The sequence below is a fragment of the Sphingobacterium sp. HSC-15S19 genome, from assembly GCF_050433745.1.
In the GTDB taxonomy this organism is placed as follows: Bacteria; Bacteroidota; Bacteroidia; order Sphingobacteriales; family Sphingobacteriaceae; genus Sphingobacterium; species Sphingobacterium siyangense.
In genome coordinates this window covers 1-57,671 of the sequence record NZ_JBNPWQ010000025.1, presented here as the reverse complement: position 1 = coordinate 57,671, position 57,671 = coordinate 1, and the positions used below count along the sequence as shown (strand labels likewise).

Genomic DNA, 57,671 nt, shown 5'->3' with positions numbered 1-57,671 from the left:
TCTTCACCAGCTCGAGTGGATTCCCGTTGCCAAGTATAGGTATTTTGGGGTGCTGCAGCGTATTGCGCTCTGCTATTTCAGTACGGCGATTATACTATACTATTTTAGAGACAAAGGTGCGGCCACTATTAGTATCTTGCTCCTATTAGTTTATTGGCTAATTTGCTATTCTGGTAATCCAACAGATCCATATAGTCTGGAGGGGTGGTTTGGAACGGCACTGGATATCCGAATCTTTGGTGCATCCCATCTCTATCACGGCGAGGGAACAGCGTTTGATCCAGAGGATATCTGGAGCGTATTACCGGCCATCAGTCAAACGATATTCGGGTATATTACCGGAAAGTACATTATTCAAAAACTGACAGGAAAAAGGGAGCTGATGAACCTATTTATCGTAGGTCTGTCCTTTATCCTGATTGGCTATCTATGGTCATTTGTTTTTCCTATTAATAAGAAGATCTGGACCAGCAGCTACGCCGTATTCAGCACTGGAATTGCACTCTCTTTTCTTGGTATATTAATCTATCTTATCGAATTTCAAAACATCAAAGGGATAATTTACACTGTCCTTGACGATTTCGGTAAGAATACACTATTTATCTATTGTCTTAGCGGCTTAATCCCTACGATTTGTTCTTTTATTCTCATCGGGGCTACGCATCAAAATCTCTGGAACTTAAGCTACCATTCCCTGTTTGATAGCTGGCAAAACCAACGATTATCCTCCGCTCTATTTGCGCTGCTATTTGTGGCTTTGAATTGGTTGATCGCATATTGCCTACGGAAGAAAAAGATCTATATCAAAATCTAGGTCAAGGTGTCTTTGGCTCAAAATAGGCAATCTGAATAATAAGAATAAAAAAAAGGGCCAAGGCCCTTTTTATATATAAAGATATGGATAAGATATACCGCAGCTACTTTTAGAAAACGCCCCATCTTTGTTTTACTAATTCCGCTATTACAGTATGCTGACACTAAAATAGCTCAAACTAACTACACAGAGAAAAAATTTAGGGGGACAAAGGGGGGACAAAAGGCAATCACCTGAAAAACAGCAAATTGAAACACATATTTAAATAAAAAAAAACGCTAATTTATTTTGAATAATCATAATAGAAGTCATACTTCGCTTAAAATTCTTGTCCGGAAATATAAAAAAAAGAAAACCTGAGGTTGGGAGCCCCAGGTTTTAACTAACCAATTATTAACCTAAATTATGAAAAGTCTTTTTTTAATATTCTACACAAAGAATATTTCAACTATTGGACCAAAATCGCGCATAAATTACTATTTCACATTTCTTTAACAGATTACTGAGATTGAAATGACTAAACGCAAGACATTTCCAAAATAAGAATAGAAAATATACTGTTAAAAGAAATTAAAGAGGCTATTCGGAGCCAATTTTTCATAAGAGAAATCAGGTTCTGCCGCAACATCAGGTAAAATCTTTGATTTTGTTAAGAAATGTATTTTAGCGGGTTGTCTTTCTGCTGCCATTTTGACCAATTCCATCATGTAGTGATTGCTCTGATATCTTTTAACTTGTCCTTTTATATCTTCAAACCTGCTATACTGGCCGTATTGATCAATATATCCCATTCCATAAAAAACACCATTTTCAATGACAATACAGCTTTTTTCATCGGAATTACGTCCTTTATCGATCAATACAAAGGATGGCTGCTGTTTGAGCCAATCCTCGATACAACGTTCCACCCGGGTATTGTGTAGGTCTCGATCGGGCAATTCGGTCTTCTTTAAAGCTTTCGTAGACAAACTGGCGTGCCCAAACTGACAAAATTGCGGATTAATAGCGTCCTGCTGAATAAAGCTTTGCAACAACTGTATAGCGTCATATTCCCGCTGAAACAACTGAATACATTCTTGTCCCCTTGTTGTCTTCCCAATTGCCAGATGGAGATAGCCATTTTGATCTTCATAAGAGAACAAACCAAATTTAGGCTCATACCGTTTAAGTGCTCTATTATATTTTGGCCAGAATTTTTTGATTTCAGCACATTCCAACAACAATGACATCAGCTCTGTCCCGCAGCACTCATAACTTATATGATGAATTTCTTTTAAGAAATGTTGCCTTTGCGCTTGAATATTATTCCCTGTAAAATGAGATAATACTCTTTTTTTTATATTGACGGCCTTGCCAACATAAATTACTTTTCCAGCTTTGTCGTGAAAATAATAGACTCCAGCCTCGTTGGGCAATTGTTCATATTCCAAGGGATTTAAATGCGGTGGAAAACGTTGATCTAGCGCTTTATGTTTAATCATATCCTGAAATACCTGTTCGGTATCTAGCACTTTCAAATAAGCAAAGAGAATGGCTGTTGCATCAGCGTCGCCACCCGCACGGTGCCTATTTTCAATCGGGATATCTAGATAATCACATAGGCGTCCCAAACTATAGGACAATAATCCCGGCTTTATTTTTCGCGCATAGCGTACTGTACACAATTTAATCGCCGACCACTCGAAACCCGATTCCTGAAGCTGAAATCGAATGAATGAATAATCAAAATTTACATTATGCGCAACAAAAATACGGTCTTTGAGCATTTCATAAATGTGCTCGGCTACCTGATCAAATAACGGAGCGTCCTTCACCATGTCATTGTCTATGCCCGTAAGCGCAAAAATCGAATTCGGAATCTCTTTCCCTGGATTCACCAAGGTCTCCCAACGTTCCAAAACCTGATTACCATCATGAATAACAATGGCAACCTCTGTGATCCTGCTCGATTTTGCATTGCCACCTGTAGTCTCTATGTCCACAATGGCAAATTCTTGTCTTTTGCTTTGATTTACACTCATAACGCAAAGCAAACATACTAAAAATATTAGCTATTTAAAAGGGTCACCGCAATTTTACAAAACACGGAAGCCAATTATACAATCTAGCTGATAGAAATAGCTGTTTTTCTAAATCACTGTTCATATTATATATTGCTGGATTTTGTCTATTTTGTACTTTTCTTTAATTAAATTCATGCTCATGGAAGTAATACAAAAAAATGACGATAAACATGGTAGCTTTGAGGTTATCGATCAGGAAAAGTCAGTGGCACAAATGACCTATACCTGGGCTGGCCCTACAAAATTCATTATAGACCACACGGAAGTAAATTCTGAATATGCAGGAAAAGGGCTAGGTAAACAGCTATTGATGGCGGCAGTGACTTATGCACGTAAAGAAAATTTAAAAATTATGCCTTTATGTCCTTTTGCAAAATCAGTTTTTGATAAGGATCCAGCATTAGCCGATGTGCTTTTTTAAGACCTCGCCAATATGAAAAAAGATGGTTAGATTCCTGTCGCAATGTATCTAACCATCTTTTTTGCCCCCTGTTTAGCTAATGAGCAGTTGCTAATCAAGTTTAATTGCTAATTTGTTTATCAACTTAAAAATGAGATCAGCCGTTAGTTTGGCCGTTCTGGAATCAATATCAAAATGGGGATTGAATTCGGCAAAATCGACAGATTTTAGATTAGGCAGATCCAGTAGCATATCGTAGATCGTAAAAAACAAATGATCAGGAACTATACCGTTAAATGCCAATGCACTTACTCCCGGTGCATAGGCTGCAGCGAAAGCATCAAGATCAACCGTCAAATACACATAATCCACTAATTTGGAAAAACTAACAATTTTTTCCCTAATTAAATCCAGCTTTTCAATGACTAAACTCTCTCTTTCAATAATCTGCACATCCTTCTCTTTGGCATAGTCCAGCAATCCCTTGGTGTTACTAATTCCCTGAATACCAATCGCCAAGTAATGAAATGGCAAATCAGCTTTAGACTGATCCTGCTCGATTTGAAAGAAGCCTGTTCCAGAATTCCCTTTGCCATCCTGCAATGGACGGATGTCTAAATGGGCATCCAAATTAATAATGCCAAGACTTTGGTTACGACTCTTTAGAAATTCTTTAACACCCAAATAATGGCCGTAAGTTACTTCATGGCCACCACCTAAGATGACTGGAAATCCTTCTTGTTCGAGAATACAATTTAATGCAGCCCCAAGCCCCTGTTGAGATAGCTCTAAATCACTGTCTTTTATAAGTATATCACCGCAGTCTTTAAGTTTTAGTTTATCAGAAAAATGTACAGGAAGGTTTGTTAATACATTCCGAAGTGCTGTCGGTCCATCTTTGGCTCCTACACGACCTTGATTGCGTCCAACCCCCTCATCGCTACAGAATCCGAGAAAAGCAATGGACTGCCTTAAATCGGGCTGCTCGAGAAGATCAACACAATCCATTAATTGATGCCAACGCATCCATTCACGATCCTGCCCATCGATACGCCCCTTCCAGACCGCTTGGTCTCCTTTGTTGTATATTTCCGGATTATTCAACAATAAGTTCATTCGCTCAGATCAAATAATTGTTCAATAATATCGTCATCTACAAGTTGCGCGCGGGTAACTTGCAATGTCGTATTTTTCTCCATTGTACGATCTAGCGCCTGATTAGCTTCCTTATTTCTAGCCCAGGCGCGCCTAGCAATCCCATTATTCACATCAAAATACAGCATCTTTTCTAACTTAAAAGCTGCTTCTTCAGAGCCATCTAGCAGTAGACCGAAGCCTCCGTTGATGACTTCACCCCAACCGACTCCGCCGCCATTGTGAATAGATACCCAAGTGGCCCCCCGGAAACTGTCGCCAATGACGTTATGAATAGCCATATCTGCTGTAAATTGACTGCCGTCGTAGATATTGCTTGTTTCCCGATAAGGTGAATCGGTACCGCTCACATCGTGATGGTCTCTTCCCAAAACAATAGGTGCTTCAAATAAGCCACTTTTTACGGCTTCATTAAAAGCCTTTGCTATGGCAATACGCCCATTTGAATCTGCATAAAGAATACGCGCCTGAGAGCCTACTACAAGTCTATTTTTACCAGCTTCTTTGATCCATTGAATATTATCTTGCATCTGCTGCTGAATCTCCACAGGGGCTTCTTTTCGGAGCTTTTCTAAAACTGTCATGGCTATTTCGTCTGATTTTTGGAGATCCGAAGCCTTACCAGACGTGCAAACCCAGCGAAAGGGTCCAAAACCATAGTCAAAACACATTGGACCAAGAATATCCTGCACATAAGATGGGTAGCGGAACTGATCCTTTTTAGCATTCCATACCGCTGCACCAGCACGACTGCTCTCCAACAGAAACGCATTGCCGTAATCAAAGAAATAGGTTCCCTTGGATACATGCTTATTGATGGCATCGACATGTCGTACTAAGCTTTCTTGTACACATCGCTTAAACCGGTCAGGATCGGTCGCTAACAACGCATTGGATGCTGCAAAGGTCAGCCCCATCGGATAATAGCCTCCAGACCAAGGATTATGTAATGATGTCTGATCAGATCCTACCGTGATGTGGATATTTTCGCGATCAAAGGCTTCCCACACTTCGACAATATTACCGATATAGGCGAAGGAAATTGTTTCCTTTTGATCCATCGCCAACTGTACCTGTTCAACGAGTTCATCGATGTTTTCTACCAATCGGTCTACCCAACCCTGTTCATGCCGCTTTCTTGCCGCAACGGGATTTATTTCAGCGCATACGGTGATACAGCCGGCAATATTACCTGCTTTGGGCTGTGCGCCACTCATACCTCCCAAACCAGAAGTCAAAAACACCTTGCCTTGAATGGTATCGTCTACTGTTAAATGTTTTCGAAAAGCGTTCATGACAGTAATTGTGGTGCCATGCACAATACCCTGTGGACCAATATACATATAGGAACCTGCAGTCATCTGCCCATATTGTGTAACGCCTAAGGCGTTAAAACGTTCCCAGTCATCCGGTTTCGAATAGTTTGGAATCATCATGCCATTGGTTACAACAACACGAGGTGCATGTTGTGAGGAAGGGAAAAGCCCCATTGGATGACCACTGTAAAGATGTAAAGTTTGCTCATCTGTCATCTGCGAAAGATACTGCATGGTGAGGCGATATTGAGCCCAATTTTGGAAAACAGCTCCATTCCCACCATAGGTAATCAGTTCATGAGGATGTTGTGCTACAGCTGGATCGAGGTTGTTCTGAATCATCAACATAATAGCTGCCGCCTGCTTACTCACTGCTGGATAATCATCTATCGGTCGAGCGTGCATTGCATATTGGGGTCTAAAGCGGTACATGTAGATTCGCCCAAAACTACGAAGCTCCTCTAAAAATTCAGGTGCTAAAACCGTATGCCATTGTTTTGGAAAATAACGCAATGCATTCCGTAGGGCCAGCTTCTCTTCCGACTTGGTGAGAATATCCTTTCGTCTGGGGGCATGACTTATTGTATGATCTCGTTCTACTTTTGGAGGTAATACGGTCGGAATACCTTCCGCAACCTCACTCTTAAATGTATCTTCCATGTTGTTATATTGAGAATACTTCCTGACCATTTTTCCATACTGCTGTAGGCTGCAAGCTTCCTTGGTAGTAGGTAATATCCTGATAATTATCTGTTTTAAATAAACTAAAATCTGCTTTCATGCCCTTGGTCAACACGCCGCGATCCGACAGGTTTAAGGCTTTTGCAGCACGGTAGGTTAGTGCCGAAAGCAACTCCGCATTCGTCAACTTTTCTGCTGTTGCCAAAATACTCGCACTCGTCAGTAACTGTCCCATGGGCGCGGACCCTGGATTCCAGTCACTTCCTATTGCCAAACATGCACCTGCATCCAGCAACTTTCTAGCAGGTGTAAAACCACATCCAAGGCCAATAGAGGCTGCAGGCAGCGCTACAGCAACAGTAGTTGAGTGTGCGATAAGTTCTATTTCAGCCGCAGTTGATGCTTCAAGATGATCCGCAGATTGAGCACCGAGTTCTACAGCAATCTGACTTCCCGAAGTGGTAAACTGATCGGCATGAATAGTCAGATCAAAACCCATTTCTTTTGCTTTTCGTAAATAGGCCACAATGTCTTCCCCCTGAAAAGCTGTTTTTTCGATAAATGCGTCAATCCGATTCGACAGCCCTTCTGATTTCAATAGGGGAAAAAGATCTGTTGTGATCAGATGAAGATAATCTTTTGCGGATCCGTCGAAGTCCCGTGGGAGCATATGTGCAGCCAAACAAGTTGGAATAAGGTCTGATGCTGTACGACGATCCGATTTCTGAATGCCCCGTAATATCTTAAGTTCTTCTTTAACATTGAGGCCGTAACCACTTTTAACTTCAATTGTTGTGATTCCTTGCCTTAATAGAAAATTTGCGCGCTGGATAGTGAGATCAATCAATTCTTCTACGTTACAATCCCGCGTATGGGAAACGGTGCTCCAGATCCCACCTCCTGCCGCTGCAATCTCCAGGTAGCTTGAGCCTGCATTTCGAAGGGCGAAATCATTCGCTCGATTACCGGCAAAAGCAATATGTGTATGGCAATCAATAAAGCCTGGCAGAGCAACCTGATCTCCTTCTACAAGTACAAGTGCCGCCTCCTTTCCCCATTGCAGTTGTAGTTGCTCAAAATCCCCCACTTCCAATATATTGTTACCTGCTATTAAAATACCTCCTTCTTTAATAATAGCCAATTGTTTATCGTGGAGCGTCCCATTAACGGGCATATTTGACATCGTTAATACCTGCCTAAAAGGTCCAACTAATTTCAGCTCTTTTTCCATCATTCTTCGTTTAAAACATTTCAAACCTTTGTTTCAAATCCGCTTCAATCTCACCTGTAGCATATTGACGATGCAATGTGATCAGTTCGCCTGATTTTACGAGCCTTTGTGCCTCAGTCAGCAGCTCTTCCATAGGTTGATCGGATTCAATATGCGGAATAGACTGGCGAATTCTTGCATGGATAGCTTCCAATGCTGCAGTCGATTTTAATGGCTGATGGTAATCCTTGGCCTGTGCCGCACATAACAGTTCAATACTTAGTATTTTATCGACATTGTCAATGACCTGCAGTAATTTTCGGCCGGCAATAGATCCCATACTGACATGATCTTCCTGGCCTAAAGAGGTAGGAATACTATCTGCACTTGCAGGAAAACAAAGTCCTTTATTCTCACTTGCAATCGCGGCAGTGCTATATTGTAAGATCATAAATCCTGAATTGAGACCGGTTGACTTCATTAACAATTTTGGGACTCCGTTGGTTTGACCTTCTAAAGACAAATAGATCCTTCGGTCCGAAATATTGCCAATTTCCGATGCGGCCAGTGTGGCATAATCCAAAGGCAAAGCAATTGACTGTCCGTGAAAGCTACCGCCACTAATGGTTAGTTCATCATTAATGATCACAGGATTATCGGTCACTGCATTTATTTCGATTTCTATGGTATCCTTCAAATGAAACCAAGCGTTGCGTGATGCTCCATGGACCTGAGGGATACAACGCAGCGAGTAGGGATCTTGTACACGAGAACAGTCTTTGTGGCTTTCCAAAATAGCCGAGCCATGAAGCATGTTAAAAATGCTTGCAGCGACATAGCGGTTTCCTGGGTGCGGGCGTAATTGATGTAATTCTGTAAAAAATGGTTTTATTGAACCATTTAAGCCTTCAATCATTAAGGTAGCAATAATGTCAGCGTTCTGTAGTACACGATTTAACTCGGCAACAGCCATCACACCATGTGCAGCCATAAATTGAGTTCCATTGATTAAAGCCAGCCCTTCTTTTGCGCCCAGCTGAACCGGTGCCATACCGTGTTTTTCCAAAACGGCAGCTGTCTCCACAATCTCCCCTTCTACGTTAACTTTTCCTAAACCAATCAATGGTAAAAATAAATGTGACAATGGGGCCAAATCACCCGATGCGCCGACAGAACCTTGTTTGGGAACCACAGGAATGACATGATTTTCAATATGCCAAATAATCCGCTCAATCGTCGTATACTGAACTCCTGAAAATCCTTTAGAAAGCGCGTGAACTTTAAGAATAAGCATCAATTTGGCCAAATCGTTGGCTATAGGTTCTCCCATACCCACAGCATGGCTTTTGAGAATATTTTCTTGTAACAGCTGCGTTTGACTTGCATCAATAAGTGTGGTACACAATGGACCAAAACCAGTATTGATCCCATAGACAACCTCACAGCGCTCAACTATTTTCCTGACATAACTGGCGCTTTGCTCGATCTTATCCTTGACTTCGGGGGAAATTTCCCCGGTAACCGTTCCTTTTGCTATCGCTAAAGCGGTGGAGCATGTTAGCTGCCCACTGCCATATAAAAATTTTTCCATTATCATAACTGCTTTACTCAAATGTACTTGCTATATTTGATAATTAGAAATACCATTTTTATCATCAATTGATAACCATGAATTATCAAATAGAGCTAAGACATTTACTGTATTTTAAAGTATTGGCAGAAGAACTGCATTTTAGAAGGGCTGCCGAAAAATTGTTTATTGCGCAGCCAGGCTTGAGCAGGCAAATTAAGCAGCTGGAGGAATCCTATGGCGTAACACTCTTTGAGCGTAATAAACGAAATGTTCAAATGACTGAAGCGGGGATGTATCTCTTTCAGGAGGTGAAAGAACTATTTAGGCACTTGGATCAGATTGAAACTCAACTTCAAAGTTTTGCCAACGGTAAAATAAGCACCTTAAAGCTGGGGTTTATCGGGTCGGCTGTTCAAACAATCTTACCGCAATTGCTTGTCACCTTAAAACAGCAGCAGCCTGATATCGAGTTATCACTTCACGAACTAGCGAATGAAACCCAACTGGATCTGCTGGAGAAAAAAGAACTGGACTTAGGGTTTGTTCGTCTTTCCGAAACGCCCCCCGGGTTATGTAGCCTGCCTATACATACAGAGCATTTTAGCCTCGTTTTACCCAACAATCATCCCCTATTGAAGTCGCCGCAACCAAGTCTTGATGCGTTCAAAAATGAATCATTTATCTTATTTTCCAAAAACTATAGCCACTCTTATTATGATCTCGTGATGAGTATTTTTAGTGATCATAAGTTTATCCCCAAAGTTACTTTACGCACAGTGAATGCTTTAACTATTTTCAATATGGTTGCTCAGGGACTGGGGGTTGCAATAGTTCCTTCATCTTTAAAGAACGGATACCATGTTGATGTCACTTTCCTTGAATTGAACACTTTACCACAACGAACAACGCTCTCCTTAGTTTGGAATGCCCAAAATCGTAATCCCGGTATTCCATTAGTTATTCAGATCATCGCTTCGCAAACCAACAAAGCTGGACCTGATACTGCCGACATAAACAATAATAGCTAAGCCTGCATCAAAAGAATGTCAAATAAATTGTTCGGATAAGCTTGTTATTGTATTGCATATAAAAAACAAATTCTCTAAGTTTGATATATTTACTAAACTTTATTTAAAAAACGAATTATGATTTTAGAAGTAGCTGTATTACAAATTATTGAAGGGCAACAGTCCGATTTTGAAAGAGATTATAAAACAGCTTGCCAGTATATTAGTGCGAGTAAAGGTTATATCACGCATTCCTTACGTAAATGTATTGAAAAAGATAACCAGTACATTTTGTTGGTTGAATGGGAAACTTTAGAAGACCATACCATTGGTTTCAGGGGGTCGGCATTATTTAAGGAATGGGAGAAACTTTTACACCATTACTACGATCCATTTCCAACAGTCGAACATTATGAAGTGTTAAAATAGCAGTTTTGTCGTCCTTTTCTACAATAATCTAGTATCTTTGTAGAAATTTTTGATATTCAACTTTTAACCCCTATAACGTCACAAGCGTTATAGCTTTGAACAGAACAAGATGTACACAAAAGAAAAAGCAAAAGTAAATAGTTTTACGGTAGATCATACCAAGTTAAAACAAGGGATCTACGCTAAAGCTTCTACAACCAATAACAGCAATGTTGAAAGTTATACAACTTACGACATTCGCATGATCAGACCGAATTCTCCGGAGCGTATGCTATCACCTGAGGTCATGCATACCTTAGAACATTGTTTTGCAACAGAAATTAGAACCATCTTAGGTGATGAAGTTATTTATGTTGGGCCAATGGGTTGTTGCACGGGATTTTATGTTGTATTGGCTGGAACAGCGAAAACTCCTCAGAACGTGGCGGAATTGATGAAAGAAGTATTAGAGACTGTTCTTACAGAAGGATACGAAGTACCTTTCCAAAACCCGATTAGCTGCGGAAATTACACATTCATGGATTTTCCCACATCAAAACAGGCTTGTGTTAACTTCTTAAATCTAATTACTGCCGAAGAATTGGAATTTGAGTATCCATATATCGAAGAAAATTAAATGATCCTGAATAAAGATATTGAAACGATTATCTTGGTAGCAAATAAAAATGAGCTATCTTTTAATTCGACAAGTGAATCGACTTTTGTATACGAAATTGGTGTAGGTAAAGTAAATGCGCTCCTGTCCGTAGCTACGCTTTACGAAGACATCAAAGCATTAGGGATTAGTCCTGTTCTTCTCAATGTTGGCACGGTAGGTTGTACAAGGCATCCGATAGGCCATGTCCTTTATCCGGCATACTATGCACAAGGGGATGCTTATACGGATGGATTTTTCCTGGAAAACACCTTGTTTTTTAAAGGTCAAGGCGTATTGGAATCCATATCTCTTGATGAATTTCGCTACGAAGATGCACTTTTGACATCGGATCGTTTTATCAATGTAAATACTGCTTTTTATCAGGATATCAAACATTTTAATCCTTTGGCATTTGATATGGAATCTTATGCCCTAGCGAATTTCTGTTTTCAAAAAAATCTCACCTTTCATAGTATTAAAATTGTTTCAGACAATTGTGATGGCACAGTTAAAGATTGGGAAAGTATTTTAGGAGAAATTTCAGGGAGATTAGGTGATATTCTCGATCAATTCATGAAAAAGCTGGATAACGAAAAAGCTGCTGCGGTCAGTATATCGTAATCTAATGAAATAGCAAAAAAAAAGACCTGTAGAAATAGAGGTCTTTTTTTTTGCAAATTACCGCGTTCTTTCTTCAACAGCTTCCCTATTGTCTTTCTAATTTGAATTTATTCAAACTATTCTCTCCCGAGGTTGTTCAGATAAGTGGATTACAAGCCCATCGTTATTTCAATATAACTCTTCCACACTGCAAATAAATCGATCTAATATTCTTATGAAGAAAAAGAAGAAAATAATAATTTCAAATAGACTGCCGATACAAATAGAGCGAAAAAAAGAAAAATTAATCATCAAGCCGAGTGCGGGCGGACTGGCAACCGGTTTAAATTCCGCCTTTGATACGGATGAAATACTTTGGGTTGGCTGGCCGGGAATTGTTCCCAAAGATGAAGAGGAAAAAGAAAAGATTGTCGAGCTTCTCAAACCGATGAACTTGCTTCCTGTTTTCTTATCCAAAGATGAAATACGCAATTTCTACGAAGGTTATTCCAATGAGGTCCTCTGGCCTATTTGCCATTATCAGCCGAGCTACATCCATTTTGACCGCGAATATTGGTCTACCTATGTCATGGTAAATAAGAAATTCTGCGAGGCTGCGCTTTCTATCGATGAGCCATCCGATTTTATTTGGGTCCATGATTATCAGCTTATGCTGCTCCCTCAACTGCTGCGTTCAGAAAACCAAGAGCTCAACATCGGTTATTTTCACCATATCCCCTTTCCTTCAGAAGAACTCTTTATGAACATTCCGCAACGTAAAGAATTGGTTGAAGGTTTACTGGGAGCAGATCTTATCGGATTCCATACTTTCGCCGATAGTCAGAACTTTCTAAATGCCTGCAAAAAAATACTGCATGTATCATCTGGACATAACCAGCTCAAGTACAAGGATCGTCATATATTTATAGAGTCCTTTCCAATGGGCATTGATTTTGATAAATTCGTCGAAGTCAGCAGTCAGCCTAAAATACAGGCCATTGCAAGCCAATTCCGGAGCCATTTTCCCGATCAAAAAATTATTATAGCTGTCGATAGACTCGATTATAGCAAAGGCATATTAGAGCGATTACGTGCTTTTCTCACTTTCCTTGAAAAATACCCCGAATGGCATACAAAAGTTGTATTGTATATGCTTATCGTACCCTCCAGGGATAAGGTATCGCAATACAAAAAACTGAAAGATGAGATTAACCGGAAGGTGAGTGAAATCAATTCCATTTATGGAAATCTAAGCTGGACACCGGTACTATATTTTTACAAATCACTTCCATTCGAAGAGCTGGTTGGATTATATGTTGCATCCGATATCTGTATGATTACATCTACGCGAGATGGGATGAATCTTGTAAGTAAAGAATATATCGCCAGTAAGACTTTATCAAAAGGGGTATTGATTTTAAGTGAGTTTGCAGGCGCCTCCAAGGAACTTGTTGATGCCTTGATTATTAACCCCTATAATCGTACAGAAACGGCAGACAGTATTTACTATGCGCTTAAAATGCCGCCCGAAGAAATTCAGGAACGTACCGATGCCAATATTCAGATTATACAGAAGTTTAATGTGCAACATTGGGTGCAGCTCTTTACCAATCGTTTGGCTGAGACCAAAGCCATACAACGTGACGAATGGGCAAGGCGAATCTCGGATAAGGTATTGAATAGTATTTCAGAAAGGTATAGCAAAAGTAGCAATAGACTCTTTTTTCTGGACTATGACGGTACTTTGGTCAAATTCCAGAATCATGCCCAAAAAGCAACTCCGACGACCCTGTTGTATAACCTTTTGGATAATATCATTTCTGATCCACTCAATACATTGGTCATCATAAGCGGCCGATCACAAGAGAGCCTATCGTCTTGGTTTGACGGTCGATCGTACTATTTAGTTGCCGAACATGGCATTTGGTCAAATTTCCCAAATTTCAACTGGTCGTATAAGAAAGGATTGGCCCTCCATTGGATGCCTGAAGTAAAAAAGCTGATGGAAAAACTGGCCGATCAAACTCCGGGGGCTTACATCGAGGTCAAGCCCTACTCGTTAGCTTGGCATTATAGAAAAGTAGAACTGGGCTTAGGCGAACTTAAAGCAACTGAGCTAAAGGAGACCTTAAACCCAATGCTCAACGACTATGGATTACAACTACTGGACGGAAATGCTGTCATTGAGGTCAAAAATACAGAAGTTAATAAAGGTAAGGCGGCATTGGAAATCGCAGGACATATAAAAGCAGATTTCATGTTGGCTATTGGCGACGACATTACCGACGAAGATCTATTCAAGTATTTACCACAATCGACCATAAGTATTAAGGTAGGAAGCAACAAATCTGCAGCAAAATATTATTTAGATGAACAAGAAGATGTTCTTCAATTTTTAAATCAACTTATCGTAAAATAATGAACGAAAATACAACAGAAAACAGACATATCTACCAATCTGGAATCATTGGAAATTGTTCCTACATAGCGCATGTTGGCATCGATACAAACATATCATGGTTGTGCTGGCCATCGTTCGAAGATAGCTTTGTATTCGGCAGTATGATCGATAAAAATCAAGGTGGAACTTTCAAGATCAGTTCAGAGGAAGCAGTTGTGGAAACCAAGCAATATTACATCAAAAATTCAAATGTGCTCTGCACGGAAATCCATACGGAATCCTATGCCTATCGTATTACAGATTTTGCACCACGTTTTGAACAATTCGGGCGGTATTTTAAACCGTTGATGCTGATACGAAAGATCGAACCACTGCATGGTGCCCCTAGCGTCAACATCAGATGTCAGCCGACTGCTGACTACGGCCGATTGCCACTTAAGCCTACCCGTGGCAGTAACCATATTCTTTATAGCAACGATCAGGTCGGAGAACGGATTCGACTTACCACTGATCTGCCTATTTCACATTTCTTCCAAGAGGAAAGCTGGACCATTATCAGTGAAAATAAATACCTTATACTGACGTATGATGCAGCTTTCGAATCGGCCATTGTAAGCACCTGTGAGGATTTCCTCCATAAGACGCTCAGTTATTGGCAGCGATGGATTAAAAGGTGTAGTATCCCCAACATTTATCAAACAGAAGTAATCCGATCGGCTCTGGTGCTGAAACTTCATCAATATGAGGATACAGGAGCAATTATCGCCGCATCAACAACTAGTCTGCCCGAATATCCAGGTTCGGGAAGAAACTGGGACTACCGTTATTGCTGGGTACGTGATAGTTATTATGTCTTAACAGCATTGACACACATCGGTCAGTTTGAAGAAATGGAAAGCTTTGCTAATTATATTGCTGGCATCACGCATCGCAACCCTGGAAGACTTCAACCTTTGTATGGTATCCTTGGTACCACCGAACTGACAGAACAGATCTTACCTTACCTAAAAGGCTATCAGGATAACGGTCCAGTGCGGATTGGCAATCAAGCTTTTGAACATATCCAAAATGATGTATACGGCCAAGCAATGATTGCCTTGTTACCTCTTTTCACTGATCAGCGTTTTAAAATCCATGAAAACAAGAATGTGTTAGGCTGGGTAAATTTCATTCTCGAAAAGATTGAGGCTACTATAGAGGAAAAAGATGCCGGTATCTGGGAGTTTAGAAATTTTGCCAACCACCATTGTTATTCCAATCTTTTTCAATGGGTCGGATGTAAGGCGGCCCTATTGATTGCGCGTCAAAATGGTTATCAAGATATGGAGGATCGCGCGAATGTCCTCTTAAAAAAAGCAGAAGCTTACATCGAGGCCTGTTATGACGAAGAGCGAAAAGTCTATCAGAATGCTATTGATAGCCGGAATTTAGACGCCAGTACCTTGCAGCTCATTGTCATGGATTACCTTGACCCAAAATCGGAACGCGCCCTTCATCATCTCGAAATGCTGGAAAAGGAATTAAAAGGTGAAAATGGACTTTTCTATCGCTATAAACATCAGGATGATTTCGGCAGACCCAAATCCACTTTCTTAGTCTGTGCATTTTGGTACGTGGAAGCGCTAGCCTGTGTCGGCCGTGTGGAGGAAGCGAAAGAGATCCTCGAACGTTTGCTGACCTACAGCAATCACCTGGGGCTGTTCAGTGAGGATGTTACCGAGGACAATGGCAGCCAATGGGGCAATTTCCCACAAGCCTACAGTCACGTTGGATTGATGAATGCCGTTTATCGTCTTGCCATAAAATTAGATAAACCAATTTTTCAATGACATAAAAACAAAATGTGCGATCAAAATAAATTGATCGCACATTTGTACGCTTATAATTGCCAATTAAATGGCCTTGATAAAATATTACAATTTATCCAGCCAGTTTTCTACCTCTTCTTTGGTTTTTCCGGTCTTTTGTTGCAATTTACCCAACAATTCATCTTCCTTTCCCTCGGCATACAACAGATCATCATCGGTTAAATCTGCATATTGCTGTTTCACTTTACCTTTCAGCTCGTTCCAACGGCCTTTCCATGTTAAATTACTCATAAATGCTCCTTGTTTTTAAAAAATGAAATGTATGTACTTTTATATTAATGTCTGTTTATAGCTGTCAAAATGTTCACAGATCTCCTCCATCCCAATTCGCTTGCCCATCAAGTCTATAAAACGGTTTTTATACAAGGAAAATATGTATAAACCCGTTGCCAAACTCCCTATGACAAAAATACCTTCCAGCTCATTGCTCTTCACAAGCTTGTTGTTCAGGTGACACTCTTTGAGTAACGGAATATTATAAGAAGACCATTTACCCATTTTATCTTTGAGTACCAAACCAATATTTTTTGTCCCTGTCATCATTTCAGCTCCTTTTATTAGAAAAACAGCTACGTTGCTTCAAATGTTTTCTAATTTTTGTCATTTTGAAAAGAATAGGTCTTTCATACACAAGAGCAAGTAATTATACGGTGGCGTCCAAAAAAAATGTTTCCAATTGATTAATTGGAAACATACTGTTAAAGATTGCTTTTACTATTTTTTGTTAGCGTTTACCTGGTAAATAGATTTGAAAACCTACGCCAACGCCTAAACCACTCGCACCGCTGCCGGTATTAATATTAGCCTTGCTATAATTGTAGCCAAAGGTAGCTTCCAAAGCAACAGTTCGTGTGATAAAATGTGCATATCCAACATTGGCTCCTACAGCCAGTGCGACATCTTTGCCCCTAGAACTTCCTGAAATACCAATATCTCCCTGTCCAAAAAACCGACCTGTACTTGATCCCGCATTTGGAAAGTAATAACGCACAAATGGCGCTACACCATAAGTCCATTCATTATCAGCATCTTTTTGAGTAGCCAAGCCAAGATTTGCCTGTGCACCAATAGCCAATCCATCGGACACGAAATAACCAGCTCGTGGTTGAAGTGCTACATTAAATGATTTTCCTTCAAAACTATAGCCAAGATTACCGATCGATCCACCGACCATCCAATTTCCTTGTCGAATAGGTTCAATTCCGACATCCGAGGACATCTGTGGCGTAGTTTCAATTTTCTGAGCATGGGCCTGATACCCAATTCCTGCTGTTATTAATAAAAGAAGTGTCAATTTTCTCATAGTATCTCTATTATCTAAATTACTTTAGTTTAATAACAAGATCGACAAATGAAAAGTTTTAAATTTATTCTTAAAATATATCGTTTTGTCATTTTGTAAAAAAGAGAACCAATCAGATTTGACTCATGTTCCTATTAAAAAGACGATGAATACAGCAATTCAATTTGGTGATGCTATTTCAGATTATTTCCAAGAAAGCTCCCTATTCTTGCACGAAATAGCCCCAATGGAAAACCAACCGGACAGCTACAGTCTTAAGTCCGTATTTAGTCCATCCAAGGTTTCGGATCGAGATGCGGTCAATCGCAAACTTAACTCTCCAAAAAGTATGGCTGGCCCCGATCCAAGTGAAGAAGAACAACGCGACCGCACAACTAGAGAAAAGATTAATACAGAAGAGGATCAACATAAAGAGAAACCAGATCATTCAGAAGAAGATATTTATGATGCTGATTCAGATCAAAAAGAAAAGGATAAAAAAAACTCCCACAACTAAGGGAGTTTTTTTGTGAATATAACGAAGAGGTCCGAGTGACCTTTTCTAAGTGCTCCTTTAAGGTTTAGATTGTATAGCATTGATGCTATCCTTCCTAAGCGTGTCTGCTAAACTGGTATCCTTCTGCATGCTCATTTTTTGTTGCTCGCTTAAATTGTATCTTGTTTCATCGGCAGCGCTCGGCGCGATATTGTCCGCCTGACCACTTCCTTCTGCTGGATTTTTGTTTGGATTTTGGCACGCAAAGAATAGTGTGCTGCAAAATAATAACGTTCCCAAAACTACCGTGAATTTCTTTCTCTTTTTCATATTTTATTTTGTTTTTGTGATCAATCTTTTTCTTAAGAACCACATTCAGAACTTATTAGTTTAATAAAAACTGATAAAAAACAATCATTTAAACTTCTGCTTAAAAAAACAGACAGTTCCCACACTCCACTAAATACAGAAGGATACCCGTAATAAAGACATTTTTTAATGGAACAAATACCCAATTAACCGGGCCCAAATCGGTCGCCTATTTTTATCGGGACGCTTTCAATTGTGTACTCTTGTAGCGTTTAGGCTACAAAATAATCAATACGCAGGTGTACGTATTTTTCCCCTATGCCTGTTTAAACAAGTTTTAGATGAACCTGAAAACGTAAATGTAGCACTTTAATTGCACCTCCATGTATCAAATAAACATCAATCAATTTAACAAACGATACTATGAGCAATTCCAATTTGAATATTTTAGTCGAGGAAAAAAGAAGTCTTTTGAAACATTTTGCGGGAAAATTCACCAATGATCCCGATGAAAAAGAGGATTTAATTCAAGAGACGCTTATTCGTGCATTGAAATCGATCGATGATTTTATCCGTCATCCCAAATTAATGTCGTGGCTCTACGTTATTATGAAAAATGTTTACATTAACCAATATCGTAAAGCCAAACGTATAAACGACATCCATGAAACATACATCGGTCTAGAAAGCACTAACACTGTAGAATCCAATAAAAGTGACAGCAAGTTTATCGCTGATGATATTCAAAAAGCGATGTGCAGTTTGTCGGAAGAAAATTACCAGGTGTTTCAATTATTCCTTGAGGGATACAAATACCATGAGATCGCCACCTATTTTGGCATGCCTGAAGGAACAATCAAAACCAGGATACACATGACGCGAAAAAAACTTCAAAAACAACTTAAAATTTACAAATTAAAATAAAACAAAACGTAGCTTTTGAGGTTATCTACCTAAAGTAACTTAACCGGATAGCTGACAATTCGCTAAATAATAAATATATGAAATCAGAAGTTAAAACAAAAAATCAGCACAATATGGTCATTACGCTGATTATCTGTGGCGGTCCCATTGGAAAGGGAAATGGTAAGACCATTGTACAAGCGGTAGTTACGGACACATTAGACAAAAATCAAACTAAAGTAGAGACAGAAAAAGGTAAAAAATCTCCTTCTGTAAATAAAACAAAATAGATGAGAATTTACTCATAGAACATTGAAATTTATCCATAGAAAGGGTTGCTTTTGTTAAGAAAGTAACCCTTTTTAATATATTTTTCTTTCTATTTACCTGATAGTCCGTCTCCCCTTTCCTGTATAAAACCCTTGATTTATGTGAATAATACGCATCTTATTTTTTTCGAAAACCGGGGATGCCTCTCTTCCGTTCTTACAAAAAAGATTAAAAATTCACTCATCAGCATGATACAATGGAAACCAAACTTATAAATGACCATAGAATGATCAACGATCTTATACAGATCAACCATGATCGAACTGCTGATTAACAAATGGCAACTGATATGGTCTCAAGCATTCACATAAGAAATTTAAATAACATTTTTGGGTTTAAGCATACGTTGACTTTGGAGATTATTATATGAAAGTAAAAGCCGGTTATACAAGAAAGAAAATAGGCAAGTCTTTTAAATATTTTGATACATCAGGAACAGAAGTATCTGATAAAAAGATCTTAGAAAGAATTATGAAACTGGTTATTCCACCCAACTGGAAGGATGTATGGATTGCCAAAAGTAAGACCAGTGATCTGCAAGCTTTTGGATTCGATCAAAAAGAGCGTAAACAATATATCTACCATACGAAATTCGTTGACCAACGGGAAGCGGCAAAGTTCAGCAATATTCTTTTTATGGGTAAATATTTGCAAGAATTAAGAAAGATCAGCACTAAACATCTCAAACATCAGGTTTGGGATATGGACAAATTGTGTGCAATTGCTTTTAAAATTATGGACAGTACATTAATTCGTATCGGCAATAAGCGCTATACACTGACCAATAAGTCATATGGCCTAAGTACACTGGAAAAAAGGCACGTCACCATCGAAAACAACACGATATCTTTGGCTTATAAAGGCAAAAAGGGGGTTTTTCAGCAAAAGTCATGGTCCAATAGGCAACAAGCTAAGCTTCTGGAAGAACTTTTAAAAATGAAGGGAAAAAGGATATTTCAGATTGATAGTGCTACGTGCGAAAGCACGTTCTGCGGTGCCGCCTTTAATCAGTATCTCCGGGAGAATTCTACGGGTCAGATCAGCTGTAAAAGCATTCGTATTTGGGGAGCCAGTCGAGAAGCTTTTTACCAGCTCGCCCAAACAAAACAGGCGGAGGCACTTAATGCCCGAAAAAGACAGTTAAACAAGGTCATTAAACATGTTGCTGAGCAGCTCGGCAATACAAAGACTGTTTCACAGACTTATTATATCCATCCTGCCATACAACGTTTATTTATGGAGGGAAAATTCCCCAGTATAAAAAGTAAATTACCGCTTGCGAAATTAGAGGATAAATTATACCGTTTTCTGCTTAAACACACCGATAAGGCAATTGTTTAACGTCCAAACCTAAACCATTCGTCCAATGGATGGCTTAGGTTATTCATCCAACATGCTGCCATATCCATGGCTGCAACAGAAAATGTGATACCATTTCCACCGAAACCACACACAAAGTATGAGTTTTTAAACTTTTCATGTTTTCCGATATAGGGCAATCCATCTTTGGTTGTTCCAAAAGTACCAGCCCAGGCAAAATCTGCGTGAAAGGCCCTATCGGTAAAAATTTTGTTAAATGACTTTTCCAATTTAAGTGATTTCGCTGAAATGAGACTATCTCGCTTGATGGGGTCTTTAAATTCTTCATCTTCTCCCCCAATCAGAAACCTATGATCGTCTGTGGTGCGCATATACAGATAGGGTTCAGTAGTATTCCAAATAAGCAGATCGCGATACCGATCATAATTGTCTTTATCGACTTCTGACACGATTGCGAATGTACTCAATAGATCGACAAATTTCTCCGGAATAAGGTTTGTCGTTTCGTATCCTGTACAATAAATAATTTTCTTCGCTTTGATTTTAGCTCCTGTCGAAGTGGTTACAAGATTATGCCCCGACTTATATAATACAGAGTCTAAGGCTGTTTTGTCGAAAATCAATAATCCCTTTCTAACGTTGTATGCCAGCAGTTCATGTGTAAAGCAAAAGGCGTCTATGCTTGCCCCTAAAGCCGAGAGAATTCCAGCATAAGCGCCATGTATAGCATAACGATCCTTGATATCTTGTTCCGTTAACCATTTAACGTCAAAACCTGCCGCTTGTCGGGCTTCAAACTCTTGCTTCAACCAGGAGATATCTTTTTTCCTTGCCGCGTAGTAGAGTGATTTTTTTGTTCGGAAACCAGCTTTGGACCGGATCTTCTTTGCGATTTCCCCCAATTTGACAATTGCTTCACAACAGGCTCTGTAGCTCGCTATTGCGGCCTCTTCACCAATTAATTCCTTTAATCTATACAAAGGCACATCAATTTCATATTGCAACATAGAGGTTGTTGCTGCCGAACTCCCATTCACAATTTCACGCTTGTCAATAAGAATACATTTCCTTCCATCGTTTATGCATTGATGTGCGATCAGGGCTCCTGTAATGCCGCCCCCAACGACGAGAACATCACAGCTAAGATTATCTTGCAAGGAAGGATAACTATTTAGAAGACCGTTTTTTATTAACCAAAAAGGTTCATTTGACTTTAAATCCATTGTAATAAAAGCTTATTGAATGTTTGTATAACTATTTCTGAAAAGAAATAGTTTGGTTAGCATTTTATTAAATTTCAAACCATTTGAGCATTAGCTAGGTTATCTTATTAGCAATTAATAGATTACTTATGCGAGCAATTTGGACGGGGGCTATTGGTTTTGGTTTGGTCAATATCCCAATTAAAATATATAGTGCAACGGAGAATGCTGCTTTAGATCTGGATATGCTTGATCGAAATGATCTATCCAATATTAAATTCAAGCGGGTGAATGAACAAACCGGCAAAGAGGTAAAATGGGACAATATTGTTAAAGGATATTTCATAAAAGACCATTATGTCGTGCTGGAAGATGCGGATTTTGAAGACGCAAGTCCGGAAAAGACCAAACTTATCAATCTTCATGCTTTTGTTAAACTGATGGATGTAGACAGTATATATTTTGAAACGCCCTACTATCTGGAGCCACAGAAAGGTGGAGAAAAAGCCTATCAGTTATTGCTCAAAGCATTAGAAAAAACTAAAATGGCGGGCTTAGGGTCATTCGTCATGCGAAATGTAGAACATCTAGCCCTTATAAAGCCCTATCAAAATGCATTGGTTTTGAATAAAATACGTTATCAACAGGAAATCAGATCACTTGACGAGCTTAAATTACCTACTGCAATTAAAATTCAAAAAGCAGAAATGGATATGGCTACACAGCTGATCGAGCAACACAGCACATCCTTCGATATCAGTAGCTATAAAAACGAATATATGGACGAGCTCCTCAAAATAATCAAACAAAAAGACAAGGGTAAACGTCCTACCATTCGAAAAATGAAAATAGAGCATACAAAAGCAGATGATTTGCTTGCAAAACTTAAAGCAAGCCTTGGTTAAACAAAATACCCTGTGTCATGATACGTAAACTAAAGTCGGGGCAATATCGAATATATGCCAGGCATCCAGATAAAGAGACGAACAGACGTCGGAATCTGGGTACTTTTGATACCCTTGAGGAGGCAAAAAAACACGAGCAAGAAATTCAATATTTTAAGCATAAGAAGTGAAATAAGATGAAGAATATCATACCGGAACAGAAAGAAGGTAAGCACCTGGATTGCTTTGAATCCCTCGAGTTTCCAAGTGAAGCTATGGCCAATTTAGCCTATGCTTCGGCTATAAACAATCTTAGAAAAGTCAACCATTGGCATGAGCTCGCTCAGATACCTGCTACTGTGTTTCAATTAACAGCGGGTTATGGTACTCCAATTGATCGCTTACTCGAATTACATGATTATATCAGACTCGATATTCCAGGACCTGGACTTCCAAGTAGTGATGGTTATGATTGGGTAAATATTGTCAGCCTCATTTCAGACAAAACGGACGATTATAGTGTTTTTGCCATAACATTAAAACCTTGCCCCGATCCAAGCCATCCTGGGGATAAAAATACAGCACATTTTTTTGAAGGAGTTTCATCTTCTACCTTTTTGATCGAAAAACGGAGGAATAGTATTTTGTTCCAATACGCTGGAAGGAACGAGATCATCAATGTCGACAATGAGAATATCAGTGATAATGTCAGGAATTATTTCATTGGTCTAGCAGCTAAAATTGGGGCATCTTACCCACAATGGAAATCACTTCTTAAAGGAATGGCTCATGCCGTGGCCAAAGAGTTTAATGTTCAGCATTAGTTCCTTCTGCCGAACGGAAATTGGCAGCAGCTTTAATTTCGAAATAAAAAGAACCCAATGAGGCAATTTTATATCTTTTATAACCTTCTGTTATAAAAGATTCAATCGATGTTGTCGTAATTTTTTTTGTATATTTATGTATATCATAAGAAGTTTTGGGGTATTATGAATCATACATTTCAATCTAACAATCAAACCATCATTATGCTTCAATCTTTTGGCAGTCTGGTCATCTTAGATCGACATTTTAATGTCGTTGGGATAACCGAATCTGTCGTAAATGATCACGACGCCAAAGAGAACCTATTAGGAACTCATTTCTTTGATAGCTTTAGCAATACATTCGGTGAAGCGTTATCCAAAATCAAGAATGCAGTAACTGATCTACTTGAAAACGGGCAGTCGCGCCATATTTTGCCTATTAAAATGAGAAAAGAACGTGTTTATGTAAAATTGCGAAGACACGATGAATACTTCTATATCGAGTGGGAACAACAACACAAAAAATACATTGCTGCAAAAAAAATAAATGAGCTTAATTTTTTGCTAGATACTATTCAACCAAATAATTGGGACCGTGTTTGTTCGGCCGTCAACAAATTACTGAATTACGATCGGGTTTTCGTTTTGCAGGTTCAGGAAACGGGTTATAGTTCCGTGATTGCGGAACATACAGCAGATGGACAAGCCCATTTCAAAGGAATGGAGTTCTCGAAAGATTTCATGCCCGAAGAAGTCTTGTCGTACTATCGGAGCTATTCATATCGATATGCTCCCAATATTAATATCGAGGGACAAAAATTCTACTATACTGACGAAGGAATTGATCCGGTCTCGAGTTTATTATCACCGTTACCTGAACTTCATCGGCTTTTTTTAAAAAAGATAAATGTACAAAGCGCCTTGTTTTTTAGAATCTGTATCGATGATGACTTTTGGGGTCTTGTGGTCGCACAGAATGATGAAGAGCGGGTGGTCGATCTGCAGCAGCGAAAACTATGTACGTTTGCCATCCAGGCAGCCACCAGCAAATATGAGAGTCATGTCAAACAGAATCTGTTGGAAAGAACGGAACTTCTTAAACTCGCTGAAGAAGAGTTAAAAAGGAGCCTTTCTGAAAATAAAATGGTGAATTGTGCTTTGATACAGCATATGGATATTCTTACCCAGCTGGTCAATGCAGATGGATTGGCCATATTTAACCAGGGCGATGTTTTTAACTATGGTCATTCTCCGCAGAAAGCGCAATTTTATGAAATCATTCAATTCCTGCAAAAACATACCGATAAAGCCCTCTTCAAAGATTATAATTTTCGGCTGAATCATCAGGATAACTTTAACGATAAATTGGGTTTTGCGGGGCTCATGTATCTAAAGGTTGGCTTGGAAAACGATTATTACCTCGTTTGGTTTAGAAAGGAAAACCGTAATCAGGTGATGCAGATGGAGCTGAAAAACGAGCCGCATGAAAGCAAACAGCTCAAAATCTGGGAAGATATGCGCTATGACGTTGCCAAACCCTGGAATGATGCTGAAATCAATTTTGTCCTTCGTCTGAATCAGATTATCAAGGAATCCATTTTTGCAAAATTAAAGGAACGTCAGTTGCTAAATGAGGAGCTTCTGAGTTTGAACAATGAGTTGGAAATGTTTACACATACCCTTTCTCATGATTTAAAAAATCCCTTGTCCATCTTAAAAATGGGCATACAATTTCTACAGCAGCACTCCGACAATATTGATTTTACAAAAATCAATAAGTGGTACCAGAATTTCAGCCGAAGCGTTACAAACATTGAAGATATTATCAACAATATGGTCCAGTTGAGCCAGCACCGTTCCAGCATTTTAGACAAGGAACCACTTCCCATGGCCTATACAATTCAGCGCATATTTCAAGAAAATAGCATTTTATATAACGTCAATAATTGCCAACCCACTTTTGGTACCCTATTACCAATTTGGGGCGAAAAAAGTGCCGCGTATCAAATTTTTTCCAATTTAATTGTTAACGCAATAAAATATTCTGCACAAGCAGACAGGCCTTTAGTGACAATAGATAGTTCCGACGAAGACGATTATACGCATTATCAGATCAAGGATAACGGTATTGGCATACCAAGTGACCACCTGCCTCATATTTACGAAATGTTTACCAGAGCCGACAATGTGGGTTCAATACCTGGTACGGGCATTGGGCTTTCGCTGGTGAAACGGATAATGGAACGATTGGGAGGAAGTATCGAAATTGAATCAGAGGTTGGTATAGGCACCGTTGTCCACCTCTACTTCCCTATTGTTAAGCCATTTCCTGAGCAAATGTTACTCGATTGATCTTTGTTTCAAATCCTGAAATCTTTCAAACTATTTTCCATCTAACGTTGTTCATTTAAGGAGAGAATACCATCCAATAAAAAGGATCGTATCACTTAAAAAGAAATCGAAAATGGAAGAGATATTGCAACATGCAGTAGTAAAACGAGGTTTAATTATTGCCTATTATTTTAGTAACATCTGGTATCGTAAAGGATTGTTCGGGGAACGTACTATTCCCGATCCAAATGACACTGATCCGACCGAACATCCTGATCCAGCTATAGATGAAACCGATCCGGAAGAAGAGGAAAATATCAACTACACACATAAAAATCCGCAGACAAGAAGCAACATAAGCCCTGGAAAGAAGTCTTCCGCTACCTGGGACGAAAATGTCGAAAATCGGGCCATATCTAAAAAGACAGATTGACCGATGGGTCAATCTGTAAAGATATTTAACTGTCCTTTTTCATCAAAAAAAACATCGCTGATAAAAACGATACGCTGATCTCCCGTCTTTAGGGTACGGCCGTGATATACACAGCGGATTTTTCCCTCCTTGTCCTGAAATAAACTATTATGCCCAGTACCCGAAACCACTCCACCTCTATTGGTATTCTTTTCAATGATCGGATTAGATGCCGATTTTTGATAGCTTCCCAAAGGAGCAGTTGCTGTTGCGTAGCCAACAGCGTAATTGGCTCCTGCAAAATAATTGGCCGAATACATCATGTAGTATAATCCATTTTCTTTGACCAAAAAAGAACCTTCTGTCCATCGTCTATTGACCTCACCTGAAGTAACTGATCTACTTTCCCATTCTGATTGTGCGTCGTTCATCGTAGCTGGGGGGCGCATTAAAAGAACTGGACTCCCAATCACCTTCGTCATACTGCTATCCAATTCGACTCCGTAAACCCAGCTTTCTTCAATATTCTTATAGCCAAATTTCTTTTCTGCCCAAGTTGCAATTTCTGATTCCACAGGATGTTCGTAGCAGCAGCGTGAATAGAACAGATAATTTCTATGGTCTGTATCTCTAAAAACATTCGCGTCAATGATGGGATATCCAGGATCAAAAATAGGTTTCCCGCTCAGATCTTTAAATGGCCCCAATGGACTATCCGACACTGCAACTCCTATACGATAGTTTTCTAAGTGTTTTTTCGGATTTTCTTTCCAATGAGCACTATAATACATGTAATATTTGTTATTCACACGATAGACCTCTGGCGCCCAAAAATCCTTTTCCCCCCAACCATTCGGCTGTTTGGCATCGTATACTTTTCCCTCCTTTTTCCATGTCTTTAGATCTTTGGAACTATAGGCTATAAATCCATTTTCAGTCCCGCCGGTTCCATATAAATAGTATTGATCCGAAGGTGGATCGAATACAATAAAAGGATCACCAAAGGCTACATCTGTTTGATAGGATTTTCTAGGTTGCCTCGATGGTTGATCTGTGCTTAAAAATCGAAACTTTGCAGTGTCGAATTGGGGAACCAAGACACCGCTGTTATTTGCCACAAATTGAATCGGCACTATGGCTGTCCGCCGAGGTGCAACTTTTTCATCTGAAAAATGTGTATGGCAGACATAATACCATTGCTTTCCTTTTTTGAAAATGTCTCCATGTCCAGTTCCGGCAAACCCGCTATTTTTACGGCTTAATGCAGGCTGACCTTCCAGTTTTTTCCAGGGTCCATAAATATTTTCAGCGATAGCAACACCCACAGCGTAGTCCTTATTCCGAAAATCATTCGCCGAATAGAACATATAATAATATTTTCCCTCTCGAATGACAGTGGGACCTTCACTTACTGTCCAGTCGGCATTCGCCGTATTTTCCCAGGGAAGTTCTGGATGGAGACATTCTTTCAGCGTTTCTTCCTTTATTCCGGAATAATCTGACTTCAGCTCCGCCACAAAAATTCTATTCCCATCCTTTAACCTTACATGAAATAGGTATTTTTTCCCATCTTTATCGCGGAATACAAATGGATCAATTTGCTTTTGCCCAATAGCAATTGGCACTTTGGCAGTTTGCTTAAAAGGACCCGTTGGAGCATCACCGACTGCGATTGCAATATGCTCATCGGCTGTGTAAGCCATATAAAACTTACCATTCTCAAACCATACTTGCGGAGCCCAAAATCCTTTTGATCCAAAGATATCACCCTTTACAGCCGCAAAACCTGAATTAACTCCCTCCGGACTTACCCAGGAATCTAAATCCTTAGACTGGTATACTTTAAAGCCCTGCTGTTCATGCTGATCACCATTCGTACCATAAAGGTAATAATATCCTTTGTGATAGAATATGGTCGGATCCGCTTGAAAAATGCCGTTTATAGGCATCTGCGCATTTTCAATCTGATCTTTGTTTACAGTTTGCGCAAATGTCCTTGGGACAAAAAACAGTAAGAAAGCAATAGGCAGCAAATATATTTTGTTCATTGATTATAATACATCATATAGGTGAAAGCCTAAAATTGAACAAATATTTGCTAAGATTGGAGGTAAATCGTATCAATTGAATATCATTTTGTATCAGATTAAAAATCTCCAGATAAATTTATTGAAATCCATTCCTCTTCTATTCCCACAAACCCATTTTACTATCCAGACTTTTTCTATCCGAAAACATTTCGCTATATACACCAACATACTGACACTATCTTTACGGATCAAAATTTCCCTGATCATTTGCCAGGAAAATTTTCGCTAATTTAAAATACCTCTTTCAAAAGCAAACTTAACCAGATGTGCCGTGTTTTTTACGCCCGCTTTGTCTATGAGGTTCTGACGATGCCCCTCAACAGTACGCTTACTTAAAAAAATCTTATCTGCAATTTCAACATTCGTGTAGCCTTCCGCAATCAGTTTTAATACTTCAAGTTCACGCTCCGAAATATCAAAATCCGTTTGCCATTCTCCTGGGATCTGCGCATAGCTTTGCCCAGAACGGACTTGATCTAAAAGTATCATGGCGATCTCTTCACTCATGTACCGACCTCCGTTAGCAATATGATTCAGCCCAAAAAGCAATTCGTGATAGCCAACATTTTTGACCAAATAGCCAGCCAGACCAGATTCAAACGCCTCAATGACATAATTAATCTGATTCAGCATGGATAGTATAACCACTTTAATAGATGAATACTGTTTGTTTAGGACCTGAAGCAATTCCATGCCGTCCATTTCATCCATACTGATATCCGTTAAGACGATATCAGGAACAGAATTTGCACTTAGGAAGTCGAGCGCCTCTTTGCCATTCGACGCTTCGCCAACGACTTCAAATCCTTCTTGAGATTCTAATAGTAATTTTATTCCGTTACGTACAACCATGTGGTCTTCAACCAATAGGATTTTTATCATTATTATCTTTTTAAATAGTCAATTTTAGTAAAATACCTGCTACAAGTGTATCATTCATAATCTGCGCATTGTAGAGTTCTGCAATCTTCGTCAAGCGCATTTGTCTGTTTTCGGGCTTTGATACTGACAAGGCTTCTCCTTGTTGAAAAAAAGGTGATACTTTGACAAGAATTTCAAATTCGATCACCTGCACTGAAATTGAGATCGACTGCGAGGCCATTTCATCATTTAAATATTGAAACATTGCAGTCAGAAATTTAAATAGATGAATTTGCGTCTGATGATGTAATTCTCGCAAATGAGGGTCAAGCAACGTATCAATTATAAAACCAGATCGTTTTTTGTAACTGGCAACGGCTTCATCAACAGCGTGAAAAATTCCCAGGTCATTTAATATGGGATTGTACAGCAATCCCGCTTTATTGCGGATTTCTATAACTAAGGTAGTCAATGAATCACGTAGGCAACGTAATTCTTCAAAATCGCCATAACGATTAGTGAAATTCTGAAGCGATATACGCATTCCGTAAAGCTCCTGAGCCAGTTCATCGCGAAAATACCGTCCTATTTTTCCGATATCATCCTGTTGATTCCTAATAATCGATTTATAAAAATCTTCTTGGCTACCGTCCCATACTTCCTTTAACTCCGCCTGATCTTTTAGACCTTCAGATTGGCCTTTCGGTCCATCTGATAGGTCAAAATATAGTTTTTTGTTCACGTCCCCCATATTGTTTTCCATTTCATGTTGTAACTAATAACCACTTCAAGGCACGAACAGTTTTAAAAATTAACACCTATTTATATAAAATATGTATCCTTTGAAGTACTGCGTATAAATACGTGCAAGAAAAAGATAAATGGGGGAATTTAGATAGGAAAACACTTGTTGTTAAAGTAAAAAAGTTCAAATAAAGCACCAATATACCAAGCGAACAATACACCCAAAACACTGTTTAACAACTATTTAGAATAAAAAATAAATCTACTCGCTTGAAAACACTTGCCTCGATTCATCCTTCCAAATTGTTTTTTCTAGCATCTTAATTGTAGTGGATGTAGAAAAGATAGACACTTAAAATTTGATAATATGGAAAATACAACAATCGATCAACTGTTTAAGGAAAAAAGGCCTACGTTAAAGTATTTGGCAGCGCAATTTACAAATGATCCGGATGAACGGGAAGATTTGGTTCAAGAGACCATGGTGAGGTCACTAGCATCTATCGAAAAATTCCTGAAACATCCGAAATTGATGTCTTGGCTCTATATCATTATGAAAAACACGTATATCAATCAATATACACGTAACAAAAGGTTAGAAAATTACAGAAGCGAATACATCAGCACTGGTTATCGCAATGAAATAACAACCAATCGCGGAGAAAATAATTTTGTTGCTTCTGATATACAGCATGCGCTCAATAATTTATCGAAAGACTATTATGACGCCTTTGCTATGTTTTTGGAAGGGTTTAAATATTATGAAATTGCAGCGCATTTGCAAATACCGGAAGGAACTGTGAAAACACGTATACACATGGCACGAAAGTCCTTGCAAAAACAGCTTAAGATTTACTCAAAAAGTATTAACTAAAAAAATAGTCGTATTTCAAGAACAAAAAGCAGGTTATAGCCTGCTTTTTGAATTTACACCCCGTTATTTTGGCTAATATTGTTTTAGTCACTGCCGCTACCTCGGGATATATTTATTATATTTAGGGTGAAACTTACTAATTAAAATATCACTTTGAACATCATGTAATATGAGAAAGCAAACAATCGCTATATTTCTTATATGCTTGAGCAGCATAATTTTAATATCGTCGTGTGGTTCGGTATCAAAGGAAAGTGAAAACAGAATTCGTGTAAGTGGCGAAGGAAAGATTAGGATCATGCCCGACCAGGTCACCCTGACCATCAATACAACTTTCACAAAACCCAGAATGGTAGACGCGGTACGAGAAACACAAGCAACAGTCGACACCGTAATAGCGTTGCTCCAAAAATATGGACATCAAAAAGAAGATATCAAAACGAGTAGCGTGTCTGCAAATAAAGACTATCAATACATTGGTAATACCAATAAATTTATAGGTTATCAAGCACAGCAAACAATCGATTTTGTTTTACATGATTTATCGAAATTCACAGAATTAACGGGAAAATTGTTAGAAACAAAACTCAGTGGGATCGGTTCCATCTCATTTGACCACTCCAGAGCAGACAGTATTTTAAGAGAAGCAGATCTTATTGCATATGATGATGCTTTAAAATCGGCAAAAAAACTTGCATCTAGGGCTGATGTTAAAATCGGAAAACTGCTATTTCTGTCTAATGATGGAAGCGCATCCAACGAATCAACGCAGTACAGAACAGGAATGGCTCTAGAAACATTCAATAAAGGCTATGGTGGTGAAGGTTTTAAAATTGCTCCCGAAGTTTTAGAATTTAAAAGAACGATATTTACGGAATTTGAAATCAAATAGATGCCACACCGATTCTGTCTCCAATCAACCAGCGTCCTCGATTCAATAGTTGAATGAAAAAATAACGCTCGAGGGACAGTGTTTTAGCCGTTACGCGGACAAATTAGCTACCGATGATCGTCGAACTATTTTTTCGTATATTTAACATATAGTTTATATCCAGTTCATATAAGTTCTGTTACTTTATAATGCGATAATTAATGTAGTCAACGGAGTTAATGTATCTATTATGAAAACGATAAACTATTTTTTCCAGCGGATTATATTTAGAATCTTTTTGGGTAGATTCAGTTCATTCTATTCACCATTAAGATTCCACAAAACTTAATTGTTTTTAAAAACGGCATTGAGGTCCGATAATTTTATTTTTGTAAATGCTATTAACCAAAGATGCCTTTGGCAAAGATTTTATTTGGGGAGTTTCTACAGCTGCCTACCAGATTGAAGGAGCACATGATTTGCATGGAAAAGGCCCTTCTATCTGGGATATATTCGTCAAAAAAAGAAACCGTATATTTCAAAATCAACATGGTAATGAGGCCTGTGATTTTTACAATCGCTATGTTCAGGACCTGTATTTGATGCAGGGAATGCATATTCCTAATTACAGATTCTCTTTATCATGGAGTCGTATATTTCCTGCTGGTATTGGTGCGGTAAATCAATCTGGATTGGATTTTTATGATCGTTTGATCGATTTATCCCTTGAGTTAGGGATAACACCTTGGCCTACCTTATATCATTGGGATCTTCCACATGCATTGGAAAAGAAAGGTGGCTGGGTAAACCGTGATGTGAAAGATTGGTTTGGAGAATTTGTTTCCAAATGTGTGCAAACCTACGGGGACCGGGTCAAGCATTGGATGGTTCTCAACGAACCTACAGTATTTACTGCTGCAGGTTATTTCTTCGGTGTACATGCACCAGAGAGAAAAGGTTTGGGCAATTTTTTGGCTGCGTCCCATCATGCTGCATTAGCACAAGCTCAAGGCGGCCGAATTATTAAGTCTTTACAGCCTAATAGCGAAGTAGGAACGACTTTTTCTTGCTCCCATGTTGAGCCCTTTACGTCGAAAGACAGAGACATTCTTGCGGCAAAGAAAGCAGATGTATTGCTCAACCGCCTATTTATAGAACCGCTACTAGGAATGGGCTATCCAACACAAGAGATTAAAATACTGGGTAGAATTGAAAAGTATATGCACGCGAATGATGAGCGAGATCTGCAATTTGATATGGACTTTATTGGCGTGCAAAATTATACACGGGAAATTATACGATACGCCATGTTCGTTCCTTATCTTCAAGCAAAGATAGTGTCGGCGAAAGAGCGCAAAGTTGAAATGACCGAAATGAACTGGGAAGTTTACCCAGCCTCCATTTATTATATGCTCAAGAAATTTAGCGCCTACCCTAATATCCCCACTTTAATTGTTACCGAAAATGGTGCTGCATTTCCTGATAAAATTGAAAATGGTTTAGTGCATGACCCCAAAAGATTGAGCTATTTACAGCACGCTTTACAGGAGGTTTACCGTGCAAAACAAGAAGGAATAAATGTCAAAGGGTATTTTGTATGGACATTCATGGACAACTTCGAATGGGCTGAAGGATATCGTCCAAGATTTGGACTAGTTTATGTTGATTTCAACAATCAACAGCGCATCGTCAAATCCTCTGGACATTGGTACGGAGACTTTTTAAAATAAATAAATGGCTTTTCCATCGTTATGAACGATATATCAAATTTGTAATTTTCAATAAAATCAGGCCAAGAAACAATGCGGCGACAATACTAAGTATTGTGACCAATGTATTCCTTCCGTTGTCTGCAAAAAAATAGATGGATAGTCCAGCCAATATACATGGAATACCGATAACAATAAGCTTGACCCAATATATTCGGTCTTCTTCCTCACGGATAATTTTTGTTTCAACTGCGGCTAAAACATCCGGTCTATTCATTCTAAAATATTCGAGAATAATTTCGATTTCGTCTGAACGCAATTCACGAGGACGTACAATCTGCTGCTGCAAGGCAATAAGTAAAATATTTCCATCTCGCTGAACTGAAATAACGGCCGACATTGGAAAGCGCTTTTTATACCCCATAGGGTTCATTGCATATCCTCTGTAGTCACTGTTATCTGGACTTAAACATACAAAATACTCCGAACTCATTGCGAAGATCACATCGGTATGTTCCTGTTTGATTTCTTTCCATATAACGATAGCAGGCTTAATGGCTGCAAGCAATAGACATTGAAAAATAAATATACCAAAAGACAAGCTGAATATCCACGACAAAGAAAATGAAAGGATTAAAAAAGCGATGATAAACGAGAGGACATTTGACCAAAAATCAATTTTCCGCTCGATTAAATAGAAAGTAATGACGCAGATTATTGGCGCAATGCTGGCTTTCCAATCCCAAAATATACTTACAATTCCGAGTATTGAAAACAGTGTATAATTCAACAGTTGAAAATATGCTGACTTCCGCTGAAAATTAGTTCTTTTAATTTCAATGATATTTTCCAATACGTTCTCTAATGAAATAACAAAATCTCTGTCGCTAAGATAGCTCTGATTGCATAAATATAAATATCTTTACTAAAATAAAAACACGTAAAAATAGAAGTCACCACTATGAATACCTTTCAATTTAAATCCCATAATGTTAAAAAGGGCTTGATCTTTGGATTTGGCTACCTAATTGTTGTATTTATCCTATGCTGTTTAATTTTTGGCGGTATAAATGTGCTAGCTGATGCAGTAAACAACTTTGGTTCGGCAAAGGGTCTTGGTATATTGGTTGCTGTCGTTGTAATCGGTCCCCTAGTCATACTATTGCAATTCATCAATCCCAAGATAGAAATACAAGTTGATAAAAATAACTTATCTATTAAACAACCGAAAAAGGAGGACAAAATTATTCCGTTCGAGGTCATTCATTCCATGGAAATAAATCATTCCTTGGTCAACCAACTTCAACTATTCGACCATAATGGAAAACTACTTACGACTATTCACCCTCAAAACGATATGAATGTAATTTTCTCCATTGCAAATATAATCGCGCAACATGGTGGATTTACACAAAAAAGAGGAACCAAAAAGATCTTTGGTAATCCCGTCGAAACGATCTCATATTTCAGGCAATAACATTGTAGCGCATTCGTTTCGATGAAACCAAAAATACACTATCTACTTCGCGTTGCTTTAACCATCTTCATGGGTTTGTTGTCACGGAAAATATCCGCCATTCCTACCATTACCGGCGATGTACTGTATGCGGTTATGATTTATTGGTTGTCACGTTTTTTATTTACGAGGAAATCGTTATTATTTTCTTTTACGGCGACACTTATATTTTGTTTTGCCATCGAATTTTTACAGCTTGTACAACATCCTTTACTTATATGGATAAGAAACAATCCGCTTTTGCGGCTCGTGTTTGGACAGGGCTTTTTATGGTCGGATCTTGTGGCTTACTGCCTGGGAACCGTCGGAGCTGCATGCATTGATTATCTTAATTATCAAATGTTAAAGACAGACCCTACGTTACGAACTAAATAGACCTACTTCGTGGTTTTGGCCCCCAAATCGATGCCCATCTTTTCATAAGCAAGATCATTGGGCTGCCAAAGCTCTATTTTGTTTCCTTCAATATCCATGATATGAGCAAATTTGCCGTAGTCAAAGGATTCGATCGTATCAAGTACCGTAACGCCCTCCTTCTTCAATTCTTCTATTAAAAGCTCAATATTGGCTACCCGATAATTGATCATAAAATCTTTTTCCGAAGGGCCAAAATAGGAAGTGCTCTCTTTAAAAGGGCTCCATTGCGTAAATCCCTTTTTCGTACTGTCAGCTCCCTGATACCACTCAAATACAGCGCCGTAAGAATTTGTAGCCAGTCCCAAATGATCGGCATACCAAGCTCTTACTTTTTTAGGATCTTTACATTTGAAAAAAATTCCACCTATACCGGTTACTCTTTTCAACTCGGTGGATCGATATGAATGGCTCAAGTTATTAAAAGCATACCCCATTCCAAATGCCAGCAAAATACTTGCAACAAATACGACTCTTTTCATAATTTAATAAGGACAAATCAGTTATTCTGCCTTCTCTCCCGAATTTAATCATTAGTTTTGACAAAACATTTACGGCGCTTCAGAAAACATTCTTATCCTACAACACCAGTACTTAAAACGCATAGCTTTTGTCCTAATTTTTTCTAGATTAAGGTTGTTAAAAAATGAGATTGTATGTATACATTTGACCTACACAAGACTCGAGCAGCCTACCCTAGGAAAAGAGTTTAATAAAGCATCCGCATTAAATAGATAAATTTATGTACAACTTTAAAAATGACTATTCAGAAGGGGCACATCCCCGCATTTTAGATAAGCTTATTGAAACGAATCTGATACAGCAATTAGGCTATGGGGAGGATGACTATTCCAAAGAAGCCAGATCGATTTTGAAGAAAAAGATAGCGAATCAGCAAGCCGTTATCCACTTTTTATCTGGGGGCACACAAACAAATCTTCTTGTCATATCTTTTCTTTTACGTATCCATGAAGCAGTGATCAGTGCAAAAACAGGGCATATATCTGCAAATGAAACTGGTGCTATAGAAGCAACTGGACATAAAGTCATTACCGTTGAAACGTCTGATGGGAAATTGACACCTAACGATATTACTACGGTACTCAGGGAACATGCTTTGGCGCCACATGTGGTAAAACCAAGAATAGTTTATATTTCTAATTCCACTGAAATCGGCACAATATATTCTTCGGCAGAATTGGAAGCGCTATATGTGTGCTGTCAGCAGCAACAACTGTTACTTTATTTGGATGGCGCACGCCTGGGCCATGCTTTGACCGCGGAAAACAACGATTTAACCTTTGCAGCTATTGCTAAGTATACTGACGTTTTCTACATTGGCGGAACAAAAAACGGAGCTCTGCTGGGTGAGGCAGTTGTGTTTAACCGTCCCGAATTAGCCGTAGATTTTGACTATGCGATCAAGCAGAAAGGCGCCTTGCTTGCCAAAGGCAGAGTGCTTTCAATTCAATTTCTAACGCTATTTCAGGATGATTTGTATTTAGAGCTGGCATTGAGAGCTAATTCGCTTGCGATGCGTATGGCGAAGGCTATCAAAGACAAAGGATATTCCTTTCTAACGGAATCAACCACCAATCAGATTTTTCCCATTTTACCTAAATCGCTCATCGAAGCACTGCTTATAAATTATCAATTTTATATATGGAAGGATATCGATTCAGATTATGCAGCGGTTCGTTTGATCACGTCCTGGGCTACGGAAGAGAAACAGGTTACTAACTTTATAAATGATATATTGAATTCCTAGGGATTGTTCCGCCCTAGCCAATAAATCTTATATACACGAAAGCGCCCAATAGGTAATATTTTACGTATTGGGCGCATCTTATAAAATTGAAAAACTAGTCTTTAGGTTCAAGGGCTTTCCATACCCCTGCTGCTACAGCTGCCCCTACTAATGGAGCTACAATAAAGAGCCAAAGCTGCGATAAAGCCTGACAGCCGGCCAGAATCGCTGGCCCAAATGAACGAGCAGGATTAACCGACGTACCTGTTACGGGAATAGCAACCAAATGGATCTAAAGAAGCGTAAAGCCGATTGCAAGCCCAGCCATTGTGCTGTTTCCTACCTTCGAAGTTGTTGCCAGTATCACAAACAGAAAAATGAAGGTTAACACTGCTTCAATCAAAAAGGCGGAAGCAGTACCATACTCGTTTTGATATCCTTTACCCCAACCGTTTGAGCCATACGCCCACTCTCCTGCGGTAAATCCGGCCAATTGCCCGCTTAAAATCTGCTGAAGGACAAATGCCCCCAAAAGTGCACCAATAAACTGAGCAACAATGTAGACAACCGCATCCTTGGCAGACATTCTACCAGCCAATAACACACCAACAGTCACCGCAGGATTGATATGACAGCCTGAAATTCCACCGATCGTGTATGCAAATACCACCACTGAAAGTCCGAAGGCGACAGCAATACCCAAAAGGCCAAGACCAGAAAGCCCAGCTGTGGTATTGGCTCCTGCAATAGCGGCCGCACCGCAACCAAAAAGTACCAAACCAAACGTTCCAATTAGTTCGGCGATAAATTTTGAAGATGTTTTAATTTCCATATGAATCTGTTTATAACTTAGTTAACTCTAATTTAATCATTTTCCTTATAAAATTATACTGCTAAATAAATTATTGTAGAACAATATCCACACCGCTTTAAAACCAACGTTAATAAGCTTTTCTATATTAATTTAACCAGATTTCATCACAGGCTATAAGAGGCTTTCGCTTAGGATGATACCGCCATTCGGGTAGTTTTGCCAAAGGTGCAGCATAAACTCGGATCACTTTAACACTGTCATTTAATAATACTTGATAAGGTATCTTGTCCAAGGTGTAATCCTCCTCAACGGATTCAAGCTTACTGAGAAATACATCTTGGAAATCTTTTCCATTCTTAGATACCGAAATTCGAATTTCTTTTGGTGGAAATATCCAATGTCGGGCATCCTTTAGAAAATTAAGTGTTATGGTATCTATTCGCCTTTCCTGTTCAAAATCAAAAGTAATATCCATCGGCTCCCCGTTCCATAGCAACCAATTATAGCTATAATCCATATAGCCCGGCACACTATCTGTAAGTGTTTTTAGTCCATTGGCAGGGAAAGAAGGATCAAATGGATATCTCAACTTAATATTTGCTTCAGAGGCCTTATTTGCTCTAACGCCGGCTTTGAATATTTCAGACCACTCCTTTGCATAACTATCGGGTGATGCGCCAGCTTCGGCAAGCTCTATAACGTCCAATTTTTTTGCATCTTCAACAAATTGTGTTACTTTACGACTCACCTTTTGTCTCACAACCCAACGCTCCCCCTCTTGTTCAAATATACCATGTTGATGCGGTCCATAAAATCTTGCTTGTTGCAAATAGGTATAATCCAACCCAAGTCCAATACGCCTGACACGGGATTCCACTAAAGGATTACCTTCACTGGCTATTTCCGCTTTTTCTAATAATGTACTATACTTATCCATCGCCTCTGGACTTAAAAAGTCATGCCTATTATCAATCGGGTTTCCGTAAATGGATAAAGCTGATGAAGGCCCGGGCAAGTGATTTCTTCGTTCAGCAAGATATGCTTTAATAAAGGGTCCAGCCTTGCCATAATAGCCCTCGATAAACTCGTTGGTTAGCTGTTCTTCTGAAAGCGTCGTATCCCAGGCGAGGTTAGCCAATATATAGGCATTTAGCTCCGCCATATCACTATAAGTCGCTCCTCCACCTTGCAAAAAGACCCCTTCGACACCTTGCGTTTTCAAATATTGTAGACTTTCCTGCATGGTTCCTTGGATCGGAAATGGCGCAAGATAATTAGTGAACTGTGTCAGATAATCCCATACAAATACATGCTTGGCCTTAGCTTTCCAAGCTCCCAATTGTCTACGAAAAGTTGCTGCTGATGGTTCACTTCCAATGTCATTTTTTCTAAAAGCATCGATATTACTTAATATAACAGAAACATTATCGGCAACCTTGAAGTGCGTTGGCGCATTTGCTGATTCTAAATACGCCAGTGTTGTAAATTTTTTGTCGGGAAATTGTGCGGCCACCCTATTCACAAAGTGAATCAGTGAGCCTTGCGCTCCACCCTCCCGCTTATCAATAGCCTGACAACGATCGCAAGTACAGCTTCCAATATCATCATTGGCCGCGATAGACCAATAAGTAGCTGTGGGATTTTCGCTTATCCTACGTTTAAAATAAGCTACGGTAAGATTAAAAACGTCCTCGTTAGATAGACAAAGTTGAATAGGTTGGCGTTTTCCATCATACAGGGAGTAATACTCCGGATGTTCTTTAAAATAAACTGATGGTGGCAATATTTTACTGAAAGTGTGCCCCCAATCTCCCCAGCGTTCTTCCAAATTATGTAAACCATACCAATCCATATACTCCTGATCCAATTCAACAGGGAAATAAACCTCTCTAAACTCAAAATTTGGTTTGGAATAAATCTTCAGATCTGAATCCACTGTTAAGAATGTCAATTTTGGAACAGATGTATTTTCTTTACCTACATACCACTTTCGTCCACCAATAATATCCCTGACATAACGATATGCCGCAAATAGTACACCTTTACCACTTCCCTCGATATAAATATTCTTTCCTACAGCTTGTATGGAGTAACTGTCTTCGGGAAACATATTAGTTATTGAGCTTTTTTCCAAAATAATGGCATGTGTGACTTCGCCTTTAGCTTGTATTGCAAAATCTACACCTGTACTTTCTTTTGTAAAAGTGTTTATCACCGCAGCAGCTTTTTGTAAAACAGGATCATTTGCATCCGCTTGAATGACATAGTCCGTTTTCCCTTGATCAACTAATGTAATTCTTTCTTTACCCTGAACTATCGTTACCATTGACAATAGACATAACATAAACTTCCACATCATATTAAAAATATTTCCTTAATGATAGATTTAGGTCATACTGATTCATAAATCTATTTTCAGCAACTTTGTAATAGCTCCAACCGCCCATGAGTGTAAAACCCCAATTGTCTATACGATGTTGCCGTCAAAATACGCCAGCCCTCACCTTCGAAAAAGGATCGAATGAAATGGATTATATGTTCAATTTTACTAAGCATGACCTATTCTTAATCGTACACGAGATATAAGTTCCGACGGAGAGATAGGCTTTTTAATATAATCATTGGCTCCGACTTCGAATCCTTCCACAATACTATTATCGTCACGGTAACCGGAAATAATAATAACAGGTACCTGATTATTCGTATTGCTTTTCCGAATGCGATCGATTATTTCGTAACCATTGGCAAAAGGTCATAACAGATCTGGCAAGTAATAGGTCATAGCCCTCCCTTACAAGAACAAATTGCATTGTGCTTAATAGAATCTCATTATCTTCGATAACAAGAATTCTCTTTTTTTCGTTCCCCATAGCGGTAGATTTTTAGTTTTTCACAGTGATGCAAAGTTTCGAAAAAAAAAGAAAATTCGTTGTAGATTAACCACTACAACTCCGTTTAAATAATTTAAACAAAGATTTTAGTTATTAGTTTTAATTAAAATGACAATATACTGACAGGTGGTAGACTCTATATTATTGTTAAACAACTAAACTAGTATGCAAATTTTCAACTTCTCGGATTAACGTTTGCATAATATCTGTTGTCGAAAGTTCACTGTAAGAATGGATCGATTGTCCGGCCCAAATATTTACAAAATCGACATTTTTATTGGCCTTGGCTACTTTTCGTAATTCCCCGGTGAGTTTATTTTGATAGGGATATGGTAAGATATAGTGCGATTTGTCCAAAGCTTCAATAAATGTATTCTTTATACCTCTGGCATAGCGTCCTGAAAAACTCCTTGTCAAGACAATATCTGATTCCTTAACATGAGAAAGACGCGCTTTCTCAAAGTCCAGCAGTGCGCTTTCTTTAGATTTGAGCAATAAACTGCCAATCTGAAAACCACTGGCACCTAATAGCTTTGCAGAATGGATCGTGCTTGCATTATATAATCCACCGGCATAAATAAGCGCCACGTTTACATGCTCTTTCACTTGTGGTAGCAGAGAAAATCCGCCAATCTCAGGAACAGGTGCCTCCTCAAAACTTCCGCGATGTCCCCCAGCTTCTAATCCCTGTACACAGATCACATCAATACCAGCTTCTTCCAGAGCAATTGCTTCTGCCACTGAAGTGCATGTACCAATAATCATCACATCATTGTCTTTCAATCGTTTTATACTTTGTGCATCCAGATTTCCAAAAGTAAAACTCACAACTTTACACTGATGGCTTATGATCGCGTCAATTTGTTCCCTGTAATCTGTAATATGGATGCTATCGAGCTCCGGTAAAGCTACTTCTAAACCATATTGCAGGGCTAACTGTTCCACAAAAACCTTTGTTTCATTATACGCTGTCCTCAAATTCACTGAAACTTCAGGAACATGATTTACAAAAATATTGACTGCAAAAGGCTTCTTTACATATGCAGCGGTTGAACGAATAAGCTCACTACAGCGTTCTGCTGGTAGATCACCCAACGATAGCGACCCGAGCGCTCCGGCACGCGATGCTGCAATGACCATTTCTGGTGTGGTAACACCAAACATGGGAGCTTGGATAATCGGATAATCAATACCTATTAATTGTGTAATTTGATTTGACCATTTCATATCGGAAGTAATTAATATGCTTAAGATTCAACTAAAATAGCTTTCATGTGATTGTTCTAATTTAAGCTATTTTAAAACAAATTATACTATAATACTAGAAAATCATCCTGCATTGCGGTACCAAATAAGCGATTTATACCGTATATTTATTCTATAGTATTACGTAACAAACAATTTTATGAAAATCGCTTTCTTTTCGACAAAACCATACGACAAATTATTCTTTGAGCAAGAAAACAGCACCTATGGCTTTCAGTTCAATTTTTATGAAACGCATTTAGGTCCACACATTGTCAATGCTATTGAAGATGAGAAGGTAGTCTGCGCATTTGTCAATGATAAACTCAACCGACAAGTTATTGAAGTACTTGCTCAAAAAGGTGTTGAGCTGATCGCCTTACGCTGCGCTGGCTTTAATAACGTTGATCTGGAAGCTGCCAGGGAATTTGGGATAAAAGTTTGTCGGGTGCCCGCCTATTCCCCTGAAGCGGTCGCTGAACACACCATGGCCATGTTATTGACATTGAATCGTAAAACACATAAAGCCTATAATCGCGTACGGGAGCAAAATTTTGCATTGAATGGACTTTTGGGATTTAATCTCCATCAGAAAAAAATTGGCGTTATTGGTACTGGAAAAATTGGAAAGGCTTTTATCAAAATCGCATTGGGATTTGGGGCAAATGTAATTGCCTATGATTTATACCCAGACCAGCAGCTTACAGCACAAGGTGTCAATTACAGATCGTTGGATGAAGTCTTCAAAGAATCAGATATTATTTCTCTTCATTGCCCGCTTACTCCCGAGAACCACTATCTCATTAATAAGGAGTCATTGGACAAGATGAAAGATGGGGTGACAATTATTAATACAAGCAGAGGCAATCTAATCAATACCAATGATGCTATTAAAGCGCTTAAAGAACGAAAAATTGGCTTATTAGGTATTGACGTTTATGAACAAGAGGAAAAGTTGTTTTTTAAAGACTTATCGACAACAATTATTGAAGATGAAACAATACAATTATTGATGAGTTATCCGAATGTTTTGGTTACGGCGCATCAAGCTTTTTTCACAACAGAAGCATTAACAGAAATTTCTCAAAGAACGCTTCGAAGCATCTCCGACCTATCAACCAAAGGGATCACTGACGCAGAAGTCTTGCTATAGCAAGACTTAATATCAAATTTATTTCGGATAAAACAATGAAAAACCATGTTTTGAAAGGATTCCTCTTGGCAATCGGGGCGGCTATTCTTTGGGGTGTATCGGGTACTTTTGGCCAATTTCTTTTTCAAAAAAGGGCAGTTAACGTAGAATGGCTTATTACGGTAAGAATGCTTGTGACAGGCATTGTATTATTGCTTTTGGCGGGAATGCACAAGAAAAATGAGATTTGGCAGATTTGGCGTCATCGTAAAATAGTTTAGCACTTCTTCTATTCAGTATTTTTGGTGTATTAGCCGTCCAATATACTTATTTTGCCGCCATAAATTATTCCAACGCTGCTACCGCAACTGTGCTACAATATACAGGTCCGGTCCTGATCGCAATCTATATGGCGTTGAACAAGAGAAAATTCCCTTCGAAAGTTGCCTGCCTGGCCATACTTTTAGCTATACTGGGCACATTTCTTTTAGTCACACATGGGAATTTTGGTTCCCTGTCGATTTCTCCTCTCGCATTATTTTTTGGTTTGATGTCAGCTGTTACGCTTGCTTTTTATACACTACAACCAATCCACTTGTTAAACAAGTATAATGCGGCAATAGTTATCGGTTGGGGAATGCTATTGGGAGGTCTCGTTTTTTGCTTTGTCAAACCTCCTTGGGAAATTGATGGAATCTGGGATATATATACCTATAGCTACACTGCTTTTATTGTTGTCTTCGGCACACTAATCCCTTTTTATGCTTATCTAACAGCAGTTAAGCTTATTGGTGGACAAAAGACAAGTCTTCTAGCTTCTGCCGAACCCTTATCGGCGGCCCTATTAGCTGTCTTGTGGTTAAATACACCATTTAGAGAAACAGACTGGATCGGCACTTTTTGTATTATCGGTACAATAGTCTTATTGGGCATCACCAAAAATGAGGAGCGAAAAAGGATAAGCTAAATGCCTATCCCCTTTCGCGCTTGTAATCTGACCACCACTCATCAAGTCTTTCAATGACGGGTAGTAAAGTTTTACCTAATTCGCTGAGTTTATATTCCACGCGTGGTGGAGATTCAGCGTAAATCTGTCTACATAAAATACCATCGCGTTCGAGCTCACGGAGCTGAACAGTCAATGTCGTTTGTGCCAGATCTTCCATTTCCCGTCGTAGCTCACCAAATCTTTTGGGGCATTGTTTAGCAACAGCCTTAATGAGCGAAACTTTCCATTTTCCACCTATTATCTTAAAAATTCCATTGACATCACAGCAGGCGCCAAAATTTTCACTTTTTTTTTCATTCATAATCACCTCATACTGACCATTAGTTCATAAAAACATACCAAGTACATAATTTATAACTACTTGATTGTAGAAAATATCCAAGCTATTTTTAACCATAAAATTATTAAAAACTTTCTATATGCGCTTTCAAATTAAAGATTTACTTCATATTTTCCTCCTTTCAACTGGTATATTTCTATTTGTCATAGATCTCTTTATTATTAATGTTTCCCTTCCCACAATTCAACATGGACTACATCTACGAGACAGTGATACGCAATGGATTATAATACTTTATATTATTGGGTATGCAAGTCTTCTAATCAATGCTGGGAATGCCGGAAATCATTATGGAAAGAAGAAATTATATTTAATTGGGATGGCTTGTTTTACTGTAGCCTCCCTTGTATGTGGCTTAGCCAATAATCTTTACATTTTATTGGCCGGAAGATTGATCCAGGGGATTAGCTCTGGACTTATGGTTCCACAGGGCATCGCATTGATCACGTTACTTTTTGAAAATCCGGAGAAGCGATCGATGGCTTTGGGTATCTATGGAAGCATAGCAGGTATTGCCTCAGTAATAGGTCAATTATTAGGCGGAATTCTTCCGGATCAGACTTGGATACATGAAAGTTGGCGTCTTATTTTTTTGATCAATGTTCCCATTGGGGTACTTGCCTGCTTTGCTGTCTATCGCTATACATTCAATGATCAAGTTACTGGAAAATCTAAGATCTCTTTTATCCCTATGATAACGTTGTTTATCCTTTTAATGGGAATAATTTTTCCTTTAATCATGGGACCTGAGTTGAAATGGCCATTCTGGTCATTACTGCTATTGGGAGCAGCAATTGTTCTCGTCCTGTTGTTTCTAAAAAAACAACGTAAATTAGAACAAACGGGCCGTTCTAGTCTACTCAATTTCTCCTTATTTAATAATCGGGTTTTCAATTTAGGCCTTCTAGCGGCTTTAGCCTATTATATGGTCCAAGATGCTTATTTTATTATTAACTCCAATTACCTTCAAAATCAAAAGAATTATACGGCAACAATGACAGGAATTGCGTTTGTTTTTCAGGGTATTGGTTACGTATTGGCAAGTGTTATTGTCAGCAAGTTAATACAGCGCCACGGAAAGATCATTGTCCTATATGGATTAGGAATAATGATTTTGGGTTTGCTGTCTCATCTTTTCGTTTTCAATACGATGATCATAGATAGCAACCAAATACACGCGCTCTTCTTTTTTTATGGTATTGGCTGCGGTAGTGTACTGCCGGCATTAATGACACTTGCATTAAAAGACCTTAACGAAAAACTAATCTCCGTAGGATCCGCCATCTATCTTACTGTACAACAGTTATCTATATGCTTGGGAATCGCTTTTATTGTCGGTATATTCCTCCATCGGAAAGAGACTAAATTTCTTATTTTGCAGAACATCTCATCTGCCTATGGCTACTCGATCGTACTATCGGTCATATTACTCTTATTTGTCGTATGTACAATAGCTTATTTACCCTCAAAAAAAGTAAAATAGCAGGTAATTCGTTCATGATTTCGCTGGGTCTATCATACTTTCTCTCAGGATTAATGTAGCTAATTTGCTGCTTCATACTTGTCTACTAAAGCGTAGTCGTAAGGAATACGGATGCTCAGCGGGCTGGCTTCCCATAAGTCTGAACCGCTGGGCAAATAGAAATCATAGGCATTACGCATGAAATTCTCCCCATTGGGAGCTTCTTGCCAGTTTTTCTTCTCCCTATTGTAAAGTAATATCATACAACTCACGCAGGTGCCCTTATCTTTCATGGTCGAATTTTCATAACACTTCCCTATTTTTACAGTTAATTTTTGCTGAATAATAACATCAGTCAACCGCCCATTTGTAAGGTGAATTAGAGCGATCTGTGCATCTTCATCTGTTGGTGAATGTTTTGCTGCTTTCAATTGATCGAACTGAGCCCGATATATTCGCGCTATTTCAGCCTGCCTCACATCCAATGGTAAGAGATTTGTATCTACGGGATGGAGGTCTTCAACACCGCCCGCCCGGGTAACACCAGCACTTAATACAATATTTTGTTTGGATGTATCAGTATCAGCGGCAGCTGAGCCTTCATTTTTATCGAATAGCTGCGTAAGTTCTGAGATATGATGCCCTATTTGATTAAAACCCACAACGTAATTTAAGATAACGAAAGCCAACAGAGCAAGGACTGAAAAGATAAAAAGTGCCTTCCAAATACTAGTTCGCCCACGCTCATTTGTTTCCACTTCCAAAAAAGAAGATCCTTTGTGATCTGCTTCCTGAGAATCGCCACGATGTTCAACGAATTCATAATCAGCCAAAAACAGGTCTTTACCATCAAAAAGATCAATATGGTCTTCTTTAAACATCTCCACAATATCCCGGGCAGTTTTATACTTTACATTTGCCTGGGTGGCAATCAGATCAATAGCCGCATTTACATCACCCTGTTTAATGAATTCACGAATAGTTGCTTTATCAATTTCGATCGTATTGACGAGAATATTTTTGGTCATATCGTTTAATTTCCTATAGATTAGAATGCTTTGCTACCTAAACGAAGTAAAAGCATTCGACTTCAAAAATGAGATTAATAAATGAGAGATCAATGAAAATTTCTTCCCTTATGAAAAATACCTGCAGCATTGTCGCCATCAGTTGTCAGATCTTTTAACAAACCTGACATATCAAAGCATCGTTGCGCTATTACATGAATAACTTCACCTTCAACTTGGATTTTACCCGCAACCATAAGGAGTTTTGCCCGAAGGATTTCTTTACGATATTTTTCAAATACATTACTCCAAACGACAATATTTGAAAAACCAGTATCATCTTCAATAGTGATAAATAAAACACCTTTGGAGGTTCCTGGTCGTTGTCTAACAGTAATCAACCCACATACTTTCACAGGCATATCATTTTGTATCAAGCCCAATTTTGCTGTGGGCACTACATGGAGAAGATCGAGCTTTCCGCGCAAGAAACTTACTGGATGTGCTTTAATGGATAGCGAGGTCCTTGCGTAATCAGCCACAACATGCTGGCTTTTTGTTAGCAATGGTAATTCAATTTGCCCCTCCATGGTACTTTCAGATGCTTGACCTTCAAATAATGCAATCGGCCGATCACCCAATGCTGTAATTTCCCAAAGCGCTTGCCGACGATCAATACCTAATGATGTAAAGGCATCTGCATCAGCCAATTTCTCCAACGCAATAAGAGATAGTCCAACATCCATCATACCAGTAATGGATGAATAGGCAGACTGCCGACCTTGAGTCAACACAACGGCCTCTTCCCTTGAAAATCCTTTGATCTGACGTAAACCCAATCGAAGAGCATGTGGTTTTCCAATTTCTCCCTCTAAAGTATTGTCCCATGAAGAATGATTGATATCAATGGAACGTACTTTTACGCCATGTTTCTGTGCATCAATAACAATTTGAGCAGGTTGATAAAAGCCCATGGGCTGACTATTGAGTAAGGATGCCGCAAAAATATCGGGGTAGTAATACTTAAGCCATGAGGACACATACACCAGTAAAGCAAAAGACGCTGCGTGACTCTCTGGAAAACCGTAACTGCCAAAACCTTCCAATTGCTTAAAAACTCTATTGGCAAATTCTTCCGTATAGTTTTTCTTTACCATACCATCGACCATTTTTTTGTGAAAAGCAGATACCTGTCCTTTTGCTTTGAATGTAGCCATGCTACGCCGCAATTCATCGGCTTCCGCAGGAGTAAATCCGGCAGCGACTATGGCAATTTCCATGGCCTGCTCCTGAAAGAGAGGAACCCCCAAGGTTTTTTTAAGAATGGTTTGGATCTCAGTGCTGGGATAATCAACAGCTTCCTCTTTATTTCGACGGCGCAAATAGGGATGCACCATATCGCCTTGTATCGGTCCAGGTCGAACGATAGCTACTTCAATGACTAGATCATAAAACTCTCGTGGTTTTAATCGCGGCAACATCGACATCTGGGCCCGGCTTTCGATCTGGAATACACCTAGAGTATCTGCATGGCAGATCATATCGTAAACCTTTGGATCGTCTTCTGCCCCAATATCAGCCAGGGTAAGCTCTTTTCCATAATGCTTTTTAGCGAGATCAAAAGCTTTGCGAATACAGGTCAACATCCCCAAAGCAAGTACATCAACCTTTAGAAAGCCGAGTGCTTCAAGATCATCTTTATTCCATTCGAGATTTGTCCGATTATCCATGCGGGCATTTATTAAAGGACAAAGCTCATGCAAATTACCTTGCGTAATAACAAATCCGCCTGTATGCTGCCCCAATTGACGTGGAAAGCCAATATATTGATGTGTCAATTCGAGAACTTTTCGCAAATGTTGGTCTTCCGGATTAAAGCCCTGTTCAACCAAACGTTCCAAATTGATATAATCGTCCCAATGGCTACTCACAACCCCTGCTAAACGCCCTACAGCATCCATGGAAAGCCCCATGGCCTTGCCAACATCACGTATAGCCCCTTTGGAGCGCACCTGTGTGACAGTTGCTACGATAGCAGCACGATTGCGGCCATATTTCTCATAAATATACTGGATGACTTCCTCACGGCGCTCATGTTCAAAGTCGACGTCTATATCTGGTGGTTCATCGCGTGCATCGGACATAAATCGCGCAAACAAAAGCCTGTATTTTGACGGGTCAACAGAAGTAATACCTAAGCAGTAACATACGGTTGAATTTGCTGCAGATCCACGCCCTTGGCATAAAATTCCCTTTTCCTTCGCAAATCGAACATAATCATACACCGTCAAAAAATAAGAAGCATAATTTTTGCGTTCGATAAAATCAAGTTCCATTTGAATCGTTTCGCGAATTACATCCGGGATATCTCCGTTAAATCGTTTACTGGCACCTTCCCAAGTTAAATAACTTAATTCTTCCTGTGTAGTCCGACCATGAGATGATAATTCATCTGGATAGATATATTTCAAATCATCTAAGGAAAAACGACAAGCATTGGCAATTTTTACACTCTGTTCTACAGCTTCAGGGTACAACCTAAACAAGCGTTCAACTTCAGTTATTGATTTTAGATAGCGCTCTGCATTGGGATATAAATTAAATCCAGCCGTATGTATTGTGCATTTTTCACGAATACAGGTTAAAATATCCTGCAATTCACGCCTTTCAGGTACATGATAATATACATCACCAAGTACAACAAGCGGGATAGCCAGGTGTTCGCCCAACTGATTTATTCTAAACAATAATTTAGCATCATCACCACGATAGAGTTTTTTTATTCCTAGATTAAGACACCCCTGTAGACGCTGTTGACATTCCTGTACAAACGCTATAAATGACTGCTCAAGCTCAAAACCGACCACTAGTTTTTCAGGTGGACAAATAATGAATATAATCCCCTCAGCATATTGAAACACATCATTTTTGTACAATTCGCATCTTCCTTTTTCCGTCCTTAGATTTCCAACAGTTAACAATGTTGAAAGCCGTCCGTAAGCCTCTTTATCTGTGGGGTATGCCAATAAGCTTGGCCCATCCTGTAAATCTAGACGACAAGCAGGAATCAGTCGTATACCGTTTTTTTTTGCAGCCATATGTGCACGGACGATTCCAGCAAGGCTATTGCGGTCCGTTACTGCAACAGAATTATACCCCAATCGCGCCGCTTGCTCGATCAGTTCTTCCGGATGAGAAGCACCTTCGAGAAAACTAAAATTACTTGTTATCTGTAATTCACAATATACCATACACTAACCTTATGCAAAAAAACCATGTATAAACCATTGATCAGCCTGACCGTCATAATGCCCGGCGCGATATAACCAAAAGCGCCGACCTTGCAGATCTTCCACCGCATAATAATCCCGATGTTCACCAGGATCAATCCACCATTCGCGTTCAATACGTTCGGGGCCATCTGCTTTCCTTATAGTATAGGTATCTCCCTTATAACGGAACAGTATGGGTGGATAGTCGGGTATGGGTGCTGTGACTATAATACGTTCAGGGATCTTCAATAGTCGTGTTGGACGTGGCCTTGCAGTTTGCCAGTCAACAGCTGCAACCTCATCCATTTTAGCCGCTATTTTCATGGATCGTTCCGGCCAATAGTGCGCAGATGGCACATAGCGTGAAATATCACAATTGGCGTCCCTACTTTTCAAGCGATCTAAAAGTTCGGTAACCGTTGGGTTTTTGAGACCAATTCTATTGTTCCAAAGATTTTCCTGAACTGGATCTGCCGTCTCAACTTTGGATACGCCCAAGGTAAATAATTCAATTCCCAATGCCGGTTCAATTTGCGGAATCTTTAGGACAAATAATTGAAGGATATGTTTAACCTGAGCAGTAGCACGATTAGTCTCAATAGTAATGGTCTCTATTTTTCCATCCACGCGATGACAATTCAATTCGGCTGCACGTAATCCTTTACCCTCCCCCGACAAACGCTTACACAACTTGTTTAATAAATCTTCCAAAGCCAGTTCAATACCATTTGCTGTACAGATAGGCTCCAAACAAGGTAAACGCTCTTCATAGGGTAAGATGGGTTTTATAGAAATAACAAATTCATCTTCCAATCCCATGGCCTGGTCCAGTCGGAGCAGTAAACTATCGCCAAACCTTCTACGCAACACTGAACGTGGCATTTTTGAAAAACTTCCGATTGACCGTAATCCAAGCGATTGTAAGCGCTTCAATTGAACATCTTCCAATCGTAATGCAGCAGGACTTAATGGAAGAAGCGTTTCCGACTGCGCCTGTTCATTTATAATGATATCTTCGTGTCCAAAATGCGCTACCGCCCATGCGGCCCCAATGGTATCAGCAATCCCCATACGTACATCATAACCATGTTGTCTAAATTTCGAGACAATACTTGTTAAGTAGGCCGCCTCCCCGCCCCAAAGATGAGCACAACCACTAATATCCAGGATGATACCGTCGGGCGTATCTAATGCCACTTGTGGTGTGTACCTGATGCACCACTCTGCTATCGAATGGAGTAACTTTTCAGCCAATCCAGCTTGCTCATTGATTATTTTAAGTGATGGAATAAATGCCCGTGCATCCGCTATAGCCATACCTGAATGCACCCCCGCTTGCTCCGCTAATAAGTTACTCCCACTGACGATTAATCTTCCTTGAGCGGCGATGGACAATACAAAGGGAATATTTTGCAAATGTGGTTTGCAAACAGTGAGCCAATCTGTTTTCAGATGAGGAAACCAAAGTGAGGCAAATCTTTTTTTCATGACTAGCCAAGATTTTGGTAGTTATAATTCCAGTCTTTTACCTGTATCTCCTTTTTAGAAAATGTTTTAAATCCTTGTGGAGACCAGGTTATTTGCTCTTTAGCTGGACTACCATTCCTTACCTTGAGCAGCTCTACATCCCAACAAGGGTAGCCAATACCAGGTAATCCATCATCCGATTGACTAGGTAAAGAAGTGACTTTCCAACGTGCCGCACAACTCGTCGCCAACAAGATCTTTGGGTTATGTTGAAGTATAAACCCTGTAACCCGACTTTTTTCTACGGCAAGTTGAAGGCGCCTCGACTGAACAAAATCCAGCTGATGTATTTCGGCCAGCACGGCTGTTATGCCATGGCATTTCAACGCTTCTTCCATCGCCCATAACACATCCTTCTCCCGTTTCATAGAAACAAAAACAATCGATGCTGGATCGACCCCAAATGATCTGATTGCCGCTGGAAATACCGTTTGAATGGAGCCTATCCAAATACAAATCCCATCAGTTTGCATAAGTTTTCCAAGGAGACCACCAATAAACCCACAGGATGCAGCACTATCCATGCGGTTAAAGCTCACAAACTCGTGTATTACCCCTTTAGGAAAAACTCCATTCGGAAAAGCTTTCTCCAATGGCCCCAAACCCATCGTGCTTGCATCATTTGACCTTTGAGGTACCCCTTGCCAGGCAAGCAAGTCCTTTTTAAGTTTGCTGATCAAAGCCTGTTTATCTTCTAACATCATAGCCCCTCGTATTTAATATTACACACAAATATAATACTAATTATTTTAGCAATAAAAGAGAATGCTACATTTTTTAGTGCAAACAACAGAACTTAGAACCGTAGAGCCTTTGTTACTTCAAGCCTTATATATCATTCAAGAATTGCTGGATAACATCTTTTTTTCTTGTCGCAACAGGAATCATTTTACCATCGGACATTTCTATCTGGCCATCCTTGAAATATTTTTTTATATAGTTTGCATTGATTAAATAAGATTGATGACAACGAATAAATTCGGATTCAGGAAGCATAGTTTCAAAGTGCTTAAGGACTTTCGAAACCATCATCGGTTTATTGTCTTTAATATAAAATGTAGTATAACCCTTATCTCCATGGCAATAAAGAATATCATCGATATTCACAATCTGAGTGTATTCAAATGTACGTAGTGCTATTTTCTTTGGTCTAACTGGTGACTTCAGATAGCTTTCGGCCATACTTAATTGCATGCTATTGAATCTAAACTCTGTATTTTTCTTATAGCATTTTTCAATAGCCTCTATAAATTGTTCCGGAACCAAAGGCTTTAATAAATAGGCAATAGCGCCTATATTAAGGGCTTCTATAGCATATTGGTTAAATGCGGTTATAAAGATTGTATTTATGTCCAATTTCAGCTCGGAGAGGAAGGATAAGCTTGATCCATCTTTCAATTGAATATCAGCTAAAATAAGATCTGGATTAGATACAAGTAACTCACGTTCTGCTTGGGCGATTGATGGACTATAACCAACGATCTGGACATAAGGAATAGCATCCAATAAAGACTTAATGTACAAATAGATATTATACTCATCTTCAAGAATATAAACTTTCATAATTTCACGTATTTAATTAAAATATAAAACGAGTGGGATATAGAGTTCTACGCGATATCCACTTTTATCTTCTCTATAATTGGGCTTTATTTCAATCCTTGCTTTTTGATGAGGATCATTAAACAAAAGCTCAAGGCGCTCTTTCGTGATAACTTGTGAAAGAGAGGTCTTGTGTGCATTATTTTTCTGATAAGATTGCATTCCCCAGCCATTGTCACTGATAACAATATGCAATTGATCTGCTTCCTGATTAAAAAGAATTTGCAATTGTCCACGATAATTCAAATTTTTGAAAGCATGTTCAATAGCGTTTTCGACAAAAGGCTGAATCAACATAGGAGGAATCATGACATCATCAACATCCGAGTTACCGCTCTCAATTTCAAAATCAAATACATCTTGATAGCGCATCTGCTGTAAAAGTATATAATTCTTTAATGATTTAATTTCTTGATCCAAAGAAATATACTCTTCCCTATTTAATTCGAGTATATCACGAATTTGACGGGACAATAAGATGAGGTACTGATTTGCCTTTGCTTTTTGCTCACTACTGATCAAACCTTGCAAATTAGCTATAGCATTATAAATAAAATGGGGATTAAGCTGGTTTTGTCGCGTCTTCTGCTCTAAAATTAATTGTCTATTTTCGGCAACTATACGCTGATTAATATTTTTCAATAGCTTTTGTTTATTCCGGTAATAAATGAAGAACGCAATGCTAAAGATCAGTGCAAATAAAATAACAAAAATCCAGCGCTGTTGGACCATAATCTTATGGTTGAATGCATTTGTTGTTTTTAAAAGCTTAATAGCCTGATCCTTTTTTTCAGTTTCATACCGTGTATTGATCTCATTGATACGTTCATTTTCAATACTCTTTGTACTATTTTTATAGTCCTGATAGGCCGAATCCAAGGTAAAATAAGCCCGTTCATAATCTCCTTTTAATGCGTGCGCTACTTGTAGATTCTGATAATAGAATAATTTATTTTGCTTGCCTTTATGTGTTTTGATAAACTGCAATCCAGCATTAAAATAATAGATCGCCGAGTCAACTTGATGATTATTCAAAAAATTTTTTGCCAAATTCGCATACGCATAGGCATTGAGTGCCTTGCTTGAAGATAAATAATTAAAATATTTTTGGGATGCCTCTACCGCTTTTCGACTATTCCCTATGCTAAAGAAATACTGCGCCTGTAAATTATACATGCGCATAATGATAGCAGAATCCGCCGTTTTATTTGCGTAATATTTGCTGCTATCCAGTGTTACTTTTAGCTTCTCAAAATCATGCAATTCAATATACTGCATAAATTTGATCTCCTGATACGCTTGCGCAACACGGGCATCGGATCTATTGGGATGATAATGATACCATGACTCGTTATCTTTGAGCGCCTGGTTATAGTCAGCTCGACGATAATTTGCATTAGCCAATAGATTGAAAAAAAGAAAGCTAAACCTACTCTTATTTTCTAACGCATATTCTTTAGCATCAATAATTTGTTCCATGATGCCAATAGTAGTCACATCATTAAAACTAAAATTAGCCCTTATTTTAAAGTAATCCTTCAGAACAAGCAAATCTGGAGACAGTTTTCTCCCATCAAGGTTTTTCAGCGCGATTTCTATTGAATCTATGTTATCGTCCAACAAATAGTTGTAGGCCAAAAAAATCCAATTATAACCAGAATTATTAAAATACTTATCCTGAGCAAACTCCGCTTTCTTCTTTGCTATAATAGATTGATCCCTAAAATCTTGTAAAGCGAGAAATTTTAATAACGTATCCTGATAGGTTAAATCAAGTGAGTTATCTTCGATATGCGTATTATTTTTAGACGCCTGCTGGCCACTTTGATGACAAGAGAGTAACTGTGCCATGAGCACGAGAGATAAAAAACAAAAAGTAAATCTTGTCAAATTTCGTATCATCAGAATATAACTATCTGTTTAAATTTACATGAAGGTGCCTATATTTTTCCATAACCTCGTTCATTAACTATGATAAGCTTTCACAGGATAAGCAGCTATTAAAGAAATATGCAAGGTACTGTCCATATCATGTTCTCAATTGCCGAATATCGGAATATTATCAAAAAAACAAGATATACTTTCATAAGTATTTAACCCGGCTGATACTTATGCTAATATTCTTCTCCAATAAAAACACCGGTCGCAACCATTGAACTCGCTTATAGGTAATTTCGTTTTACTACCTACGAACATACAAATTGGTCAAACAACGAAAACTTCATAGTTAATAATCGCAGTATATGACTCAATATTTGCATCAATAAAGAGAATTTCGTGTTTTTTCATCAAAGTGTGTAACGAAATATCCCGACCGTACCTATACTATGGAGCATCACGCTAAAACGTCATATGGTAAATAATCTAATCTTAACTTACATAAACTGGAATATAAATAGTGATATCTTTGTTATTCCAATTATTGAACACCCTATTCGCTGGTACGGACTATTTTGGTTATTGGGCATTGTATTATGCTATAAGATACTAGATTCATTATTTAAGAAAGAAGGTCGGCCAACCGAGTTCTTAGATCAGCTAACCATTTATATCGTTTTAGGTACTATTATTGGTGCTAGATTGGGGCACGTATTATTTTACGACCCCAGTTATTACCTGGATCATCCCTTAAAAATAATGGCCATTTGGGAAGGTGGGCTGGCAAGCCATGGCGGAGGTATAGGTATCCTGACTGCAATCTATTTATTTGCAAAAAAACAGCAGCTTCCTTTTCTTTGGGTTGCAGATCGGGTTGCTTTGGTCGTCCCTATAGCGGGGGCTTGCATTCGCCTGGGCAACTTAATGAACTCTGAAATGATTGGAACAGCAAGTAGTTTACCTTGGGCCTTTGTGTTTACCCGTATCGACACGATACCCCGGCATCCGGCACAGCTTTATGAAGCATTATTTTGTCTCCTATTATTCGTATTGTTATATCGTTTGTGGAAAGAAAAAGAGCTTCAACGTAACAATGGAAACTATTTTGCCTTACTATTGGTTTTGCTGTTTTCGTTCCGGTTTTTGGATGAGTTTTTGAAAATCAATCAGGAGCATTTTGAAGACTCCCTATTCATCAATATGGGACAGCTTCTTAGCATACCATTTATTATTATTGGAGCTGGTCTATTTATTTTCAACCGTTTTCAAGAAAGAATACCAAAACTAAAGTAAGGGGATGCGCAGTACTTCCAAAAATCATCACCTATGCCATGGTCATCAGGAACAGAAATTTTATCATGATTTTTTTAATAAGCCATGTTGAAAAGCATATTTTACTAATTCCGCAGTGTTCTTCACCCTTGTTTTATCAATCAAGTTCTGCCGATATCCTTCAACAGTACGCTTACTCAAAAAGATTTTATCTGCAATTTCTAGATTTGTAAACCCGTCCGCGATCAATTCCAATACGTCTAGCTCGCGTTCACTTATTTCCAAATCTAGGATAGTATTCGAGCCAGCATCCGTATAAACCTGACCCGAAGAAACTTGTTCAAGTAAGGCTAAGCTAATTTCTTCACTCATATACCGCCCGCCCTGAGCGACATGCTTTAATCCAAAAAGTAATTCATTATAACCTACATTTTTCAACAGGTAGCCTGAAAGACCATGCTCAAACCCTTCAACCACATAATGAATTTGACTAAGCATGGATAATATCACAACTTTGACCAGCGGATATTTTTGACTGATGCTTTTTAAGAGCTCCATCCCGTCCATATGCTCCATACTTATATCAGTTAAGACAATATCGGGAGCTAGACCATTCGCCAATTTAGACAGGGCTTCCGTACCATCAGATGCCTCGCCTATCACTGCAAATTCTCCATCGGATTCTAAAAGTAGTTTAATACCATTACGTACGACCATGTGATCTTCAACCAATAGTATTTTAACCATATTCATCTTCTTTAGCATTTAAATATAAACTTTCAATTCTATTTTCTTCCAACCATATACGACAATGATGGTGTATTGTATTTTCCGATTTGGAATAAAAAAGAAACAGACTGCATAAACAAAATAAATTTACATTTAATTTTCCGATTACACACAAGCGGATAAAAATTGGCGAGAGCTATCGCAATCAAAGCAAGTCCCGCTGCTTATCTTTATGT

The 57,671-nt window shown here is 38.9% G+C and carries 53 protein-coding genes and 2 pseudogenes (1 of these 55 running past the window's edge); 28 read left to right on the top strand and 27 right to left on the bottom strand.

Annotated elements, in window-relative coordinates; all coding sequences use genetic code 11:
- On the top strand, positions 1 to 814 hold the 3' portion of the coding sequence (locus tag L1283_RS19340) for an acyltransferase family protein (protein WP_286848169.1). 308 nt of this gene lie to the left of the window's left edge; only the last 814 of its 1,122 coding nucleotides appear in the window; its start codon lies off the left edge, out of view; the stop codon is at positions 812 to 814.
- 560 nt (positions 815 to 1,374) lie between these two features.
- On the opposite strand, the gene L1283_RS19335 is transcribed toward L1283_RS19340, so the two are convergent.
- Positions 1,375 to 2,835 (bottom strand): exonuclease domain-containing protein, encoded by a 1,461-nt coding sequence (locus L1283_RS19335; protein ID WP_244294275.1) that lies wholly within the window; start codon positions 2,833 to 2,835, stop codon positions 1,375 to 1,377.
- Positions 2,836 to 3,016: 181 nt separating this feature from the next.
- On the opposite strand from L1283_RS19335, the gene L1283_RS19330 reads away from it, so the two are divergent.
- Positions 3,017 to 3,298 (top strand): GNAT family N-acetyltransferase, encoded by a 282-nt coding sequence (locus L1283_RS19330; RefSeq protein WP_145326772.1) that lies wholly within the window; start codon positions 3,017 to 3,019, stop codon positions 3,296 to 3,298.
- Positions 3,299 to 3,388: 90 nt separating this feature from the next.
- Here L1283_RS19330 and hutG read toward each other — a convergent pair whose 3' ends face one another.
- From hutG to hutH, 4 genes are read right to left on the bottom strand one after another with little or no spacing between them, the layout of a single operon-like run.
- Positions 3,389 to 4,393, bottom strand: a complete 1,005-nt coding sequence (gene hutG, locus L1283_RS19325; protein WP_429626384.1) for a formimidoylglutamase — start codon at positions 4,391 to 4,393, stop codon at positions 3,389 to 3,391.
- Complete coding sequence (locus tag L1283_RS19320) at positions 4,390 to 6,408, bottom strand: urocanate hydratase (RefSeq protein ID WP_286850599.1); 2,019 nt, start codon at positions 6,406 to 6,408, stop codon at positions 4,390 to 4,392. The genes hutG and L1283_RS19320 overlap by 4 nt, the downstream gene beginning before the upstream one ends.
- Before the next feature lie 4 nt (positions 6,409 to 6,412).
- Positions 6,413 to 7,663, bottom strand: a complete 1,251-nt coding sequence (gene hutI / locus L1283_RS19315) for an imidazolonepropionase (RefSeq protein WP_286850597.1) — start codon at positions 7,661 to 7,663, stop codon at positions 6,413 to 6,415.
- A 7-nt stretch (positions 7,664 to 7,670) separates the two neighbouring features.
- Positions 7,671 to 9,230 carry a histidine ammonia-lyase gene (gene hutH / locus L1283_RS19310; RefSeq protein ID WP_286850595.1) on the bottom strand — a complete coding sequence of 520 codons (1,560 nt, stop codon included), beginning with the start codon at positions 9,228 to 9,230 and terminating at the stop codon, positions 7,671 to 7,673.
- Between the two features lie 77 nt (positions 9,231 to 9,307).
- Between hutH and L1283_RS19305 the strand changes: the two genes are divergently transcribed.
- The 6 genes from L1283_RS19305 to L1283_RS19280 all read left to right on the top strand — a co-directional run bounded on the left by L1283_RS19305 (position 9,308) and on the right by L1283_RS19280 (position 16,115).
- Positions 9,308 to 10,240, top strand: a complete 933-nt coding sequence (locus L1283_RS19305) for a LysR family transcriptional regulator (protein ID WP_286850593.1) — start codon at positions 9,308 to 9,310, stop codon at positions 10,238 to 10,240.
- Between the two features lie 117 nt (positions 10,241 to 10,357).
- Entirely contained in the window at positions 10,358 to 10,648 is a 291-nt protein-coding gene (locus tag L1283_RS19300; protein WP_286850591.1) for an antibiotic biosynthesis monooxygenase family protein, read from the top strand.
- A 109-nt stretch (positions 10,649 to 10,757) separates the two neighbouring features.
- Complete coding sequence (locus tag L1283_RS19295; RefSeq protein WP_075992695.1) at positions 10,758 to 11,264, top strand: S-ribosylhomocysteine lyase; 507 nt, start codon at positions 10,758 to 10,760, stop codon at positions 11,262 to 11,264.
- Positions 11,265 to 11,906: a hypothetical protein gene (locus L1283_RS19290; protein ID WP_153847369.1), complete on the top strand. Its 642-nt coding sequence runs from the start codon at positions 11,265 to 11,267 to the stop codon at positions 11,904 to 11,906. It abuts the gene before it with no gap.
- A gap of 214 nt (positions 11,907 to 12,120) precedes the next feature.
- Entirely contained in the window at positions 12,121 to 14,304 is a 2,184-nt protein-coding gene (locus tag L1283_RS19285) for a bifunctional alpha,alpha-trehalose-phosphate synthase (UDP-forming)/trehalose-phosphatase (RefSeq protein WP_286850587.1), read from the top strand.
- A complete protein-coding gene (locus L1283_RS19280; protein ID WP_088161633.1) occupies positions 14,304 to 16,115 on the top strand; it encodes a glycoside hydrolase family 15 protein in 1,812 nt (603 codons plus the stop codon). Before L1283_RS19285 ends, L1283_RS19280 begins: the two co-directional genes overlap by 1 nt.
- An 84-nt stretch (positions 16,116 to 16,199) precedes the next feature.
- Here L1283_RS19280 and L1283_RS19275 read toward each other — a convergent pair whose 3' ends face one another.
- From L1283_RS19275 to L1283_RS19265, 3 genes are all read right to left on the bottom strand, one after another.
- On the bottom strand, positions 16,200 to 16,385 hold the full coding sequence (locus L1283_RS19275) for a CsbD family protein (protein ID WP_075992699.1): 186 nt from the start codon (positions 16,383 to 16,385) through the stop codon (positions 16,200 to 16,202).
- A 39-nt stretch (positions 16,386 to 16,424) separates the two neighbouring features.
- Positions 16,425 to 16,697: a hypothetical protein gene (locus L1283_RS19270; protein ID WP_088161634.1), complete on the bottom strand. Its 273-nt coding sequence runs from the start codon at positions 16,695 to 16,697 to the stop codon at positions 16,425 to 16,427.
- 181 nt (positions 16,698 to 16,878) lie between these two features.
- Complete coding sequence (locus L1283_RS19265; RefSeq protein ID WP_075992701.1) at positions 16,879 to 17,457, bottom strand: hypothetical protein; 579 nt, start codon at positions 17,455 to 17,457, stop codon at positions 16,879 to 16,881.
- Between the two features lie 145 nt (positions 17,458 to 17,602).
- Between L1283_RS19265 and L1283_RS19260 the strand changes: the two genes are divergently transcribed.
- Entirely contained in the window at positions 17,603 to 17,953 is a 351-nt protein-coding gene (locus L1283_RS19260; RefSeq protein WP_088161635.1) for a hypothetical protein, read from the top strand.
- Between the two features lie 57 nt (positions 17,954 to 18,010).
- Here L1283_RS19260 and L1283_RS19255 read toward each other — a convergent pair whose 3' ends face one another.
- Positions 18,011 to 18,262 carry a hypothetical protein gene (locus tag L1283_RS19255; RefSeq protein ID WP_088161636.1) on the bottom strand — a complete coding sequence of 84 codons (252 nt, stop codon included), beginning with the start codon at positions 18,260 to 18,262 and terminating at the stop codon, positions 18,011 to 18,013.
- Between the two features lie 402 nt (positions 18,263 to 18,664).
- Here L1283_RS19255 and L1283_RS19250 point away from each other — a divergent pair, with 402 nt between their 5' ends.
- From L1283_RS19250 to L1283_RS19240, 3 genes are all read left to right on the top strand, one after another.
- Positions 18,665 to 19,165, top strand: a complete 501-nt coding sequence (locus L1283_RS19250) for an RNA polymerase sigma factor (RefSeq protein ID WP_088161637.1) — start codon at positions 18,665 to 18,667, stop codon at positions 19,163 to 19,165.
- Positions 19,166 to 19,242: 77 nt separating this feature from the next.
- Complete coding sequence (locus L1283_RS19245) at positions 19,243 to 19,434, top strand: hypothetical protein (RefSeq protein ID WP_088161638.1); 192 nt, start codon at positions 19,243 to 19,245, stop codon at positions 19,432 to 19,434.
- A gap of 406 nt (positions 19,435 to 19,840) precedes the next feature.
- Positions 19,841 to 20,815: a DNA topoisomerase IB gene (locus tag L1283_RS19240; protein ID WP_429626383.1), complete on the top strand. Its 975-nt coding sequence runs from the start codon at positions 19,841 to 19,843 to the stop codon at positions 20,813 to 20,815.
- Here L1283_RS19240 and L1283_RS19235 read toward each other — a convergent pair.
- Positions 20,812 to 22,017, bottom strand: coding sequence for an NAD(P)/FAD-dependent oxidoreductase (locus L1283_RS19235; protein WP_286848400.1), 1,206 nt, complete (start codon positions 22,015 to 22,017; stop codon positions 20,812 to 20,814). The two genes, L1283_RS19240 and L1283_RS19235, sit on opposite strands and share 4 nt — an antisense overlap.
- 128 nt (positions 22,018 to 22,145) lie before the next feature.
- Here L1283_RS19235 and L1283_RS19230 point away from each other — a divergent pair, with 128 nt between their 5' ends.
- The 5 genes from L1283_RS19230 (at position 22,146) to L1283_RS19210 (ending at position 26,450) form a co-directional block, all read left to right on the top strand.
- Positions 22,146 to 22,901 (top strand): Ku protein, encoded by a 756-nt coding sequence (locus tag L1283_RS19230; RefSeq protein ID WP_286848401.1) that lies wholly within the window; start codon positions 22,146 to 22,148, stop codon positions 22,899 to 22,901.
- Positions 22,902 to 22,918: 17 nt separating this feature from the next.
- Entirely contained in the window at positions 22,919 to 23,071 is a 153-nt protein-coding gene (locus tag L1283_RS19225) for a hypothetical protein (protein WP_167512254.1), read from the top strand.
- A gap of 6 nt (positions 23,072 to 23,077) precedes the next feature.
- Positions 23,078 to 23,704: a hypothetical protein gene (locus L1283_RS19220; RefSeq protein WP_145326783.1), complete on the top strand. Its 627-nt coding sequence runs from the start codon at positions 23,078 to 23,080 to the stop codon at positions 23,702 to 23,704.
- A gap of 165 nt (positions 23,705 to 23,869) precedes the next feature.
- Positions 23,870 to 26,038: a GAF domain-containing sensor histidine kinase gene (locus L1283_RS19215; RefSeq protein ID WP_145326784.1), complete on the top strand. Its 2,169-nt coding sequence runs from the start codon at positions 23,870 to 23,872 to the stop codon at positions 26,036 to 26,038.
- Between the two features lie 112 nt (positions 26,039 to 26,150).
- Complete coding sequence (locus L1283_RS19210) at positions 26,151 to 26,450, top strand: hypothetical protein (RefSeq protein WP_145326785.1); 300 nt, start codon at positions 26,151 to 26,153, stop codon at positions 26,448 to 26,450.
- An 8-nt stretch (positions 26,451 to 26,458) separates the two neighbouring features.
- Here L1283_RS19210 and L1283_RS19205 read toward each other — a convergent pair whose 3' ends face one another.
- From L1283_RS19205 to L1283_RS19195, 3 genes are all read right to left on the bottom strand, one after another.
- Positions 26,459 to 28,477, bottom strand: coding sequence for a glycoside hydrolase family 43 protein (locus L1283_RS19205; RefSeq protein WP_312352596.1), 2,019 nt, complete (start codon positions 28,475 to 28,477; stop codon positions 26,459 to 26,461).
- Positions 28,478 to 28,744: 267 nt separating this feature from the next.
- Positions 28,745 to 29,401 carry a response regulator transcription factor gene (locus L1283_RS19200; protein WP_145326786.1) on the bottom strand — a complete coding sequence of 219 codons (657 nt, stop codon included), beginning with the start codon at positions 29,399 to 29,401 and terminating at the stop codon, positions 28,745 to 28,747.
- A gap of 10 nt (positions 29,402 to 29,411) precedes the next feature.
- Entirely contained in the window at positions 29,412 to 30,122 is a 711-nt protein-coding gene (locus L1283_RS19195) for a hypothetical protein (protein WP_145326787.1), read from the bottom strand.
- A 369-nt stretch (positions 30,123 to 30,491) separates the two neighbouring features.
- Between L1283_RS19195 and L1283_RS19190 the strand changes: the two genes are divergently transcribed.
- From L1283_RS19190 to L1283_RS19180, 3 genes are all read left to right on the top strand, one after another.
- The gene (locus L1283_RS19190) at positions 30,492 to 30,998 is read left to right on the top strand and encodes an RNA polymerase sigma factor (RefSeq protein WP_145326788.1); all 507 of its coding nucleotides are present in this window, start codon (positions 30,492 to 30,494) and stop codon (positions 30,996 to 30,998) included.
- Positions 30,999 to 31,167: 169 nt separating this feature from the next.
- Complete coding sequence (locus L1283_RS19185) at positions 31,168 to 31,890, top strand: SIMPL domain-containing protein (RefSeq protein ID WP_429626382.1); 723 nt, start codon at positions 31,168 to 31,170, stop codon at positions 31,888 to 31,890.
- 374 nt (positions 31,891 to 32,264) lie between these two features.
- Positions 32,265 to 33,599 carry a GH1 family beta-glucosidase gene (locus L1283_RS19180; protein WP_145326790.1) on the top strand — a complete coding sequence of 445 codons (1,335 nt, stop codon included), beginning with the start codon at positions 32,265 to 32,267 and terminating at the stop codon, positions 33,597 to 33,599.
- Between the two features lie 19 nt (positions 33,600 to 33,618).
- Here L1283_RS19180 and L1283_RS19175 read toward each other — a convergent pair whose 3' ends face one another.
- Positions 33,619 to 34,431 (bottom strand): hypothetical protein, encoded by an 813-nt coding sequence (locus tag L1283_RS19175; RefSeq protein WP_145326791.1) that lies wholly within the window; start codon positions 34,429 to 34,431, stop codon positions 33,619 to 33,621.
- Between the two features lie 108 nt (positions 34,432 to 34,539).
- Between L1283_RS19175 and L1283_RS19170 the strand changes: the two genes are divergently transcribed.
- Positions 34,540 to 35,055: a hypothetical protein gene (locus L1283_RS19170; RefSeq protein WP_145326792.1), complete on the top strand. Its 516-nt coding sequence runs from the start codon at positions 34,540 to 34,542 to the stop codon at positions 35,053 to 35,055.
- Positions 35,056 to 35,076: 21 nt separating this feature from the next.
- Positions 35,077 to 35,469, top strand: a complete 393-nt coding sequence (locus L1283_RS19165) for a DUF2809 domain-containing protein (protein ID WP_145326793.1) — start codon at positions 35,077 to 35,079, stop codon at positions 35,467 to 35,469.
- Between the two features lie 2 nt (positions 35,470 to 35,471).
- On the opposite strand, the gene L1283_RS19160 is transcribed toward L1283_RS19165, so the two are convergent.
- Positions 35,472 to 35,990: a VOC family protein gene (locus tag L1283_RS19160; RefSeq protein ID WP_286851071.1), complete on the bottom strand. Its 519-nt coding sequence runs from the start codon at positions 35,988 to 35,990 to the stop codon at positions 35,472 to 35,474.
- 260 nt (positions 35,991 to 36,250) lie between these two features.
- Here L1283_RS19160 and L1283_RS19155 point away from each other — a divergent pair, with 260 nt between their 5' ends.
- A complete protein-coding gene (locus L1283_RS19155) occupies positions 36,251 to 37,276 on the top strand; it encodes a threonine aldolase family protein (protein WP_088161654.1) in 1,026 nt (341 codons plus the stop codon).
- A gap of 94 nt (positions 37,277 to 37,370) precedes the next feature.
- Here the strand turns inward: L1283_RS19155 and L1283_RS19150 are convergent.
- From L1283_RS19150 to L1283_RS19135, 4 genes and pseudogenes are all read right to left on the bottom strand, one after another.
- Positions 37,371 to 38,087 (bottom strand): annotated as a pseudogene (locus tag L1283_RS19150) (MIP family channel protein).
- 127 nt (positions 38,088 to 38,214) lie between these two features.
- Entirely contained in the window at positions 38,215 to 40,395 is a 2,181-nt protein-coding gene (locus L1283_RS19145; RefSeq protein WP_158638753.1) for a DUF4838 domain-containing protein, read from the bottom strand.
- 222 nt (positions 40,396 to 40,617) lie between these two features.
- Positions 40,618 to 40,803: pseudogene (locus L1283_RS19140) on the bottom strand (response regulator); the annotation flags it as partial.
- A 304-nt stretch (positions 40,804 to 41,107) separates the two neighbouring features.
- Complete coding sequence (locus L1283_RS19135) at positions 41,108 to 42,187, bottom strand: NAD(P)H-dependent flavin oxidoreductase (RefSeq protein WP_312352863.1); 1,080 nt, start codon at positions 42,185 to 42,187, stop codon at positions 41,108 to 41,110.
- 178 nt (positions 42,188 to 42,365) lie between these two features.
- Between L1283_RS19135 and L1283_RS19130 the strand changes: the two genes are divergently transcribed.
- Genes L1283_RS19130 through L1283_RS19120 form a run of 3 tightly spaced genes read left to right on the top strand, consistent with a single transcriptional unit; the run spans position 42,366 to position 44,304 of the window.
- Positions 42,366 to 43,358: a 2-hydroxyacid dehydrogenase gene (locus L1283_RS19130; protein WP_145326796.1), complete on the top strand. Its 993-nt coding sequence runs from the start codon at positions 42,366 to 42,368 to the stop codon at positions 43,356 to 43,358.
- Positions 43,359 to 43,393: 35 nt separating this feature from the next.
- Complete coding sequence (locus L1283_RS19125) at positions 43,394 to 43,618, top strand: EamA family transporter (RefSeq protein WP_208734063.1); 225 nt, start codon at positions 43,394 to 43,396, stop codon at positions 43,616 to 43,618.
- Positions 43,619 to 43,635: 17 nt separating this feature from the next.
- A complete protein-coding gene (locus L1283_RS19120; protein WP_280176842.1) occupies positions 43,636 to 44,304 on the top strand; it encodes an EamA family transporter in 669 nt (222 codons plus the stop codon).
- A 4-nt stretch (positions 44,305 to 44,308) separates the two neighbouring features.
- Here the strand turns inward: L1283_RS19120 and L1283_RS19115 are convergent, their stop codons facing one another.
- Positions 44,309 to 44,647, bottom strand: a complete 339-nt coding sequence (locus L1283_RS19115; protein WP_088161659.1) for a winged helix-turn-helix transcriptional regulator — start codon at positions 44,645 to 44,647, stop codon at positions 44,309 to 44,311.
- Between the two features lie 118 nt (positions 44,648 to 44,765).
- Between L1283_RS19115 and L1283_RS19110 the strand changes: the two genes are divergently transcribed.
- The gene (locus L1283_RS19110; RefSeq protein WP_145326797.1) at positions 44,766 to 46,169 is read left to right on the top strand and encodes an MFS transporter; all 1,404 of its coding nucleotides are present in this window, start codon (positions 44,766 to 44,768) and stop codon (positions 46,167 to 46,169) included.
- 59 nt (positions 46,170 to 46,228) lie between these two features.
- Here L1283_RS19110 and L1283_RS19105 read toward each other — a convergent pair whose 3' ends face one another.
- From L1283_RS19105 to L1283_RS19080, 6 genes are all read right to left on the bottom strand, one after another.
- On the bottom strand, positions 46,229 to 47,176 hold the full coding sequence (locus L1283_RS19105) for a hypothetical protein (RefSeq protein ID WP_286848270.1): 948 nt from the start codon (positions 47,174 to 47,176) through the stop codon (positions 46,229 to 46,231).
- Between the two features lie 89 nt (positions 47,177 to 47,265).
- A complete protein-coding gene (locus tag L1283_RS19100; protein WP_312352856.1) occupies positions 47,266 to 50,406 on the bottom strand; it encodes an error-prone DNA polymerase in 3,141 nt (1,046 codons plus the stop codon).
- Between the two features lie 9 nt (positions 50,407 to 50,415).
- Positions 50,416 to 51,915 (bottom strand): Y-family DNA polymerase, encoded by a 1,500-nt coding sequence (locus tag L1283_RS19095; RefSeq protein WP_145326800.1) that lies wholly within the window; start codon positions 51,913 to 51,915, stop codon positions 50,416 to 50,418.
- A 2-nt stretch (positions 51,916 to 51,917) separates the two neighbouring features.
- The gene (locus L1283_RS19090; protein ID WP_145326801.1) at positions 51,918 to 52,658 is read right to left on the bottom strand and encodes an ImuA family protein; all 741 of its coding nucleotides are present in this window, start codon (positions 52,656 to 52,658) and stop codon (positions 51,918 to 51,920) included.
- A gap of 124 nt (positions 52,659 to 52,782) precedes the next feature.
- On the bottom strand, positions 52,783 to 53,517 hold the full coding sequence (locus L1283_RS19085) for a LytR/AlgR family response regulator transcription factor (RefSeq protein WP_145326802.1): 735 nt from the start codon (positions 53,515 to 53,517) through the stop codon (positions 52,783 to 52,785).
- A gap of 12 nt (positions 53,518 to 53,529) precedes the next feature.
- On the bottom strand, positions 53,530 to 55,407 hold the full coding sequence (locus L1283_RS19080; protein WP_158638755.1) for a sensor histidine kinase: 1,878 nt from the start codon (positions 55,405 to 55,407) through the stop codon (positions 53,530 to 53,532).
- 501 nt (positions 55,408 to 55,908) lie between these two features.
- On the opposite strand from L1283_RS19080, the gene lgt reads away from it, so the two are divergent.
- Entirely contained in the window at positions 55,909 to 56,727 is an 819-nt protein-coding gene (gene lgt, locus L1283_RS19075) for a prolipoprotein diacylglyceryl transferase (RefSeq protein WP_145326804.1), read from the top strand.
- Between the two features lie 63 nt (positions 56,728 to 56,790).
- Here lgt and L1283_RS19070 read toward each other — a convergent pair whose 3' ends face one another.
- Positions 56,791 to 57,459 carry a response regulator gene (locus L1283_RS19070; RefSeq protein WP_244294278.1) on the bottom strand — a complete coding sequence of 223 codons (669 nt, stop codon included), beginning with the start codon at positions 57,457 to 57,459 and terminating at the stop codon, positions 56,791 to 56,793.
- Between the last annotated feature and the right edge of the window lie 212 nt (positions 57,460 to 57,671).

Coding starts and splice junctions, on each gene's coding strand:
- L1283_RS19200 (WP_145326786.1), bottom strand. CDS start 29,401: ATGATAAAAATCCTATTGGTTGAAGACCACATGGTTGTACGTAACGGA.
- L1283_RS19090 (WP_145326801.1), bottom strand. CDS start 52,658: ATGATGTTAGAAGATAAACAGGCTTTGATCAGCAAACTTAAAAAGGAC.
- L1283_RS19095 (WP_145326800.1), bottom strand. CDS start 51,915: ATGAAAAAAAGATTTGCCTCACTTTGGTTTCCTCATCTGAAAACAGAT.
- L1283_RS19155 (WP_088161654.1), top strand. CDS start 36,251: ATGTACAACTTTAAAAATGACTATTCAGAAGGGGCACATCCCCGCATT.
- lgt (WP_145326804.1), top strand. CDS start 55,909: ATGGTAAATAATCTAATCTTAACTTACATAAACTGGAATATAAATAGT.
- L1283_RS19305 (WP_286850593.1), top strand. CDS start 9,308: ATGAATTATCAAATAGAGCTAAGACATTTACTGTATTTTAAAGTATTG.
- L1283_RS19320 (WP_286850599.1), bottom strand. CDS start 6,408: ATGGAAGATACATTTAAGAGTGAGGTTGCGGAAGGTATTCCGACCGTA.
- L1283_RS19285 (WP_286850587.1), top strand. CDS start 12,121: ATGAAGAAAAAGAAGAAAATAATAATTTCAAATAGACTGCCGATACAA.
- L1283_RS19245 (WP_088161638.1), top strand. CDS start 19,243: ATGAAATCAGAAGTTAAAACAAAAAATCAGCACAATATGGTCATTACG.
- L1283_RS19290 (WP_153847369.1), top strand. CDS start 11,265: ATGATCCTGAATAAAGATATTGAAACGATTATCTTGGTAGCAAATAAA.
- hutI (WP_286850597.1), bottom strand. CDS start 7,663: ATGATGGAAAAAGAGCTGAAATTAGTTGGACCTTTTAGGCAGGTATTA.
- L1283_RS19135 (WP_312352863.1), bottom strand. CDS start 42,187: ATGAAATGGTCAAATCAAATTACACAATTAATAGGTATTGATTATCCG.
- L1283_RS19265 (WP_075992701.1), bottom strand. CDS start 17,457: ATGAGAAAATTGACACTTCTTTTATTAATAACAGCAGGAATTGGGTAT.
- hutH (WP_286850595.1), bottom strand. CDS start 9,230: ATGGAAAAATTTTTATATGGCAGTGGGCAGCTAACATGCTCCACCGCT.
- L1283_RS19165 (WP_145326793.1), top strand. CDS start 35,077: ATGAAACCAAAAATACACTATCTACTTCGCGTTGCTTTAACCATCTTC.
- L1283_RS19220 (WP_145326783.1), top strand. CDS start 23,078: ATGAAGAATATCATACCGGAACAGAAAGAAGGTAAGCACCTGGATTGC.
- hutG (WP_429626384.1), bottom strand. CDS start 4,393: ATGAACTTATTGTTGAATAATCCGGAAATATACAACAAAGGAGACCAA.
- L1283_RS19225 (WP_167512254.1), top strand. CDS start 22,919: ATGATACGTAAACTAAAGTCGGGGCAATATCGAATATATGCCAGGCAT.
- L1283_RS19185 (WP_429626382.1), top strand. CDS start 31,168: ATGAGAAAGCAAACAATCGCTATATTTCTTATATGCTTGAGCAGCATA.
- L1283_RS19080 (WP_158638755.1), bottom strand. CDS start 55,407: ATGGCACAGTTACTCTCTTGTCATCAAAGTGGCCAGCAGGCGTCTAAA.
- L1283_RS19170 (WP_145326792.1), top strand. CDS start 34,540: ATGAATACCTTTCAATTTAAATCCCATAATGTTAAAAAGGGCTTGATC.
- L1283_RS19240 (WP_429626383.1), top strand. CDS start 19,841: ATGAAAGTAAAAGCCGGTTATACAAGAAAGAAAATAGGCAAGTCTTTT.
- L1283_RS19125 (WP_208734063.1), top strand. CDS start 43,394: ATGAAAAACCATGTTTTGAAAGGATTCCTCTTGGCAATCGGGGCGGCT.
- L1283_RS19230 (WP_286848401.1), top strand. CDS start 22,146: ATGCGAGCAATTTGGACGGGGGCTATTGGTTTTGGTTTGGTCAATATC.
- L1283_RS19260 (WP_088161635.1), top strand. CDS start 17,603: ATGAATACAGCAATTCAATTTGGTGATGCTATTTCAGATTATTTCCAA.
- L1283_RS19145 (WP_158638753.1), bottom strand. CDS start 40,395: ATGGTAACGATAGTTCAGGGTAAAGAAAGAATTACATTAGTTGATCAA.
- L1283_RS19330 (WP_145326772.1), top strand. CDS start 3,017: ATGGAAGTAATACAAAAAAATGACGATAAACATGGTAGCTTTGAGGTT.
- L1283_RS19300 (WP_286850591.1), top strand. CDS start 10,358: ATGATTTTAGAAGTAGCTGTATTACAAATTATTGAAGGGCAACAGTCC.
- L1283_RS19130 (WP_145326796.1), top strand. CDS start 42,366: ATGAAAATCGCTTTCTTTTCGACAAAACCATACGACAAATTATTCTTT.
- L1283_RS19295 (WP_075992695.1), top strand. CDS start 10,758: ATGTACACAAAAGAAAAAGCAAAAGTAAATAGTTTTACGGTAGATCAT.
- L1283_RS19160 (WP_286851071.1), bottom strand. CDS start 35,990: ATGAAAAGAGTCGTATTTGTTGCAAGTATTTTGCTGGCATTTGGAATG.
- L1283_RS19205 (WP_312352596.1), bottom strand. CDS start 28,477: ATGAACAAAATATATTTGCTGCCTATTGCTTTCTTACTGTTTTTTGTC.
- L1283_RS19190 (WP_145326788.1), top strand. CDS start 30,492: ATGGAAAATACAACAATCGATCAACTGTTTAAGGAAAAAAGGCCTACG.
- L1283_RS19100 (WP_312352856.1), bottom strand. CDS start 50,406: ATGGTATATTGTGAATTACAGATAACAAGTAATTTTAGTTTTCTCGAA.
- L1283_RS19335 (WP_244294275.1), bottom strand. CDS start 2,835: ATGAGTGTAAATCAAAGCAAAAGACAAGAATTTGCCATTGTGGACATA.
- L1283_RS19250 (WP_088161637.1), top strand. CDS start 18,665: ATGAGCAATTCCAATTTGAATATTTTAGTCGAGGAAAAAAGAAGTCTT.
- L1283_RS19180 (WP_145326790.1), top strand. CDS start 32,265: ATGCTATTAACCAAAGATGCCTTTGGCAAAGATTTTATTTGGGGAGTT.
- L1283_RS19105 (WP_286848270.1), bottom strand. CDS start 47,176: ATGACCAAAAATATTCTCGTCAATACGATCGAAATTGATAAAGCAACT.
- L1283_RS19275 (WP_075992699.1), bottom strand. CDS start 16,385: ATGAGTAATTTAACATGGAAAGGCCGTTGGAACGAGCTGAAAGGTAAA.
- L1283_RS19255 (WP_088161636.1), bottom strand. CDS start 18,262: ATGAAAAAGAGAAAGAAATTCACGGTAGTTTTGGGAACGTTATTATTT.
- L1283_RS19210 (WP_145326785.1), top strand. CDS start 26,151: ATGGAAGAGATATTGCAACATGCAGTAGTAAAACGAGGTTTAATTATT.
- L1283_RS19115 (WP_088161659.1), bottom strand. CDS start 44,647: ATGAATGAAAAAAAAAGTGAAAATTTTGGCGCCTGCTGTGATGTCAAT.
- L1283_RS19110 (WP_145326797.1), top strand. CDS start 44,766: ATGCGCTTTCAAATTAAAGATTTACTTCATATTTTCCTCCTTTCAACT.
- L1283_RS19215 (WP_145326784.1), top strand. CDS start 23,870: ATGAATCATACATTTCAATCTAACAATCAAACCATCATTATGCTTCAA.
- L1283_RS19070 (WP_244294278.1), bottom strand. CDS start 57,459: ATGAATATGGTTAAAATACTATTGGTTGAAGATCACATGGTCGTACGT.
- L1283_RS19235 (WP_286848400.1), bottom strand. CDS start 22,017: ATGGATTTAAAGTCAAATGAACCTTTTTGGTTAATAAAAAACGGTCTT.
- L1283_RS19280 (WP_088161633.1), top strand. CDS start 14,304: ATGAACGAAAATACAACAGAAAACAGACATATCTACCAATCTGGAATC.
- L1283_RS19085 (WP_145326802.1), bottom strand. CDS start 53,517: ATGAAAGTTTATATTCTTGAAGATGAGTATAATATCTATTTGTACATT.
- L1283_RS19270 (WP_088161634.1), bottom strand. CDS start 16,697: ATGATGACAGGGACAAAAAATATTGGTTTGGTACTCAAAGATAAAATG.